The sequence below is a fragment of the Rudanella lutea DSM 19387 genome (assembly GCF_000383955.1).
Lineage (GTDB): Bacteria > Bacteroidota > Bacteroidia > Cytophagales > Spirosomataceae > Rudanella > Rudanella lutea.
Genome location: NZ_KB913013.1, coordinates 2,969,860 through 3,027,530, shown reverse-complemented (window position 1 = coordinate 3,027,530; position 57,671 = coordinate 2,969,860). Strand labels below are relative to the sequence as shown.

General features: G+C 54.1%; 41 protein-coding genes (1 of these 41 running past the window's edge). 13 read left to right on the top strand and 28 right to left on the bottom strand.

Going from position 1 to position 57,671, the window contains the following annotated elements:
* Positions 1-52: 52 nt before the first annotated feature.
* Complete coding sequence (locus tag RUDLU_RS0112475; RefSeq protein WP_019988727.1) at positions 53-1,399, bottom strand: UDP-N-acetylmuramate--L-alanine ligase; 1,347 nt, start codon at positions 1,397-1,399, stop codon at positions 53-55.
* 424 nt (positions 1,400-1,823) lie between these two features.
* Here RUDLU_RS0112475 and RUDLU_RS0112465 point away from each other — a divergent pair, with 424 nt between their 5' ends.
* Together RUDLU_RS0112465 and RUDLU_RS30420 are read left to right on the top strand one after the other, a co-directional pair.
* Positions 1,824-3,305 (top strand): type III PLP-dependent enzyme domain-containing protein, encoded by a 1,482-nt coding sequence (locus RUDLU_RS0112465; protein ID WP_019988725.1) that lies wholly within the window; start codon positions 1,824-1,826, stop codon positions 3,303-3,305.
* A gap of 10 nt (positions 3,306-3,315) precedes the next feature.
* Positions 3,316-3,444, top strand: a complete 129-nt coding sequence (locus tag RUDLU_RS30420) for a hypothetical protein (protein ID WP_019988724.1) — start codon at positions 3,316-3,318, stop codon at positions 3,442-3,444.
* Between the two features lie 67 nt (positions 3,445-3,511).
* Here the strand turns inward: RUDLU_RS30420 and RUDLU_RS0112455 are convergent, their stop codons facing one another.
* The 3 genes from RUDLU_RS0112455 to RUDLU_RS0112445 form a co-directional block, all read right to left on the bottom strand.
* Positions 3,512-4,030: a D-glycero-alpha-D-manno-heptose-1,7-bisphosphate 7-phosphatase gene (locus RUDLU_RS0112455; RefSeq protein WP_027303000.1), complete on the bottom strand. Its 519-nt coding sequence runs from the start codon at positions 4,028-4,030 to the stop codon at positions 3,512-3,514.
* Between the two features lie 196 nt (positions 4,031-4,226).
* Positions 4,227-6,320, bottom strand: coding sequence for a S46 family peptidase (locus RUDLU_RS0112450; RefSeq protein WP_027302999.1), 2,094 nt, complete (start codon positions 6,318-6,320; stop codon positions 4,227-4,229).
* A gap of 178 nt (positions 6,321-6,498) precedes the next feature.
* On the bottom strand, positions 6,499-7,845 hold the full coding sequence (locus RUDLU_RS0112445) for an NAD(P)/FAD-dependent oxidoreductase (protein WP_019988721.1): 1,347 nt from the start codon (positions 7,843-7,845) through the stop codon (positions 6,499-6,501).
* Between the two features lie 223 nt (positions 7,846-8,068).
* Here RUDLU_RS0112445 and RUDLU_RS0112440 point away from each other — a divergent pair, with 223 nt between their 5' ends.
* Positions 8,069-10,522 (top strand): TonB-dependent receptor, encoded by a 2,454-nt coding sequence (locus RUDLU_RS0112440; RefSeq protein WP_019988720.1) that lies wholly within the window; start codon positions 8,069-8,071, stop codon positions 10,520-10,522.
* A gap of 53 nt (positions 10,523-10,575) precedes the next feature.
* A complete protein-coding gene (locus RUDLU_RS0112435; protein ID WP_019988719.1) occupies positions 10,576-11,652 on the top strand; it encodes a DUF4249 domain-containing protein in 1,077 nt (358 codons plus the stop codon).
* 73 nt (positions 11,653-11,725) lie between these two features.
* Here the strand turns inward: RUDLU_RS0112435 and RUDLU_RS0112430 are convergent, their stop codons facing one another.
* On the bottom strand, positions 11,726-12,823 hold the full coding sequence (locus RUDLU_RS0112430) for a chorismate mutase (RefSeq protein WP_019988718.1): 1,098 nt from the start codon (positions 12,821-12,823) through the stop codon (positions 11,726-11,728).
* Between the two features lie 290 nt (positions 12,824-13,113).
* Here RUDLU_RS0112430 and RUDLU_RS0112425 point away from each other — a divergent pair, with 290 nt between their 5' ends.
* The 6 genes from RUDLU_RS0112425 (at position 13,114) to RUDLU_RS0112395 (ending at position 18,994) form a co-directional block, all read left to right on the top strand.
* Positions 13,114-14,337: a proline dehydrogenase family protein gene (locus tag RUDLU_RS0112425; protein WP_027302998.1), complete on the top strand. Its 1,224-nt coding sequence runs from the start codon at positions 13,114-13,116 to the stop codon at positions 14,335-14,337.
* 100 nt (positions 14,338-14,437) lie between these two features.
* Positions 14,438-15,340 (top strand): lipoprotein signal peptidase, encoded by a 903-nt coding sequence (locus RUDLU_RS27405; protein WP_019988716.1) that lies wholly within the window; start codon positions 14,438-14,440, stop codon positions 15,338-15,340.
* A gap of 302 nt (positions 15,341-15,642) precedes the next feature.
* A complete protein-coding gene (locus tag RUDLU_RS0112410) occupies positions 15,643-16,074 on the top strand; it encodes a phage holin family protein (protein ID WP_019988714.1) in 432 nt (143 codons plus the stop codon).
* Positions 16,075-16,170: 96 nt separating this feature from the next.
* Complete coding sequence (locus RUDLU_RS0112405) at positions 16,171-16,722, top strand: hypothetical protein (RefSeq protein ID WP_019988713.1); 552 nt, start codon at positions 16,171-16,173, stop codon at positions 16,720-16,722.
* The gene (locus RUDLU_RS0112400; RefSeq protein ID WP_083940572.1) at positions 16,631-17,431 is read left to right on the top strand and encodes a phosphoglycerol geranylgeranyltransferase; all 801 of its coding nucleotides are present in this window, start codon (positions 16,631-16,633) and stop codon (positions 17,429-17,431) included. The genes RUDLU_RS0112405 and RUDLU_RS0112400 overlap by 92 nt, the downstream gene beginning before the upstream one ends.
* Positions 17,432-17,473: 42 nt before the next feature.
* A complete protein-coding gene (locus RUDLU_RS0112395) occupies positions 17,474-18,994 on the top strand; it encodes a M20/M25/M40 family metallo-hydrolase (RefSeq protein WP_027302997.1) in 1,521 nt (506 codons plus the stop codon).
* Positions 18,995-19,079: 85 nt separating this feature from the next.
* Here the strand turns inward: RUDLU_RS0112395 and RUDLU_RS0112390 are convergent, their stop codons facing one another.
* Positions 19,080-22,874 carry a ThuA domain-containing protein gene (locus RUDLU_RS0112390; protein ID WP_019988710.1) on the bottom strand — a complete coding sequence of 1,265 codons (3,795 nt, stop codon included), beginning with the start codon at positions 22,872-22,874 and terminating at the stop codon, positions 19,080-19,082.
* An 11-nt stretch (positions 22,875-22,885) separates the two neighbouring features.
* Complete coding sequence (locus RUDLU_RS0112385; RefSeq protein WP_019988709.1) at positions 22,886-23,743, bottom strand: ThuA domain-containing protein; 858 nt, start codon at positions 23,741-23,743, stop codon at positions 22,886-22,888.
* Positions 23,744-23,938: 195 nt separating this feature from the next.
* Between RUDLU_RS0112385 and RUDLU_RS0112380 the strand changes: the two genes are divergently transcribed.
* Positions 23,939-24,667 carry an NUDIX hydrolase gene (locus RUDLU_RS0112380; RefSeq protein ID WP_019988708.1) on the top strand — a complete coding sequence of 243 codons (729 nt, stop codon included), beginning with the start codon at positions 23,939-23,941 and terminating at the stop codon, positions 24,665-24,667.
* Positions 24,668-24,715: 48 nt separating this feature from the next.
* Here RUDLU_RS0112380 and RUDLU_RS27400 read toward each other — a convergent pair whose 3' ends face one another.
* The 13 genes from RUDLU_RS27400 to RUDLU_RS0112315 form a co-directional block, all read right to left on the bottom strand.
* Positions 24,716-25,282, bottom strand: a complete 567-nt coding sequence (locus RUDLU_RS27400) for a GrpB family protein (RefSeq protein WP_019988707.1) — start codon at positions 25,280-25,282, stop codon at positions 24,716-24,718.
* An 8-nt stretch (positions 25,283-25,290) separates the two neighbouring features.
* The gene (locus tag RUDLU_RS0112370; protein ID WP_019988706.1) at positions 25,291-25,746 is read right to left on the bottom strand and encodes a hypothetical protein; all 456 of its coding nucleotides are present in this window, start codon (positions 25,744-25,746) and stop codon (positions 25,291-25,293) included.
* A gap of 106 nt (positions 25,747-25,852) precedes the next feature.
* On the bottom strand, positions 25,853-27,079 hold the full coding sequence (locus RUDLU_RS0112365) for a cytochrome-c peroxidase (RefSeq protein WP_211220207.1): 1,227 nt from the start codon (positions 27,077-27,079) through the stop codon (positions 25,853-25,855).
* 352 nt (positions 27,080-27,431) lie between these two features.
* Entirely contained in the window at positions 27,432-28,799 is a 1,368-nt protein-coding gene (locus RUDLU_RS27395) for a DUF4932 domain-containing protein (RefSeq protein ID WP_019988704.1), read from the bottom strand.
* Positions 28,800-28,953: 154 nt separating this feature from the next.
* Complete coding sequence (locus RUDLU_RS0112355; protein ID WP_019988703.1) at positions 28,954-30,015, bottom strand: phosphotransferase family protein; 1,062 nt, start codon at positions 30,013-30,015, stop codon at positions 28,954-28,956.
* A gap of 140 nt (positions 30,016-30,155) precedes the next feature.
* On the bottom strand, positions 30,156-31,385 hold the full coding sequence (locus RUDLU_RS0112350) for an acyl-CoA dehydrogenase family protein (RefSeq protein WP_019988702.1): 1,230 nt from the start codon (positions 31,383-31,385) through the stop codon (positions 30,156-30,158).
* Positions 31,386-31,477: 92 nt separating this feature from the next.
* Entirely contained in the window at positions 31,478-32,998 is a 1,521-nt protein-coding gene (locus RUDLU_RS0112345; protein WP_019988701.1) for an MptA/MptB family glycosyltransferase, read from the bottom strand.
* A gap of 49 nt (positions 32,999-33,047) precedes the next feature.
* The gene (locus tag RUDLU_RS0112340; RefSeq protein ID WP_019988700.1) at positions 33,048-34,583 is read right to left on the bottom strand and encodes a cellulose synthase family protein; all 1,536 of its coding nucleotides are present in this window, start codon (positions 34,581-34,583) and stop codon (positions 33,048-33,050) included.
* Positions 34,584-34,641: 58 nt separating this feature from the next.
* Positions 34,642-35,334, bottom strand: a complete 693-nt coding sequence (locus RUDLU_RS0112335; RefSeq protein WP_019988699.1) for a glycosyltransferase family 2 protein — start codon at positions 35,332-35,334, stop codon at positions 34,642-34,644.
* 96 nt (positions 35,335-35,430) lie between these two features.
* Complete coding sequence (locus RUDLU_RS0112330) at positions 35,431-36,033, bottom strand: carbonic anhydrase (protein ID WP_019988698.1); 603 nt, start codon at positions 36,031-36,033, stop codon at positions 35,431-35,433.
* On the bottom strand, positions 36,020-37,597 hold the full coding sequence (locus tag RUDLU_RS0112325) for a SulP family inorganic anion transporter (RefSeq protein WP_019988697.1): 1,578 nt from the start codon (positions 37,595-37,597) through the stop codon (positions 36,020-36,022). Before RUDLU_RS0112325 ends, RUDLU_RS0112330 begins: the two co-directional genes overlap by 14 nt.
* Before the next feature lie 386 nt (positions 37,598-37,983).
* Positions 37,984-39,852: a proton-conducting transporter transmembrane domain-containing protein gene (locus RUDLU_RS0112320; RefSeq protein ID WP_019988696.1), complete on the bottom strand. Its 1,869-nt coding sequence runs from the start codon at positions 39,850-39,852 to the stop codon at positions 37,984-37,986.
* 9 nt (positions 39,853-39,861) lie between these two features.
* Complete coding sequence (locus tag RUDLU_RS0112315) at positions 39,862-42,357, bottom strand: YbcC family protein (protein WP_019988695.1); 2,496 nt, start codon at positions 42,355-42,357, stop codon at positions 39,862-39,864.
* Positions 42,358-42,598: 241 nt separating this feature from the next.
* On the opposite strand from RUDLU_RS0112315, the gene RUDLU_RS0112310 reads away from it, so the two are divergent.
* Entirely contained in the window at positions 42,599-44,227 is a 1,629-nt protein-coding gene (locus RUDLU_RS0112310) for a SulP family inorganic anion transporter (protein ID WP_019988694.1), read from the top strand.
* A gap of 382 nt (positions 44,228-44,609) precedes the next feature.
* Here the strand turns inward: RUDLU_RS0112310 and RUDLU_RS0112305 are convergent, their stop codons facing one another.
* Both RUDLU_RS0112305 and RUDLU_RS0112300 read right to left on the bottom strand, forming a co-directional pair.
* Positions 44,610-46,043 carry a hypothetical protein gene (locus RUDLU_RS0112305; protein WP_019988693.1) on the bottom strand — a complete coding sequence of 478 codons (1,434 nt, stop codon included), beginning with the start codon at positions 46,041-46,043 and terminating at the stop codon, positions 44,610-44,612.
* Positions 46,044-46,214: 171 nt separating this feature from the next.
* The gene (locus RUDLU_RS0112300) at positions 46,215-47,198 is read right to left on the bottom strand and encodes a phytanoyl-CoA dioxygenase family protein (protein WP_027302996.1); all 984 of its coding nucleotides are present in this window, start codon (positions 47,196-47,198) and stop codon (positions 46,215-46,217) included.
* 76 nt (positions 47,199-47,274) lie between these two features.
* Here RUDLU_RS0112300 and RUDLU_RS29285 point away from each other — a divergent pair, with 76 nt between their 5' ends.
* On the top strand, positions 47,275-47,364 hold the full coding sequence (locus tag RUDLU_RS29285; RefSeq protein WP_342663139.1) for a hypothetical protein: 90 nt from the start codon (positions 47,275-47,277) through the stop codon (positions 47,362-47,364).
* On the opposite strand, the gene RUDLU_RS0112295 is transcribed toward RUDLU_RS29285, so the two are convergent.
* The 6 genes from RUDLU_RS0112295 to RUDLU_RS0112270 all read right to left on the bottom strand — a co-directional run.
* Positions 47,330-48,586, bottom strand: a complete 1,257-nt coding sequence (locus RUDLU_RS0112295; RefSeq protein ID WP_019988691.1) for a sterol desaturase family protein — start codon at positions 48,584-48,586, stop codon at positions 47,330-47,332. The genes RUDLU_RS29285 and RUDLU_RS0112295 overlap by 35 nt on opposite strands.
* A gap of 264 nt (positions 48,587-48,850) precedes the next feature.
* Positions 48,851-49,390, bottom strand: a complete 540-nt coding sequence (locus tag RUDLU_RS0112290) for a YceI family protein (protein ID WP_019988690.1) — start codon at positions 49,388-49,390, stop codon at positions 48,851-48,853.
* Between the two features lie 361 nt (positions 49,391-49,751).
* Positions 49,752-52,265 (bottom strand): zinc-dependent metalloprotease, encoded by a 2,514-nt coding sequence (locus RUDLU_RS0112285; protein ID WP_083940569.1) that lies wholly within the window; start codon positions 52,263-52,265, stop codon positions 49,752-49,754.
* Positions 52,266-52,379: 114 nt separating this feature from the next.
* Entirely contained in the window at positions 52,380-53,267 is an 888-nt protein-coding gene (locus RUDLU_RS0112280) for an OmpA family protein (protein WP_027302995.1), read from the bottom strand.
* 107 nt (positions 53,268-53,374) lie between these two features.
* Positions 53,375-54,868: a DUF1501 domain-containing protein gene (locus tag RUDLU_RS0112275; protein ID WP_019988687.1), complete on the bottom strand. Its 1,494-nt coding sequence runs from the start codon at positions 54,866-54,868 to the stop codon at positions 53,375-53,377.
* A 335-nt stretch (positions 54,869-55,203) separates the two neighbouring features.
* On the bottom strand, positions 55,204-57,671 hold the 3' portion of the coding sequence (locus tag RUDLU_RS0112270; protein WP_019988686.1) for a DUF1553 domain-containing protein. The gene runs 346 nt beyond the window's last position; 2,468 of the gene's 2,814 nt are visible here — the last part of the coding sequence; its start codon lies beyond the right edge, outside the window; its stop codon occupies positions 55,204-55,206.

Here is a 57,671-nt window from a genome sequence, read left to right as displayed (position 1 = left end):
TGCGTAATTAGGCGTGCCAGCCTACCCGGTCTACTCCATTAATCATTACGCATTATACATTAGTTATTCCGCCAAACGTGCCCGAACTCATCAGGAGCATCACACCGACCTGCGCGCGCTGACTGTCGAGAAAAGCCTGCAACTCGGCGGTGTCGGTAAACACGTGTAGGTTGGGCTGATCGAAAGCGGTTTTAACGTCGTCGGGTGTAATCGGTTCGAGCCGTTTCATGGCCAGTGTATGAGTGTTGAAATACACGATGGGCACGTCGGCCGCGGCCAGTTTGTGCCGGTACTGACCCAGAAAGTTTTTGTTCAGGCTACTGTACGTGTGCAACTCCACAGCGGCTAGTAGCTTACGGTCGGGGTACTGTGCTTTTACGGCCTCGGTGGTAGCTTCTACTTTAGAGGGGGCGTGGGCAAAGTCGCGGAATACGACTAACTCGGGGGTTTCGGAGCGTTTTTCGAGCCGCTTGGCCGCACCTTTGAACGAGCTGATGGCTTCGTAAAACTGCGCATCGGTAATGCCAATTCGGTCGCAAACGACCATAGCCCCGGCCATATTCTTCATGTTATGCTCCCCAAACACCAGCACCGGAACTTCGGTACCGTCTTTGGTGATGAGCACCGTTTGCCCGTTCCGAATCTGGTGCGGATGCGCCGTATAGGGCAGTTTCGCCACATCGTCGCGGTCTTTTTGGCCTACCACATCGAGCATATCGTCGGTTTCATCAAACACAAGAATGCCGCCCTTAGGCATGGCGTCGGCCAGTAATTCAAACTGATCGACGTAGACCTCCCAGGTCGGGTAAATATTGACATGATCCCAGGCTATGCCGCTGATGAGGGCAATGTGGGGTTGGTAATGCATGAACTTCGGTTGTGGGTCGATAGGCGAGGAGCCGTACTCATCGCCCTCAATCACGATCAGCGGTGCGTTGGGTGTCAGCTTCACCATTGTTTCGAAACCCTCCACCTGCGCGCCCACCAGATAGTCGAACACCCGGTTGTGGTAGTTCAGCACGTGCATAATCATGGAGGTGATAGTTGTTTTGCCGTGACTACCGGCAATCACCACCCGCTGCTTGTGCTGGCTTTGGCGGTAAATGTATTCGGGGTAGGAGTACACCGGAATACCGAGTTCCTGAGCGCGGGCCAGCTCGGGGTTGTCGGCGCGGGCATGCATCCCCAGAATGACGCAGCTCAGCTCGGGGTGAATACGCTCCGGAAACCAGCCCATTTCGGCGGGCAGGAGCCCGCGCTCATCCAGACGGGTGCGCGAAGGTTCGTAAATTTCATCGTCGGAGCCGGTAATGGTGTGGCCTTGCTGCTGGAGGGCGATGGCCAGATTGTGCATGGCACTGCCACCAATCGAAATGAAGTGAATAGCCTGGGGCGTCATTCGCTGAGGGTTACGTACTAATAAAGTAAGGCCTAATAAAGTAAGGCAAAATTAGGGGATGTTTTCTGTTTGTTGATAAACCGGAAGCTGCCCAACGGGGCCACCGGCTCGGTTCGTGGCTGGTGGTTTGGACGAAAGTAGGCCATGAGCGCGTTATACCGGTGGTTCGATCGGAAAAGACCGGTGCCCGGAGTCGCATAAAATTTCGGTTAAGACCGAATCAAACCCCCCGCTATTTCGTTCTCTACATTGCGAATGGGTTATACTTGCAAAGCCGTAAAATTTACCCCATTTTCGCGACCCTTAAAATGGTTTGTTTATGCGAGTATTTACCCGGTTGGTGGTCCCCGACGGGTGACAACAGGCTCACAGACAAACAGACAAACTATTAAACAAACAATCTTTTTATGCGCCGAACGAAGGGATGAAGACCTACTATGACCTAATCGACCAGACGTTTGAATTTCCTACGCTGGAGTTCAAAACGGAGAATGACAATTTGTTATTCAACAATGTTCCCCTGATGGACATTGTGAAGCAGTACGGAACCCCCCTGAAGCTGACGTATTTGCCCAAAATCACCGAGCATATTGACCAGGCTAAGTCGCTGTTCAAGAATGCCATGAAGCGGTACAATTACAAAGGAAACTACACGTATTGCTACTGTACGAAGTCATCCCACTTTCGGTTTGTGCTCGAAGAGGCTCTCAAAAATGGTGTCCATCTCGAATCCTCATCGGCCTACGATATTCCTATCATTCGGGAACTGTACCGGCTCGACAAGATCAACAAGAGCACGTACATCATTGCCAATGGCTACAAACGGCCCCTGTACACGCAGTACCTGAGCGAGATGATCAACGACGGCTTCAACGTGATTCCGGTGCTCGATAACCTGAAAGAGATCGAGGCCTACGAAGACAACATCACGGCCGAAACCGTTAACCTTGGCATCCGAATTGCTACGGATGAAGAACCGAACTTTGCGTTCTATACTTCGCGGCTCGGTATTCGCTACAGCGACATTAATGAACTTTACCGGAGCAAAATTCAGCACAGCAATAAGTTTAAGCTGAAGATGCTGCACTTCTTTATCAATACGGGCATCAAAGACAGCGCGTATTACTGGAGTGAGCTGAGCCGGTTTATGTACAAATACTGCGAGTTGCGCAAGGTTTGCCCGGATCTCGACTCGATTGATATTGGTGGTGGTCTGCCTATTCAGACCTCGTTTCAGTTTACCTACGATTACCAGGCCATGATTGACCAGATCGTGGAGAGTATTCAGTGGATCTGCAACAAAAACAACGTGCCTGTACCGCATATCTTTACCGAGTTTGGTAGTTATACGGTAGGAGAGAGCGGAGCCGTTATTTATGAGGTAATTGACCAGAAGCTCCAGAACGATAAGGAGTTGTGGTACATGATCGATGGGTCGTTTATCACGCAGCTACCCGATTCGTGGGGCCTCGGTCAGAAGTATATCATGCTGGCCATCAATAACTGGGACAATCCGTACCAGAAAGTAAACCTCGGTGGGCTCACCTGCGACTCACACGATTTTTACAATACTGAGGCCCACAGTGCCGATTTGTACCTGCCTATTTTCGAGCAGGAGTCGGAGCGGCAGTACGTCGGGTTTTTCCATACGGGCGCGTACCAGGAGTCGTTGGGTGGATATGGTGGTATTCAGCACTGCCTCATTCCGGCCCCGCAACACGTGATTGTCGACAAAGACGAGGACGGCAACCTGCGTACCCGGTTGTTTGCCCCCGAGCAGAATAGTGAAGTAATGCTTAAGATTTTGGGCTATACCTCTGCCGAAGCCGGCCCCACCGAACTGGAAGCCGCCGAAGAAGCCGAGCAGCACGAAGAACAGGAAGCCGAGTTAGTTGAAAAAGAATAAGCGAAATACCATGAAAAAAGTATTCACTATTGCCGGTCTGCTGGCCGTTCTGACGATGAGTTCGTGTGCGCGAAAGGGAGCCTGCCCTGCCTACGGGAGTGTGATCAAGCACACGCCGGCCACCCAGGCCAAAGCGTAACAAAAAATCCCCGGTAGCCATACCGGGGACTTTTTGTTTATAAACCGTTAGCCGTCTGTAAAGATTCTCAGGCCTGATTGAGCACCAGCCGACTTGCCCCGAGCAGGTCGGTAGCGTGGCCATCGGCTTCGTGGGGGCCACTCACGTGCGGGGTAATCCGGACGGTACGAACCCCAACGCGCCGACCGGCCTGCATATCGCGGAGGGCATCGCCAAACATCCACGAATGCTCTGGGTCAATGTTGTATTTGGCAATAGCCTTTTCCAGCATGAGCGAATCGGGCTTCCGCAGAAGCGAGCGGGTTGTATAGTCCGGGTGATGCGGACAATAGTAAATATCGTCGATTACGTTGCCGCACTGCTGTTGCAGATGGTTGTGGCAGCGCATCACGTCTTCGCGGGTGTAAAGCCCTTTGGCAATACCCGCCTGGTTGGTAATCACAATCAGCATATAGCCGGCTTGCTTGAGCATCTGTAGGCCTTCGGCAACGCCGTCTGGAATAATCATATCCTCTACGCGGTACACGTAATCGGTACGATCTTCATTCAAAACACCATCACGATCAAGAAAAACACACTTATTCATACGCAGCGGACAGCAGGTGAGATACAACAAAGGAAGCAATTTTAAGACCAATTGTTGTTGTTATAATACAAAATTTTATTTAAAAACAACTAAAAGTCCTGTTTTGAACTTCGGCTTTGCCTGGTTAGCCTGCTCGAAATAAGAAATCAAAATGGGTAATTGACGTAAAACACACATGCCTTAGCCGGGTGGGTACTTATCGGCCAGCCGTTAGCTCGTTGACCAGTCGGTCGGCTTTGTAGATGTAGCGCATGGCGGCCACCATACCCCCCGCGTGCACCGAAACACTCCGGTTGGCATCGGGCACGAAAATAAACGAACCGGGCAGGCTTTCCATATTGCCATCAAATACCAGACCCACGGCTTCCCGGTTTTTGTTAATCATGGGGCTTCCCGAATTGCCACCGATAATGTCGTTGGTAGTGATAAAATTCATAGGCTGCCGAAGCAGGGCGGCCGGTGGGTTTTTCCAGCGGGCGGGCAGTTGCCACGGACCTTTGTCGCCAAATGAATAGTTGCGGTCGTAAAGCCCTGCAAAGGTTGTGATGATGGGGGCCTGCGTGCCATTGTACGCGTAACCTTTCACCACGCCATCATTGATCCGGAGCGAAAACGTAGCATCGGGCGGAACGGCCGTACCGTACACATCATACAGATAACGGCCCAACTGCGCCCGCAGTACGGTTTGCCGCTGTTGAAGGGGGCGCACCTGCCGATTGGCGGCTACAAACCGGCCCGTGGAAATTTTGGCCAGCGCCAGCAACGGATCGGTACTGGACGAGATGCCGCCCGCCCGGTCGACCAGCTCGTTGACAAACTGCGGGCTGGTAAGCTTAGTGTTTGCAATCAGGTAAGCCGCAGCTTCTTTGGGCGAGCGCCCGTTTAGGGCCGCCTGAACGTAAGGGTCACCCGCGCCCAAAACGGTTTGGGCTTCGGCCAGGTGCGCGGCCAGAAAAGCCTCTTCCAGCTGCCGACTTTTGAGCGTGGGGGGAACCATCAGCGAGCGAGCCTGTTGGGCGGCCTGCGGTTGCGACTGGGCCAGTTCGCCGTATTGAATAAGGTTTTGGGCAAAGGCCAGCAACTCGCCCTGCACAAGCGGGTTGGGGGCCAGGTAGGTGTTGTCGTTAAACAAGGCGCGCAACTCGGCCGTAGTCGATGCCAGCTCGTCCCAGGTTTGGGTCGGAATGTTCTTCTTCTGGGCTTCGGCCTTAAACTGCTTCTCGAAAGCGGCTTTGCGGGCCATCAGGTACGGGTCACGAAGGCCCGCCAATTGGCCACCAATGGCTTTGAGACTGTTTTCGAAGCTGAATATCTCGTTCAGAATGCTGTCGTTTTTGGCCGTCACGTTGTACGCCTGTAGGGCTTTTGAGCGATTCTGAAGCAGCGTAGTGATATAAGGCAGTCGGTGATCCCGGTCAAACTGGAGTTCGGCCACGGTTTTGAGCCGCTCGGTGCTGCCGGGGTTGCCGACCACAAAGATGGGCTCTCCGTCGCGCACGCCGTTGAGGTTAAACTTAAAGAAATGCGTAGTGCGTAAGGGTTTGCCCTGATCGTAAACCCGGAAAAACGAGCAGTCGAGGGCGTAACGCGGATAGGTAAAGTTGTCGGGGTCGCCACCAAAAAAGCCCAGTTGCAGCTCGGGCATAAACACCAGCCGCACGTCGTCGTACCGTTTGAAGCCATACAATGCGTACCGACCACCGTTGTAGAACGTGATGACCTGCAACTCCAGCCCTTTAAAGCCGGGCTTGTTGGCGTATTCGGTTTTGATCGCTTCAAATTCGCGCTCGCGGGCCTGCAACTGAGCGGTTTCGGCGCCCGCCCCCGCCCGGTCGATGGCCTCCTGTACCCGCCCGGTCACGTCGACAATCTGCACCAGCTGATCGACAAACAGCCCCGGTACTTTCCGTTCTTCGGCGAGGGTTTTGGCAAAAAAGCCATTGGCGTTGAAATCTTCCCCTTTCCGAACTACCCCCGTTCCTGACTCACGGGCACAGTGGTGATTGGTCATCACGAGCCCGTTAGCCGACACAAACGACGCCGAACAGTAGTCGGCAAACCGGAGGGCTGCCAGCCGGGTTTCATCAAACCATTTATCATCGGGGGTGAAATTATACGTTTGCCGGAAATACTCTTTGGGTGGCGTATCGAACGTCCACATCTTACCCATGTCAAATGGGCCGGCTTTTACGGTATCGAGTGAGTTGGGCGCCGTGGTTGGTTGCGCCAGAGCAGACCTAAACAAGCCAGTGAGTACTACACTGGCGATCCAAACGGAAGGGTTTCTCATGAGATGCGTTCCAGAAAATAATAAAACGCAACGGCTTGCGGATTGTTACCGCAAGCCGAACAATAGAGCAGTACCCCGTTAGTCGATTGAGTGATTAGATTATTTTTGGTTCAACCCTATTCATATGCATCCCTGCCAGGGTCTTCGACTACTGGCAGGGTTACAACACTTCAGCAACTTACACCATTTCGTTTTTCACCAGAAATTCCTGTGCCCGCACGTCTTCCTTTCGCACAAACGGCCGGATAATAAGCCGGGTGCCGCGCTGGTAGGTAAAGAATCGGTAGATCCAGTTGCTAAGTACAACCAGCTTGTTGCGGAACCCAATCAGGTAGAAAATGTGCACAAAAAGCCACGTAGCCCAGGCCAGAAACCCTTTAAGGTGAAGGTTGCGGGGCAAATCGGCTACGGCCCGGTTGCGGCCCACAATGGCCAGGTTGCCTTTGTTGAAATACCGGAACGGCTCCATTTCGCGGTTGCGGACCAATTGGCCAAGATTCTTGGCTAGCCGCTCACCCTGCTGAATGGCGGGTTGGGCCACGCCAGGGTGCCCGTTCGGAAAGTCGGGGTCGCCCCCTTTCATGTAGGCGAGGTCGCCAATGGCAAACACATTGGTCAGGCCCTGAATCTGATTGAACTGATCGACCAGTACCCGGCCGCGCTCAACACTTTCGGCCGGAATTCCGTCGATCAGGGCGCCCGTAACCCCGGCAGCCCAGATTAGGGTCTGGCTGCGGATCTGCTCGCCCGATTTCAGAATGACCGTTTGGCCGTCGTACGTATCTACCAGGGTTTTGAGCTTAACCTCCACGCCCAGCTCATCCAGATACGCGTGGGCGGCCTTGCTCGATTCGGGGTCCATAGGCGGTAACACCCGGTCGAGGCCCTCTACGAGGTAAATGTTCATCTTGGAGAAGTCGAGCCCCGGATAGTCGTTGGGCAGGACGTGCTTCCGCATCTCCGCGATTGAACCGGCCATTTCGACACCCGTGGGACCACCACCCACAATCACGAAGTTGAGCAGCGACTGCCGGATTTCGGGATCTTTGGTAATGCTGGCCTGCTCAAAACATTGCAGTAACTGACTCCTGAGGTTGAGGGCGTCGGTCATCTGCTTGAGCGGAAAGGCGTACTTTTGTACCTGCGCGTTGCCAAAAAAGTTGCTTTTGGAGCCCGTGGCCACCACCAAATAGTCGTACGACAGGTCGCCGATAAGGGTTTTGACGGTTTTGGCCGTCGGGTCGACACCCGTAACCCGCACCAGCCGAAAGTGAAAATCATCCTGATCGGTAAATACCTTGCGCAGGGGCTCGGCAATGGAGTCGGGTTCGAGCCCGGCTGTTGCTACCTGGTACAACAAAGGCCAGAACGCGTGGTAGTTCTGTTTATCAAACATGACAACCTGAAAATCGCGGCTGTCAAGATTTAAAGCGACATTGAGCCCCCCGAACCCACCTCCGATAATCACCACCCGTTTTTTGGTGGTGGCCGGAATATTCAGAGAAAGCTGATCAAATTCTAACATGGTCGTGTGCTGTTTTTCAATCGGTTGAGCCTCACTTATTCTTTACCACAATCCCGGAGGATTGTTTACTGGAATAACAAATATTTAGGCCGAAGTGTGCGATGACCGTTCATCCGGTTAGGAAAAGGTTGTCTGTTAAAGCATGTTAAATTGCCGGGTAGTTTGGACTGACGTTCCAACCAAATCACCACGTTTGTACTCCCCGTTACAAATTCACGTTTGTATGACGTTTCGTTACCTGTTTCTCTGGGCGTTGCTGTTGCCCGTTTCTGCCGCTTTTGCCCAGTCGGTTCGGCCCCGGGCCAGCGCGCCCGTAGCCACGGTAAGCGGGTATGTACGCGAGGCTGGCAGTCAGGAGGCCCTGATTGGGGTCAATGTGTACCTGCCGGGAACCTCAACCGGCACCACCACCAACACCTATGGCTTTTACTCGCTCACGCTGCCCGTGCAGGACAGCGTGCGGCTGGCGTACTCATTTGTGGGGTACGAAGCGGTTGAATACACGGTTTCGTTACGGCGCGACACCCAGCGTAATGTGACCCTCGATCCCGGCAAAACCTTGTCGGAGGTAACGGTGACCTCCAGCCGGACGCAGGAAAAAGTAAGCGATACCCCCCAGATGAGTCAGATCGATATACCGGTGCAGCAGATTAAGAAAATACCGGCGTTTCTGGGCGAAAAAGATGTGTTGAAGGTACTCCAGCTGATGCCGGGTGTGCAGAAAGGATCGGAGGGGAGCACGGGTATTTACGTGCGCGGGGGCGGCCCCGACCAGAACCTCATTATTCTGGACGATGCCGTGGTGTACAACGCCAACCACCTGTTCGGGTTTTTCTCGGTTTTCAACGGCGACGCTCTCAAAAGTGTCGAGCTGACCAAGGGCGGCTTTCCGGCCCGGTTTGGTGGGCGGCTGTCGTCGGTTATCGACCTGAACATGAAAGACGGTAACCGCGAGAAACTGCACGGTGAGGGCGGTATTGGGCTTATTTCGTCGAGGCTTACGCTGGAAGGCCCCCTGGCCAAAAACAAAAAACCGGGCGAGCGGTCGGGGTCGTTTCTGGTGTCGGGCCGCCGAACGTACCTTGACGTAGTGGCTGCTCCGCTTATTCGGGCACAAACCGACGGGCAAACCCAGGCTGGTTATTATTTCTACGACCTCAACGCCAAGGTTAATTACGACCTGACGGATAAAGACAAAGTGTACCTGAGTGGCTACTTTGGCCGCGACCGGTTCTATGCGAAAGAAGATGATTCGGGCACGGATGTGGGTCTGGGCTGGGGTAATGCCACCGGTACCCTCCGCTGGAATCACCTGTTTTCGCAACGCCTGTTTTCGAACCTTTCGCTTATTTACAGCGACTATAAATTTCAAATAGCCTCCGACGAGCGTGGCCGGAACAACAATGCCACCGACCTGTTTTCGCTTCGGTATAACTCCGGTATCCGCGATTTCTCGCTCAAGTACGACCTTGATTTTTACCCTAACCCCCAACACTCGCTGCGGTTTGGGGTGCAAACCATTCAGCACCGGTTTACGCCCAGCGCAATTGTGCTTAAAAATGCAGGCTCGGTGGGTTTCGATCGGCGGATCAACAATATCGACGTGCTGGAGTCGGGCATCTATGCCGAAGATACCTGGCGTCCCAACGAGCGCTGGCGCCTGAATGGTGGCCTTCGCCTGAGTCATTTTGTCCAGAAAGAGGTAAACTACATCCGGCCGGAGCCCCGGCTGTCGGCTGCGTACATGCTCAAGCCCGATTTGTCGCTCAAAGGGTCGTACGCGCTCATGAACCAGTACATTCACCTGCTTTCCAACACGGGTATCGGCCTGCCTACCGACCTCTGGGTGCCCACAACCGACCGCGTGGCTCCGCAACAGTCAGAGCAGGTAGCCGCCGGGTTGGCAAAGGACTTCAACAAGTCGGGCCTGTCGCTCACGGTCGAGGGGTATTACAAGACGATGAACAATATCATCAACTACCGAGAGGGGGCCAGTTTTCTCTTACTTGGCGATCCTACTTCGGCCCAGCAGGTGCGTTGGGAAGACAACGTGACCTCCGGGCGGGGCTGGTCGTACGGGGCGGAGGTGCTGCTTCAGAAAAAAACAGGCCGTTTTTCGGGCTGGGCGGGCTACACGCTCTCTTGGACACAGTGGCAGTTTCCGTTGCTCAACGGCGGGAAGAAGTTTTACCCGCGCTACGATCGTCGGCACGATATTTCGCTCGTCGGGATTTACGAGTTAAGCAAGCGTATCACCCTCTCGGCGGCCTGGGTGTACGGCACGGGCAACGCCCTCACGGTACCGCAGGCCGAGTACCGGGCCTACCGGCACGAGCCGGGCATCCGGGGCAGTAGCACAACCGGCGCTGCAGCCATTGTGTCGGGCCTGTTCGATTATGGAGCCCGCGTGAGCGACTACGGAACCCAGAAAAATACCTTCCGGGCCGAGGCTTACCACCGCATGGATTTCGGTATTCAGTTTCACAAGAAAAAGCGGCACCATGAGCGCACCTGGGAGTTCAGTTTCTACAACCTATATAACCGGCGCAATCCCTTCTTTTACCAGATTGAGTCGGTGACCGAGGGGCAGGTCCCCAACCAGACTACCCGAACGGGGCTGTTCCGGTATTCGGTATTCCCGATTGTGCCAGCGTTTAGCTACAATTTCAAGTTTTAGAGAGGGCCACTGCCGTAGCTATATCGCAAATAACCTTTTCAATCCGACCACGTATGTATCGTCTTATTCTATGCCTTGGCCTCATTCCGCTTTTTTTCTCCTGTGATAGCCTTCGCAACGAGGTCGACCCTGACCGCATCAATCGCGAAGCGGGTAAACTGGTAATTGCCAGTTTTATCTCCCCGCAGGATAGTGTTCTGACGGTGCAGGTGAACCGCTCAGTGCCGGTGTTGGGGCAGTCCAACACAATTCTGGATGTTACCAACGCCAGCGTAACCATAAGTGATGGCGCCCGCGTGGTGGCTCTGCAATATGCGGCTAATTACCGGCGGCAGGCCATCAACCTGTACTGGACCAACGCCCGTAACCTGCCCATTTTGCCCGGTAAAACGTACACACTATCGGTGAGTACGCCCCAGGGTGAGAAGGCCACTGCGCAGTGTACCATACCTGTGGGAGCGCCGGTGTTTGTGGTGGAGCGCGACTCGGCCCGCGTCGAAAGTGGCTACAGTTTCAGTAATGGTGTCCGGACACCCATATATGCAAAGGAATACAGCCTGCGGGTAAACTGGGCTGATTTGACAGGTGGCCGAAACTACTACCGGGTAGCGGCCATGTTGAGCACGCTGCAAACCGCACCGTCAAGTTCATCATTGGTACAGGTAACCGTGCAGAATACGTTTTTTAATAATTCGGACGTCGTGGCCGATTCGCCCGGCGACGATGGCGGGCAGCTCAGGTCGCGCAAGGGTGTGTATTACCGGTACTCAAGCGGAACTCCCACCATCGTAACAGGTCCCGGCGGCACTACCCTAATAACCTGTCCCACCTGTGCTACCACAATAACCAACCCTACCGGAACCACCGTCATTAACCCACCTACCGGCACATCGGCCAATAATGCCGTTGATACCTACCGTTTTGGCGACAATTTCCGGTCGGCTGAGCTGACGGTATCGCTGTTGCACACCGACGAGACGTACTACCGGTATCACGAAGCTATTCCGCGTCAGCAGGAGTCAGACGGCAACCCCTTTGCCGAGCCGGTGCAGATTCCGTCGAACATAAACGGGGGGCTTGGGTGTTTTGCCGGGTTTAACCGAAGGTCGGTGGTGTTGAAGTTGAAGTAAAAAGGAGCGAGGAGGTAGGAGTGAGAAGCTACTAAAACTTCTCACTCCTACCTCCTCGCTCCTATCTCCTGAATTAAGCCGTTTGGCTATTCATGATTTCGGTTTGCTTCCGAATCGACTCCATGTGGATAATCTTGTAGATTTCTTCCACCAGTTCGGGGTAGAGGTTCAGTTTCTTACCCAGTTCGGTACGCGTTTTCAGGATCTCTTTCCACCGCTCAGGCTGGAACAAGGTCACGTTGTTGTCGCGCTTGTACTCGGCCAGCCGCTCCACGAGGGCCATCCGGGCAGCCAGCATTTCAACAATCTGCCGGTCGACATTGTCGATGCTCCGGCGCGACTGCTCCACGAAGCTCTGGAACTCGATGTTCGACGATTCAACCTGACGAATTTGCAGGTGATCGAGCATCTCGCCAAATGCGGCTGGGGTAAGCTGCTGAGCGGCATCACTCCAGGCATTGTCGGGGTCGATGTGTGACTCAACAATCAGACCGTCGTAGTTGAGGTCCATGGCCATTTGGGCCAGCTCGTTGAGGTACGCCCGCTTACCAGCCATGTGGCTTGGGTCGCCAATGATGGGCAATTCGGGGAAGATCGACTTCAGTTCGATGGCCATCTGCCACATCGGTACGTTGCGGTACTTGCTGGCCTCACCCGTGGCAAACCCCCGGTGAATAGCGCCCAGCTTTTTCACACCCGCTCCGGCGATACGCTCGAACGCACCAATCCACAGGGCAAGATCAGGGTTTACCGGGTTTTTAACCAATACCGGTACATCCACACCGCGGAGGGCGTCGGCAATTTCCTGAACGTTGAATGGGTTTACCGTAGTCCGGGCGCCTACCCACAGAATATCAACGCCATACTTGAGGGCGAGTTCGATATGCTCGGGCGTGGCTACCTCTACGGCAAAGGGCAGGCCGGTTTCGGCTTTGGCGCGCTGAAGCCAGGGCAAAGCTTTCTCGCCCATGCCTTCAAAGCTGCCAGGCCGCGTACGGGGCTTCCATACGCCGGCACGAATGACGTGGACTGCATTCAGTTCTTTCAGCTGACGGGCAGTCTCTACAAGTTGTTCTTCGGTCTCAGCACTGCACGGACCGGCAATGATCAACGGCTTTCCATTGGTTTCTACCCACGATGAGAGGGGCTCAACCACTAATTCAGGCTTCATATGTACTCGGTATTCAACTGGTTTCTACAACTACTCTATCTGGAACTTTTGATTTAAAAATGTGGTATATTTGCAGTCGAATCTCTCCCAAAAAGAGTAGACAAATAGACCTTCGTCAAAAGCTGATTTTTAGTTTGTTGAAGCAGATTTTGGCGCAATTCCTAACCAACCAGAGTTGAGTTTGTTGTTTTTTACGTAACACACTGTTCCGGCTTGGTACTGGGGCGAAACACTAACACATTCGTACCCAGCTGATAGGGACTTACACTATGTCGAATAGAAGTAATCTTATGCCGACGACTGTCCAACGGATCCCGGAAGTTAAGCAAAATGCGGCTCCGGCCGTTTCGTTTGAGGACACTTCGATTGCCTTCTCTTGTCAGTCCGATTTCAAACTACGAAAAACGTACTGGCTTTTTGCGTTGATGAATAAGGGATGGCTGGTAAATTTAGGGACTTTTTTCATAAAAATTGCCCTTAAACTTCAGCTTCCAGTTAAAAACCTCATAAAAAGCACCATTTTTGAGCAATTCTGTGGGGGAGAAAGCATCCGCGATTGTGAGAAGACAATCAGCAAATTGCACGATGGCCACATCGGAACGATACTCGACTACTCGGTAGAAGGGGAAGAAAATGAAAAAAGCTTTGAGGAGACAACCCTCGAAGTGCTGCGCACCATCGAACGCGCCAGCGAATCCGCTGATATTCCGTTCTCTGTATTCAAAGTGACCGGTATTGCCAGCACCGACTTGCTGGAGGCTGTGCAAAAAGGCGACGTGCTGTCGAACGAGGACAAAGCCGCTTTTGAGCGCGTGCGTGAGCGGGTCGATCGGCTGTGTGCCAAGGCGTATGAGCGCAAGGTGAAAATCTTTGTCGATGCTGAGGAGAGCTGGATTCAGGGTACTATCGACGCGCTGGCGTATGAAATGATGGAACGCTACAACCGCGAGCGGCCGGTGGTGTTCAACACGTACCAGTTGTATCGGTGGGAAACCTACAACAACTTTGTGAAGGCTACCGAGACCGCCCGCGAACGGGGCTATCTGCTGGGCGCCAAACTGGTGCGGGGGGCGTATCTGGAAAAAGAACGCATCCGGTCGCACGAGGAGGAGTATCAGGACCCGATTCAGGCAACGAAAGAAGACACCGACCGGGATTTTAACAAGGCTATCGACTTCTCGCTCAATAACCGCGACGTGGTTTCGATTTGCCTTGGTACCCATAATGAATACAGCTGCCAGTACTGTTTCCAGCGAATGAAACAGCTGGGTATTGCCCCTAACGATGAGCATATCTGGTTTGCCCAGCTGCTCGGTATGAGCGACAATATCTCGTACAATCTGGCCAATGCAGGCTACAACGTAGCGAAGTACGTGCCGTATGGCCCGGTTGAGGCCGTAATGCCTTACCTATTCCGGCGGGCCGAAGAAAACAAATCGATTGCCGGCCAAAGCAGCCGGGAGTTTAAGCTGATCGAGAAAGAGATCGATCGGCGCCGGGCTGCTAAGTGTTAAGTGATCAGTAAGCAGTGGCAGTAGGCAGTGGCTTACGCGAAAGCAATAATCTTGCGTAAGCCACTGCCTACTGCCACTGCTTACTGCCTACTCCAAGATTATGATCCAGAAAAACCCGCTCAAATATTTCCTTTTCGCTTTTCTGCTAATTGGTATTGATCAGGCCTCCAAAATGGCCGTTCACCATTTTATGCAGCCGGGGTTTGCCGGTCAGATCAGCCTAATTGGCGACTGGTTGAAGCTACACTATGTACTCAACCCCGGTATGGCGTTTGGGATGCAGTTGAGCCACGACTACGGGAAACTGATTCTGAGTCTGTTTCGGCTCGTGGCTATGGTGGGTATTGGCTGGTATCTGGTACACCTGGCCCGACAGGGCGCGCCCGATGGCCTGCTCTGGGCGATGGCGATGATCATGGCCGGGGCTGTGGGTAACGTAATTGACTCCACGTTTTACGGGGTCTTGCTGGGCAATGCACCCTACGGGTCTATCACCCCCTGGTTTCACGGGCAGGTAATCGATATGGTTTTTGTGGATATCTGGGAGGGGTTCATTCCTGACTGGGTACCGCTTTGGGGCGGTCAGTATTACTCGACACCCATTTTCAACATTGCTGATGCCTGCATTTTTGTTGGTGTCTGTATCATCTTGTTTTTCCAGCGTCGGTTTTTCCGGGATTACCCTGATGTGTCGGACAACGATGCGTCACGGTCCGACGGATCGGAACATGGGCTATCAGATCGCTTTGATACCGATGGCCAATTGCCCGACGATGCGCCCCTGACAGGGAGTGCCGAGGTGCTGCCGGCTGTTGACGCGGCCGAAGAAATTGAGAAGGATCACGATCAAACCGAAACAGTTCCGGTGGCGGCCATTGAAGGTCAGCCTGCTCCAGAACTTGACAATGACCTGGGTAAAGCCCCGGTTTCGGAGGGCACGAATTCGGTAATGACCGAAGTCCCCGAAGAAACTATGGACCGCAATAAACAACGCGAATTGTAAGCGCGGCAGAGCTAATCGCATCGTCGGGCGGCTGTGAAGATCGAACAGGTCTTTGCTGCCGCCCGATTTTGTTGTAGGGTTTGAGGGTACAAGCTCACAAAAGGCTGGTATGTTTTTCTACAATCTTGCCCCATCTGTTCAACGCCTTAAAAGGCGCTATGATCGGGATTGCTGGCTTCTTTTTGTCTAATTACCCCCATTCTCCGAAGCCTTCAGGCTATTTTTCCGAAAAATCAATTCTTTAAACAGAATGGTAATTTTTTTGTAGATAGTGCAGTGATGATGCTTAATCATTTACAATCATGTTAGAGAAATTAGACGAGGTTCGGGAGAATATATTTCGGTATCTGGAAGCCAGAATCGAACTCTTTACCTTAGAAACACGCGGGAAGGTAGAAGAAGGAGTTATCCGGGCTATTCACGGAGTTATTCTGGGGTTTCTGGCTACCATAACACTCATTTTCGTGCTTAGCCTGCTCGCGGCTTTCCTTAATGAGGTGTTCGAAAGCCGCTACATGGGCTTCCTGATTGTGGCCGCTTTTTTTCTGTTGTTAACCATTATCTGGGTGGTAGCCAAAGATTCGTTCCTGAATATGATTCGCAAGATGGCTTACAACAGCCTTAAGGCCTCGAAAGAGAAAAAGGCCGAAGAGAAGTCGGAAGCGGTACAGGAGCTGATGAATCAGACCCGCGACTCCATGACTGGGTCGGGTCCATATCTGGCCCGCGAGTAAGCTACAAGCCTAAACCGTGCTGCCCCGCAGGTGCCACCTAAGCGGTTTATCCCTGCTCCAAACTATTTTTTTACTAATTTAGACCTGACAAACTCAATGGAAGATCCCAAAGTACTGTTTGCTGACACCACCGCCCGCCGGGCCGAACTGATGAAAGCAACGGAACGATTCAAGACCTCGATCCAGGATTCGGTTGACTCGATCAAAGGCGATGCCGCCGAGACGGGCAAAACCGTTGCTTTAGTAGCTGGTGTAGCTTTAGGCGTGTTTTTGATCGCCAACGCTATTTTGCCGAAATCAGCCGAGTATCGCTATGCAGAAAAGTATGGTGAGCGCGATGATGACGACGACGAGGAAGAGTACGATAACCAATACAACTTTGTGAGCGAAGACGCCGATCCGCGCTATAAGTCAAAGCATCAATTGGTTCAGGAAAAAGAAAGGACAGCTAAGAAGTCAGCAATTGGCGGTTTGATCGGTGGTTTGCTTACGTCGGTACTAACCAGCATAGCCCGCGAACAACTGTCGAACGCGCTAACACGCTTTCGGAGCAACAATGCAATTAATTCAGGAGCAAACACATACCCCACGGAGTCCTATCGCCCGCACGTCCCCACACAACCTGCTGGCTACCCTTCGCAAGTATAAACAGACTGGCCGCAAAGGCATCGCCGTCTTGCTCGACCCTGATAAGGTTGAGCAAGACGCGTTTTCGGCCCTACTGGATTTGACCCATCAACACCCGGTTGATTTTTTCTTCGTGGGAGGGAGCCTGGTTACCGAATATACCCACCGCGAACTGATTGCCGCCATCCGGGCGCGCACCGATGTACCCGTGATTTTGTTTCCCGGCAACAGTCTCCACATTGAACCCACGGCCGACGGGGTGCTGCTGCTCTCGCTTATCTCGGGCCGGAATCCCGAATTTCTGATTGGGCAACACGTGATTGCGGCCCCACTCCTTAAAAAAAGCGGTCTCGAAATTCTGCCAACCGGCTACATGGTAGTTGATAGCGGTGCTCCTACTACGGTTTCGTACATCAGTGGCACTATGCCGTTGCCGCACGACAAACCGAGTGTAGCGGCCTGTACGGCTATGGCGGGTGAAATGCTCGGCCTGCAACTCATGTACATGGATGCGGGTAGCGGGGCTCGCAGGCCCGTATCGGCCGAGATGATTGAAGCCGTGCGGCAAGCCGTCGACCTGCCCATTGTGGTCGGTGGGGGAATCAACACGCCCGACCGGGCCACTGCCGCCCTCGAAGCGGGTGCCGACCTGATTGTGGTAGGGAATAGCTTAGAGAAAAACCCCGGTTTGCTGCCCCAATTGGTGGCGGTTGTGGACGGGTATCGGTGATTCTGACTACTTTCGTGGTATAGACATCACCCAACTAACCTCATGCGGACAAACTCGCTGTTATGTATGTTGCTGGGGGGCGCTATGGCAACTGGTATAGCCGTGGCCCAACCCCAAAAAAGTAAGGCTAAAACAGCCGTAACCACCTTCCCCGAACAACGTATTCCGCAGGCCGAATCGGAAACGCATATGCGGTTTCTGGCTGCCGACGAGCTGCTGGGTCGCCGGACCGGCGATGCCGGCAACCGGATTGCGGCCCGCTACATAGCCGAACAGTTTCGGCTGCTGGGCCTCAAGCCCGCACCCGGTCAGGCCGATTATTTTCAGCGTATCCCATTTGAGCGGGTTTCGATGGCCAGCTCAGGCCAGCTTGTGGCCGGTAAAGATTCGCTGCGGTTGGGTAAAGACCTGGTGATTCTAGCGGGTAGTGCCTTCGGTCAAACGGCCGAGGTGGTGTACGCGGGTTACGGCCTGACCGATGGTGACGATGGCTACAAGGGCCGCGACGTAAAGGGCCGGATTGTGGTAGTACAGGGTGGATCGCCGGAGGCCAAGGGTGCCCGTGAGATTTTCCGGGCGTCGAATCAGAAGCGTAAACTGGCTGCCGATAAAGGGGCTGCTGCGCTCATCGAGCTTTATAGCGAGTCCATCCCGTGGGGTATGGCGAGTCAATATTTTAACCGCGAGCAGATTTCACTACCGGCAACGGCCGACGACAGTAAGCTGGTTCATGCCTGGGTCAACAACACCAACAACCGGCTGGGCCGTTTGAAAGAAGCTGGTCAAACGGTGTCGTTGCAAACGTCGGGCCGGGCCAATATGGCCGCGCCTTCGATGAATGTGGCCGGGGTGATTGAAGGTACCGATCCGAAACTCAAAAACGAGTACGTCATTTTGTCGGCGCACTTCGACCATGTCGGGGTCGGGCGTCAGGGGGGTAATGCCTATGCGCCAACCGATAGTATTTTCAATGGTGCGCGCGACAATGCCTTCGGGACGGTGGCCCTACTGACGGCGGCCAAAGCCCTGTCGGAGCAGCGGCCCAAGCGGTCGGTGCTGGTTCTGGCCCTGACGGGCGAAGAAGTCGGGCTGCTTGGTAGCCGGTACTATGCCGAAAACCCACTCGTACCGCTGAACCAAACTGTGTTTGACCTCAATAGCGACGGGGCAGGCTACAACGACACCTCTATTGTGTCGGTGATTGGCCTGGAACGCACGGGGGCCAAAGCGGAAATTGAAGCCGGTGCCAAAGCGTTTGGGCTGGGTGTATTTGCCGAGCCTGCTCCTGAGCAAGGCCTGTTCGACCGGTCTGATAACGTAAACTTTGCCGCTAAGGGCGTGCCCGCTCCCACGTTTTCGCCCGGTTTCAAGTCATTCGACGAAGCTATTGCCAAATATTACCATCAGGCTGTCGACAATCCTGAAAGCCTGGACTTTGCGTATCTGCACAAGTTTTGCCAGGCCTTTACACATGCCGGCCGCCTGATTGCTGATCGCCCAACGCGCCCTATGTGGATCGCGGGCGACAAGTACGAGGCCGCAGGCAAGGCGTTGTATAAATAGACGTTAGACGAGAAGACGTTAGACATTAGACTTTGCTGTGCAATATCTAACGTCTAACGTCCTTTTTGTCTAACGTCTATTTCGTTTACTTCACCCTGGAGGCTTTCACATCGAACATATTCATCAGCTTGCCTTTCAGGTTGTCGGCGTCTTCTTTTTCCAGCTCCATATTGATGCTCATGCCGTTGGCCTGGAAGTAGACCTTGATTTTTTCGCCGTCGGTTTCCTCTACCTTATCGAGAGCCTGGTCGCCCATTTTCTCCGACGCCATTTTTCCGGTCAGCTTTCCGTCTTTCCGTTCCAGGATCATCTTCACCTGAACGTCTCCGCCCGGCGTTCCTGCCACCGTTGTGTTCCAGGTACCGGTGAAGAAATCGGCCGATGCCGTTGCCTCTGCCGGGGCGGCTGGCGCCGGGGCATCACTGCCTGCCAGTTTGAACTCCGTGCCCATCACTACCATGAGTGAGCCCTCGGCTTTGGGGTTCAGGAAAACGACGTACACATCGTGTAGTTTGCCATCTGATACGACCCCTGTGACCGGTACCGACAGCATTTTGGGTGTAAAGTCCATTTTATCGGACGGCTCCAGGAACTCCGACTTACCAATTACCTTGCCGGTGGGGCTGTCCAGCCGCAACTCTACAAGACCTCCGGCCGCATTGACCTGTGGTTTAGGGGCCGTGGCTGCCAGCGTCAGCTCCGTGATTCCGTTCAGGTCAACGTCTTTCAAGCCAATGTAAGCCCCTGATTTGGCAGGAATGGCGAGGTTATTGCCGCCAAAGGCCATCTTGTTTACGTCGTTATACACGTCGAAACCGTGCACATCCACTTTGGCATTGCGAAGCGTAAACGTCTGTTCCGACCGAAGCGCTGGTAGTCCGTTGGCTCCCTGATCTTCGTAAGCCGCCCGCACAATGTACACGCCCTTGCCTTTGTCCGAGGCCGGTGCTTTAGTCACATACGAGCCGCTAACGGGCAACGATTTGGCTTTCGGCTTTTCGTTGGCAATGTTCAAAATGTATTTCACCATTTCCGACGCATCAGCCGTTGCCAGTTGCGGGTGGCCCGCCATGGCCGTTTCGCCCCAAACACCGCTACCACCCGAAATGACCTTTTTGGTCAGCCGTTCCAGCGCCGAATTGTCGCCTTTGTACTTCATTGCTACGTCGCGGTACGAGGGACCAATCGACTTTTTATCCACACTGTGGCAGGCCATACAGTCGCTGCCCTGAATAAGTTTTTTGCCGGTCGCAAAGGCCGCACTGGCATCAGCCGAGCGGTGGCCCATAGCGATCATGTTTTTGTCAAACCCCTCGGCCAGGTAATCAATGCTGACCGATACGTTTTCGGGTTCGATGCCCTTGCCCAGCGTGCCATCTTCCTTGTCCGAGACCTTGATTTCGTAATTGAACGGTCTGTTGGCTACGTAGAACGACTTGTTGCTTTTTGGCATCTCGAGGCTCAAGACTGGTGGTTCATTCCCCGCCGTAACCTCCATCGACTGCGTGTTTACGCCCCCTTTGCCGTCGTCAACCGTCAGTATGGCTTTGTACGCCCCCGCTTTGGTTAGGGTCAGGTTGGCATCGGGCGTTGTGAAGACTTTAGAAAAACCGTCTTTCGACGTGATTTTCCAGGTGTACTTCAGCGCATCGCCGTCGGCATCGGTCGTGCCTTTGGCGCTGAGCTTCAGGTTGAACGGCACGGCCCCGCCCATTTGGTTGGCGGCCATCTGAATCTGCGGCTTGCGGTTGCCGCCGTTGTACTCAATCCGAATCAGGCGGGCGTCGTCGTTGGCCGTAAACCAGCCTGAACCGTATTCGAGCATGTAGAGGTCACCGTTTTCGGAAAACTCCATGTCCATTGGGTTGCTGAACTTGTAGCTCGGCATAAACCGCTCCATGGAGGCATAGTTGCCGTTTTTGTCGAAGCTGACGGCCATCACCCAACCCCGCATCCACTCGTAGGCAAAGAACTTACCATCGTAGTACTTGGGGAATGCCCGTGGAGCAGCCGCGAACTGATCTTTATTGTACACAGGCCCGGCCATCGGGTTGCAACCCCCGCTACCCAGTAAGGGGAACTCCTCGCTTTTGCCGTATGTGTACCAAATCATAGCGCCTTTTGCCGGTGGCAGCTCGATCAGACCCGTGTTGTTGGGCGAGTTGTTGAGTGGCTTCAGAGCATCCCATTTTGGCCCCGACTGGTTGGTGGCGAAATTGTAGATGTTGTACGCCTTGTTGTCGCCCACAAAGTGCGGCCAACCGTAGTTTCCGGCGGCCGATGCCTGCCCAAACTCACACGTACCCGCCGGGCCACGGTTTGCGTCGGGCTTCGACGCGTCGGGGCCAACATCACCCCAGTAGAGCTTACCGGTTTTCTGGTCAACGGCAATGCGGTAGGGGTTCCGGTGGCCCATCGTGTAGATTTCCGGGCGGGTTTTGGCACGGATCGACGGGTCGGAGTTTTTGGCGAACAGGTTGCCGTCGGGAATGGTATATGTTCCGTCGGGTTGCGGCTTGATGCGCAGAATTTTACCCCGCAAATCGTTGGTATTGGCGCTCGACTTCTGGGCATCCCACGGGCTGCGGCCGGGCCGCTCGTCGCTGGGGCTGTAGCCATTCGAGGCATGGGGGTTGGTGTTATCGCCCGTGCTCAGGTACAGGTTGCCTTCCCGGTCCCAGTCGATAGAGCCACCGGTATGGCAACATTCTTCGCGCTGGGTATCCACTTTCAGCATTTCCTTTTCCGAAGCCAAAACGAGTTCGTCGCCCTTCATCGTGAACCGGGACAGCACGTTGTACGAGCCTTTGGTGGATGAATAAAACAGGTACACCCAGCCGTTCTGCGCGAATTTTGGGTCTTTGTTCAGGCCCAGTAGCCCATCTTCCGCTACCGACTCTTTGCCTTCTCTGTTGACATACTTCAGGCTAACGGGCAACTTGGCGATGGTTTTGAGTTGCTTCGTTTTGTTATTGTAAAGCCGCACCTCGCCTTTGCGCTGGATAAAAAGCACCCGGTCCTTATCCAGCAAGGTCAGTTCCACGGGTTCATCCAGTTTTTCTTCCAGCACCACTTTGGTAAAGCGGTTTTCTTCGGGCCGCGCCTTGCTGTAGTCGAGCGGCTTGGGCGCATCGCCACCGGCCGCGTACTGAATACCCGCCCACAGGTGATTCAGGAAAAGCGGTTCCGAAAACGACTCATCGGTATGGCCCATGGCCGTATAAAACGACCGGCCTCCGTCGTACTCCTGATACCAGCTCATGGGGTGGAAGTCAGGGTTTTTCCCACCGACGTAACTTTTCTCGTCGATGGTCAGGACGACGTTGATTTTGGGCGAAATGTCTTTGAAACTGTAAAATTCATCGGTGCGCTCAAACTCGTCGGGCATGCCTTTGGTGGCCCAGTGGTTTTTCAGCTTAACGATGTACTTGCCTTTCTGCACATTGCTGGGCGTCATGGGATGGTCCAGAAAATAGGCCCCCGCCAGCTTGCCATACCAGGGCCAGTCGTACTCGGTATCGGTAGCCGCATGGATGCCCACGTAGCCGCCCCCCGCCTGAATGTAGCGCTCAAACACAGCCTGTTGCTCATCGTTGAGGATGTCGCCGGTGGTGTTCAGAAAAACAACCGCGTTGTATTTCTTCAGATTCTGTTCGTTGAATAGGGCCGCGTCTTCGGTGAAGCTCACGCCGAACCCTTTTTCCTTTGCCATTTTGGCCAAGGCAGGTTTCCCAGCCTCGATAGACTGATGCCGAAAGGCGGCTGTTTTACTGAAAACCAGCACATTAACTTTGGGAGCCTGCGCCCACGCATAGCTTGCGCACAGCAGCAGAAGCGCCTGTACAAACGCCCACCTGCTCAGGCTGAATAGCTGTTTCATAGGAATTGGAATTATTGATTACTGGTTGTCCATTGCAAAGCCGTTTCGAGCAGCTTCACGAAGTTTTGGTTTTGCCAGGCGGTTTCGCTGTGGCCCATAGAGGTGTAGAAGGTCTTGCCTTTGCCCGTTTGCTTGTACCAGGCCACCGGGTGGTCTTTACCCATGCCGAAGTTTTTGGAGCTTACAAACAGCATATTGCCGCTTGGATTGATGGTCTCGCCGTTGATGGTGTAAATGATGTTGAAGCCTTTCTGACGCGGGTTTTCAAAAAATACGTACCACTCGTCGGAGTGCGACCATCGGGGCGGCAACTTGCTGAACAGGCTGTCGCGCTGTGGGTCGAGCAGCACATCGGCCAACTGAAACTGCGGGTCGATGGGGTGGTGCGAGAACTTGGCTCCCAGCAGGTTCTGCTCGTACCAGTCCCAGTGGTGGGAGTCGTCGCCGGCACCGTGAATACCCAGCAGGCTACCGCCGTTTTCGACGTATTGCTCCAGGGCTCGCTTTTGTTCGTCGTTGATGACCTCGCCGGTTGAGTTGTTGAAAATAACCGTGCTGAACTTAGCCAGTTGGGCCGGGTTAAACGCGCCCCCCTCTTCGGTTTCGTAAACGAACCAGCCGTTTTTCTCAGCAAGTGCCTTGATAACGGGCTTGGATGCGTCGATGGACGCGCCGTGCCGGAAGCCCGTCGTTTTGGAAAACAGCAGGATAGCCCGCTTATCGGCCGGGAAGTCGATTTGGGGTGCCTCGGTCTCGTACGATACCGGGAAACCGTTTTTGACTTTGTAGATGAACAGGCTCGCGGCAATGCCTAATAGCACCACAAGGCCAAGTACCGAGCACAGAACAATTTTGATAACTCGCTTCATAAGCAGAGACGGGTTAAGTGAGTGACGGCCTGCTCTTTGCAGGCTAAGGGTATGGCAAAGGTAGAGGGTATTTTTTATTGTCTATTTATCAGACAATAAAATTTATCGATATTTTGTCTTTGAAGAATACTATTTCGATACGCGGCTGATGTCGGATAGAACCGATAATTTTGCCAGCAGACCAGACATCCTCCCATGAAACTATTCGACGAACAGGCCTTTATCCATCAGCTATCCATCGACTGCGTCATTTTTGGCTACAAAGATTTAGAATTGAAGGTGCTGGCTTCCCGAATCAATATGAGCCGCTCGTTCTGGACGTTGCCGGGTGGGTTTATCAAACACGAAGAGGGGATTGATGGGGCAGCCAAACGGATTCTGGAAGAACGCACCGGCCTGAAAGATATTTATCTGGAGCAGTACCGCGTGTTTGGGGAGCCCGACCGCGTTAACCGCGATGTGTTTGGGGAACTGGAGGGTCTGCGCAACGAGTGGGTGGCCAAAGGGCTGCTGGACGATGCCAATATTGGGTGGCTCGGCAAGCGCTTTATTTCGATTGGCTACTATGCGCTGGTCGATATAAACAAGGTATCGCCCCGAAAAACGGAGTTAGACGACTCAGTAGACTGGTACAACGTGAAGCAGTTACCCACGCTCATTATGGACCATAACGAGATGGTGGGTCACGCCCTCGACGCCCTCCGCCAAAACCTCGATCAGAAGCTGATTGGGTTTAACCTGCTTCCCGAAACCTTCACGATGCGTGAGGTGCAGGAACTGTACGAAGCCGTGTACGACCGGCCCTTCGCCCGCAATAATTTTCAGAAAAAGATACTCGACCTGAACGTATTGGAACGGCTGGAAAAGAAGTTTACCGGCGCTCAGAACAAGGCTCCGTATTTGTACCGGTTTCGTCGGGAGTAAAGGGTGGAAATCATTCGTTTACTTTTACTGTACCTCTTTTTTCCTGCCCTACCGGTTAGCCTCCTCTATATCCGATAATTCAGTATGAGCCAGGCCAGCACCACTCAGAACCGAGAGAATAAACTCGGTTTTTAGGGTCGTGTACCGTTCGCGGGTCATGCCGGGTTGGCTTACTAAGTGCAGCTTCAACTGAGCGTAAGCCTCGGTTAGTTTAGGGTCTTGAAGAAGAGCGTCGCGAAAACGGATATGGTTTTTCAGGGCCAGGCTGTCGGCAAAGCAGACATACAGGTGGTGCTCCATCCAGGCCCGGCCGTCGGCCGTGCGTGGGGTAGTTACCCGGCTCTGCCGAAACGCAAACCGGCCCGGAATACCCTGTTCGCCCCGGCTGTGGTAGCCAAGCTGTTGGAGAATCCGGTCGATGGGCTTCAGCAACGATTTGTCGTGAATGATAATGTCGATGTCGAGGATGGGCTTAGCCACGAGACCGGGGATGGCCGTGCTTCCGACATGCTGAACAGTAACAGCCAACCCCTGAAGCGCGTGCTCCAGCGCGGTTTTAAGGCTGTCGAATTCCCTTTTCCACTCCGGCCGATACGATTGAATGAGTGCCTGCATGGCGTCTTCTAGTGTTTTACTTCAAAATCCAGCTGACGGCCTTCCACGGCCGCTTTTTTGTCCATCGATGAACCTACCAGTAGGCCAATAATCATCCCGAAGGGTAGCCCCACCCCCAATAGGCCTATGTTTTTGAGTAACAAGCCAATGGTAACGCCTATAGGCAACCCAAAGGCGGTAAATCCGAAGATCGCCCAGAGTTTTCTGTAGTGGTTTCGGGGCACAACCTTAAGCTCCTTTTCGACGGCCTTTATGATTTTACTCTCCGCTGCCTTCACCGTTTTCCCCAGCTTTTTGCCGGTGTCGTTTGCGTAATTGATGTGGTCAATTTCGTGATCAATCAACGCAACAATTTCGGGCGTCAACGCCCTTTGGGAAAGAGCGTTCAGCAGGTCGCTCAGTTGCTTGTACAGTGCGGCTGTTTTGGGGTGGGTTATGTCTGGTCTTTGGGTGAGGGTTTTCATGGGGAAGGTGTAACGGAAAAACGGTTGATTAACAGAAAGTGGATGAGGGCATGCGTCGTCAAGTTCGAAGTTTATGGGTAGGCCACTTCGCTTAATTGAATCATCGTCAAAATGGATTAGACCATCTCTCGTCTGTGTAAACATTTCTTCCTGAGAGTGTTCGAAGAAACGCTACAAGGGCGCTCTGTTCGGCTGGTGTCATGTTCAGGCGTTGCCCATTGCCTCCGGGCCGCAGTCGAGGGTCTAAGTTGTTGTTGCCAGCTACTGCGTTAACAATGTTGTAATGACCAATAGCAATCGGCAACGTTGCGAAGACCCCTGAATGCATAAATGGCCCATTGGAGCCTCCTGTTGCATTGACGACATCGCGTAATGTTGGCGATCGGGTAATGAAAAAGTCCGGACCGGCGACATTGTTCAGTGCCCGGGTTACTCCATTGTTTCGGCTGTTCGGGTCAATATCGAACTCGGGCGCCCGATGACACCCCTGACAACCAAATCCGCCCCCGATCCGGCTACCGGTAGCGTCGAACTGAGGAGCTTGCAAAAACAGCTGTTTACCTGAATTTTCCTGCGTGGTGAAATTCTGGAAGGGGGCACCATCGTTAGGAGCGGTAGCCCGCCCGATGTCGTACTTACTATCAAATGATTGAATGCTTCGAATAAAACTCGACAGGCTTTCCTGCAATCGTTGTTCGGTTATGGTTGGGCTTCCGTAGGCAAACTGAAACAACTCTTTGTAATAATCTATACCGTTTAGCTTGTTGATCAGGCTGTTAAGGTCAGGACGGCCGTTTTGTCCACTGAATCCCATTTCAGCATGATCCTGAATAGGTTTGGTAGTTTGGGCTTCCAGTGTTGCGGCTCGTTCGTCCCAGAAAAATTTGACCTCATCTGCAAAGCGGGTGTTAATTAGCCGCATAGAGTGCCGGCTTGTGAGGCCACCCTGTACACCGCTGCTTGCCAAAGCGGTATCACTGAACGCAAATTGTTGCTTGTGGCAACTACCACAGGCAATGGTGTTATCGATGCTCAAACTTTTATCGTAAAACAGCACTCTCCCCAAGGTTGCCTTCGCGTTGGTTATGGGGTTGGCCCGGCCGTTATCTTTAGTGATGTATGAGGGAACCGACTGATTGGCGTAATTGAGTAAGTTGGTAGGGTCTATTCGGGTACCGAACCTGGCTTTTATGGCAGCATACGGATCGACATCAACAGATGCACTTTGCTCGGTACAAGCGTAGCTGACAATAAGCAAGCCCACAATAGAGGCAAGAACAAGAGCACTTTTCATGATTGTGTACGGTGGTGTTACTGGGTATAAAAATTGCATAAGCCTACTTAGCTTATGCTCAGTCATTTGGTATTCTGAACGCGTTACCGTTGAAGATATTACACCAAGATGAATCGCTACTGTTTGTGTGGATGCCGTCCCCTCCATCTCCCTCCATGTGCACATACGGTACGAGGGATGCCTACTGTTGCATTTTGGGCATAAATAATTGGTTATGTGCTCGTAAACATTGATTGCGAGGCAAACCAATCGCATCCAATATACATAAGTATCACGGTTGTTGTATACAGATAGACTACAAAAGTCCCCGCTCTAAAGCTTTTGTACTATAGTGTAAGCAGAGTGGTCAGTAAGCCCTGCATCTGGAAATACCTTGTTACGTACAGTGCGTTTAGTTATTGTTTTTCTCAAACCAGTTAATGATTTGTGGATATAAGTCCGCAACGGTCGTTTTACTTTTTTTGCTCTTGTACAAGCTCAATAGGTATTCATTGAAGGCAGTAAACTTTGTAAAGCCTCTATAATTTGTCATGTAACTATTCAGGTTTTCAATAATTACAGGGAGGTCTTTGGGGTCTGAATAGTCACTCAAATACAGCGAAACCAGGCCCCAGTTCATGTATTCGTCAAAACATGCCATCGGAGATGGGTACCCTAGTTGCGCTGCTTTACCGGTTTCTTCCCATTTTGATAAGTCTGTCAATATCGATTTGATTTTAGTGGCATATTTTTCGGCTTCCGGGTTGATGAAGTTATGATTTAACTCCGTAAATAAAATATTTCCACGAAACAGTTTATACGATTTTCTCATTGTTTTTGCCTGTTCCTGGTTATAGTAAGGAAAGTTTACGTGTAGTTGAGCCTCTTTAAATCCATTATCCTCAAAATGTTGTGTGGATTGATTCCCATATACCAGTGGTGAAAACAGCACATTGTAGTAGTTGTATTTTGTGGTTGGGAAGTTCAACGATAACCAGGAAACCATCCGGCCAAAGTCTACATCCTTTTTGTAGAATCTTATTTGCTCTTTATAAACCTCTCTATTGTTGGTATAAAACGTTCTAAAATTAGATTTTCTAGCAAATTCATTCATTTCTTTCAATAAGGTTGGACTTATAGAATTGATATTGCTCCAATTAATAACATGGTAGTTAGGGTGTGGTACGATTTCATCATTGTCATTGAACAGGAAAGAGTAGCTGTCCATCTTTAAATTATAGTAATTGTCATTTTTCAACAAAGTATCTATAACTAATACAGCTTTTTCTGTTTTGTAGCTTGTGAAATAGGACAACACGCTTTTATAGTAGTCCGAAGAAGTATAAATCAAATTTTTATCAGCTATTCCTGTAGGGGTAATAGCTATTAGGACATTCATCAATTCATATACCTCGGGAATGTCGATGTTTACCTTTCCATCGTGCTTGTTCTTGAAGGCAGGGTCAAAGGTTACGATGTCAACTGGATTAAAATGTAATTTGATAGTATCTCTTTTTTCTTGCCTGTAAATACTGATCGTAATTTTTTCTTTTAAAACTACTTGTAGAGAATCATTGGGTAATACAAAATCTAGTTTTGAATTTTTGGGTAACCCAATTTCAAATGGATTAGGAATTTCATCAAAAGGAAATACACCTGGGTCATTGTTTAGCTTAACTACAATAGATTTCTCATTGAGGGTTTTGAAGTAGATTGTCTTTTGGGCGTATAGCTGAGTTACTCCCAGGAAAAGGATTAGAGAGACTATATTTTTGAGCATCTTCCTGTAGGTTATTGTATCGCGCATAACTCGTGAACAGACGAATTTTCAGAGCATCTAAGCTAAAGGTAAAAATTGGCCTGTTAGTTTGAAACCCTACAATTTTACGAACACTTTTGGCTATCCTTCTTCGGGGCCGGAAAGCCCCGGTCACTCACAACCTCCCTCTCTCCACAGCCTCAACGCCATGCCGCGAGAGAGCCTGTACCCCCGCGAGCAGGCCCGCAAAGCGTTCGTCGGAGGTGAGGCCCTTTTTGTAACGGGCGTAAATCTGCTGGATCACCACCGCGTTTTTGAACAGGCCAAACACGTAGTAGTACAGGATATTCGAGAGGTCGCGGCCGGAGCGGTCGGCGTAGCGATCGGCAAATTCCTGCCGGGTGAGGTTGCCGGGGAGCCACGTCAGGTTAAACGATTTTCGGAAGGGGTCATCGTCGGCTTCGGCCCAGTACGAGAGTGAGGTACCCACATCCATGAGCGGGTCGCCCACGGTACACATCTCCCAGTCCAGCACCACCCGAATGTCCTGCAAATCGGGGGACAGCACCACGTTGTCGTATTTGAAATCGTTGTGCAGCAGGGTCGGTGGGTTCTCGGTGGGCATGGTCTGATCGAGCCAGCGGGCCAGCTCGGTCATAGCGGGCAGATCGTCGGTTTGGGAAGCCAGATAGCGTTTGTGCCAGCCCTCTACCTGCCGACGGATATAGCCCTCGGGCTTGCCCAGTTGTGACAGATTGGTTTGCCCAATATCCAGCGCGTGCAGGGCCGCCAGTTCGTCTACCAGCCGTTCAGACAGGTGGCGCATGGTGTCGGGTGAGAGGTTCATGTTGGGGGCTGTCTGCGCCCGCAGAATCACGCCCGGTACCCGCTCCATCACGTAAAAGGGACAACCCATCACGGCCTCGTCTTCGCAAAAAACGACCGGCTTGGGCGCCCGCCCGTACCCCGCCGACTGCAACAGCGACAATACCCGAAACTCCCGGCCCATATCGTGCCCGCCCTTTATGTCTTTAGCCCCAAATGGCGGCCGACGCAACACGTACTCGCCCGTTTGGGTGCGAATCAGGTAGGTCAGGTTAGAGTACCCACCCGGAAACTGAGTGATTTCAGCAATCGGACCAATGCCGGTTTGCCTGTCGTCGAAATAGGTTTGCAGGGCAGCCTGATCGAGTTCTTCACCCGGCCGAATCGGTTTGGCGGTGTCTTGAGGAGTCATAAGGGGGTGTATTTCAAAATTGTGTAGCGGTAGGAGTGTACAACGGGTTGGTAACCCGTTGGGCTGTTAAGCCTAAAATTCTGGCCTGTCGGCCCAACGGGTTACCAACCCGTTGTACACCTCACTCGATCACAGTTCTTCTAAACCCGTTCGGCAACTTTCTTGCGCGTATCCAGGCCGTAATTCTTTAAAATACTCCGGGCGAGGGCGGTTTTGTGGACTTCGTCGGCACCGTCGTAAATACGGGCCCCGCGCTCGTGCCGGTAGTACCAGCCCAGCAGTACATCGTCGGTCACGCCCAGGGCGCCATGCACCTGAATGGCCCGGTCGACTACCCGAAGCATCATGTTGGCCACAAAAAATTTGATGGTCGAAATCTCGTTGCGAACGGCTGCGGCTCCCTGCTCGTCGATGTTGCGGGCGGTACGGAGCACCATCAGTCGGGAAGCGTCAATTTCGGCCCGGCTTTCGGCAATGAATCCCTGAATAAACTGCTTCTCGCCCAGCATCACGCCCGGCTCTATTTCGCGGGTGGCCGCCCGGCGGCACATCAGGTCGAAGCAGCGTTCGGCAATGCCAATCCAGCGCATACAATGGTGAATCCGGCCCGGTCCCAGCCGTTCCTGCGCTAGCAGGAAGCCCATGCCCTCACCCCCAATCAGGTTGTCGGCGGGTACGCGTGCGTCCGTGTAGCGCACCTCGGCGTGGCTGCCCCAGTGGTCGGAAGGGTCGCCCATGATCGAGATGTTGCGCACCAGTTCAAACCCCGGCGTATCGGTAGGCACCACAATCATGCTGGCGCGTTTGTGCGGGGCGGCATCGGGGTTGGTCACGGCCATCACCACGGCAAACGCGGCCCCATCGGCTGAGGAGGTAAACCATTTATGGCCGTTGATGATGTACTCATTCCCATCCCGAACGGCCGTTGTGCCCAGTTGGGTGGGGTTTGAGCCGGCAAACTCGGGCTCGGTCATTGAAAAGCACGACCGGATGTGGCCTTCTTTCAGCGGCTCCAGAAACCGGTTTTTGATGTCTTCGGAGGCATACTTGTGCATCAGTTCCATATTGCCAATGTCGGGGGCCTGACAATTGAAGGTGTAATGGCCAAAGGGCGTCCAGGCCAGCACCTCGCTCACCTGCCCAAACTCGCAGAGCGACAGTCCCAGGCCGCCTTCGGCCTCGCTATGTTGCAGGCCCCAAAGCCCGGCTTTGCGCACCAGCTCGCGTTTTTGATCGAGAATCTGGGCGACTTTGGAAAAATTACCCGTGAGGTGATCGGTGGTTTCGAGCGGGACGAGTTCGTTGAGCACAAACTCCCGGATGCGCGGGATAAGGGTACGGGTGCGCTCGGTGGCAAAGATTGGTTCCATGTTGTTTGATGATTGTAGATAGAGGCACGGGTTAAATGCACCCAGGCATCTATCAATAAGCCAAAAATAGTATTAAGCCAATACAATCTTGCCTATTGCCTCGGTTCGACGTCTAGTTTCCGCGTGTATTGCCACCACTCCGCTAGCCCGACGGCCAGCACGGTTACGTACTCGGCGGCTGTCAGCCAGAGGTTTTCACGGTAGGCTTCGGTTTGGTAGGTAGCATACGATACCCAAATCAAGGCCGACCATACGAGTGGGTACCGGAAGGGCGTAAACGGCGCAACGGCCACCAGCAGGGTACAGTACCAAGGGTGAACGGTGGTAGCCAGGGCGAAATACAACGTGAGCGAAAGCAACAGCCGAATCCCAAACGTGAGGTTCCGGGCCCCAAACGCAAGCCAGCCAATACCCCCAAGTGTAACCAGAGGTAGCCAATGCCCGACTTTCTGGATCACGTTGTAGCCCATCAGCCAGTACCCAACCTCCCGAATCAGATAATACACACTGGCGTTGAACTCGAATTTCTGAAAATACAGGTTGATGCTTGCCCCGACATTCTGCACCAGTTCCACGCTGGCAAATGGCAGGAAAAGTAGCCCGGTAATCAGCCCGACAAAGGTGCTGTAGAGGAGCCCACGCTTCCAGCCGAGATACCGAATCAGCAAGGGCAACCCCAGCAAAGGCAGCAGTTTAGTCGAAACAGCCAGAGCGAGCAGGAGAGCCGAACGCCAGAGCGATCGGGGCTGCCCGGTGAGCGTCTCCGGGTGCTGATTAGCCGGGGTTGTATTGAGAGATGACATCTCTGGGAATCGAGCCCCGGTGCCAGAGTTTGTTTGAAGAGATGTCATCTCTGGGGCTTGAGCTTCCAAATTAGAGTCTACATCGAGAGATGACATCTCTGTGGCTTCATTAACTGAATTGGACCCAATCTCTTTGAGCGCCCAAACTGCCCCGATACAAAAGAAAATCACTACTCCCTCAAAGTGAATATTTCCCGTCAGTTCCAGAATCACCAGCGGGTTGAGGGTATACAAACAGGCCAGATTGGGGTTTTGGCCCAGTCGCTGTAACAGTTTGGGCAGGAGGAAAATAGTACCCAGTTCGGCCAGTAGGATAGGCACCCGTAGCCAGATAACCGAAGCCGACAGATTATCGCCCCCAAGCCAGGCCGCCAACCCAAAAAACGCCTGGTTGAGCGGAGGGTACACCGTAAAATAATCGGGTGAGTTGAGCCGGGCGAACAGGTCGGGCGTAAGGTTGGCCGCTTCCGCTATGTTGGAGCCGACCAGCGACCGGGGCAAGTACAGGTACGGGTTGAAACCATGAACAAGCAACCTACCATCCCAGATAAACCGGGCGTAATCGTCGGAGAGGTTGGGCGGGGCCAACAACAGGATCACCCGAAACAGCACGGCCGCAAGAAGCAGAAACCGGTCGGGGTGTGAGCCCGTAGCCGGTAGCGATTTGATCCGTAGGGAGTACCCCCAAACGGCCAGAAAATACAGCCCGAGCAGGCCCGCAAACTGGGTTCGCTGAAGGGTGTAGGCTATTAAAACAAACAGGGCCGACGACAGAATAAGCCAGCCCACGCGGATCGGGGTTACGGTCATGGTAAAACGTGCCGCTTCGGATGGCGGAGCGGCCGGGCACAGCAACCGCTCAGATCGGTACCGACTGGGTCGGCTGGGGCATGGGGCTGGTCGAAGGTCTGATGGCCGTTCGGCGCACTGTAAACGAATGGTTCAGTGAGTAATAACAAACCATGGCAAACCCGACCATCAGCATGATGTGCAGAAAAAACATTCGGAAATCCTGCACGTAAAAGGCCAGTACCAGCCCGCCCACAAAGTAAAGCGCCAGCAAGCCCTCGGCTACGGTGAGCCACGTAATTTGTCGGCCAATGTACTTGTTGGTTTGCCATAAATCGCCGGTTTTGTTGGCGTTGAACTTTGGCGTCCGCACAAACGGTGTTTTCTTGCCCAGGTACCCCTCCAGCACCGCAATGGTGTTGTGCAACGACAGACCCATCATGAGCGACGAGTACATCGGGAAGTAAAACGCGACCATCGCCTTTCGTTTCTGGGAGTACAAAACGTACGGAATTCCATAAAACGAGATGAGGATAAACAGGTTGAGCTGGAAGAAATTGATGATGTAAAAAACCACTTCCCACTCAGGGTGCCGCGCCCGGATGTAAAGCAGCGGCACACTCAGCACCCCCAGCACCAGCACCAGAATAAATGTGGCACTGCTGAACAGGTGCATACCGGCATGGAGCTTGGTTTTGAGCGGAATTCCCGGCGTGCGCAACACGGTGCCGTACATTTTGCGGGCCACCTCGGCGGCTCCTTTCATCCAGCGGTACTGCTGCGATTTAAGGGCGTCCATAGCCACGGGCAACTCAGCGGGTGAGGTCACGTCTTCGCGGTAGCTGAATTTCCAGCCCCGCAACTGCGCCCGGTAGCTCAGGTCGAGGTCTTCGGTGAGGGTATCGGCGTGCCAGCCGCCCGCATCGTCGATGGCCGCCCGACGCCATACCCCCCCCGTACCGTTGAAATTGGCAAACAGATTGGCCGCGTACCGCCCGCTTTGCTCAATGGTAAAATGAGCGTTGAGCCCAAATGCCTGCAACTGCGTGATGAGCGAAAAGTCTTCGTTGAGGTGTTCCCAGCGGGTTTGTACGATGCCCACTTTAGGGTCGGCGAAGTTGGGCAGGGTTTTGAGCAGAAAATCGGGGTCAGGAACAAAGTCGGCGTCGAAAATAGCCACAAACGGCGCGTCGGTGAGGGTGAGGCCGTAGGCGAGTGCGCCAGCCTTGAAGCCCTTGCGCTCGGGCCGACGAATGTGCCGGATCGGAATACCCTGTTCCCGATACAGGGCCACCCGCCGGGCAATGATCTCGACGGTTTCGTCGGTCGAGTCGTCGAGTACCTGAATATCGAGTTTGTCGGCCGGGTACCGGAGCTTCACCATCGAGTCGATGAGCCGTTCGGCTACGTACAACTCGTTGTACACCGGCAGCTGCACCGTCACGGGCGGCAGCTGATCCCACGGAATGGCGTTGGCCGGGCGGATATTGTCCTGCCGTTTTTGTTTTGTACGGAGGTACGTCAGAATCAGGCTCAACTGCCCCAGGTTGTAGAGAAACAACAGCAGCAGCGCCAGACCGTACAAAATCAAAACAAGTACTTCCATAGGTTGTCAATGCGTGTTCAGTGGTAGAATCGATGCCAACAGCATAACTACAAACCGGCTACAGATACCGGAAAATGGTCGTCAGAATTTTATAGCCAGCCAGTACCGTTCCCTTTACGGTTCCCGAAATCTTCGAAAACCCGATTCGTTTGCGATAATTCACCGGAACTTCCGTGACCCGCATTTTTTGTTTGGCGGCCTTCAACTGCATCTCAACCGTCCATCCGTAGGTTTGGTCGCGCATGTCGAGGGCCAGCAGCCGGTCCATCCGAATGGCCCGAAACGGCCCCAGATCCGTGTACCGAACGTTGTACAGCCACCGGAGCAGGGTGGTTGCCAGCCAGTTGCCAAACACCTGTTGGGGAGTCATCGAACCCCGTTGCCGGTTGCCCAGGGCCCGCGAGCCAATCACCATGTCGAAGCCCTCCGTCAGAATGGGAGCCACCACCTGCGGCAGTTCAGCGGGATAATCGGAATAGTCGGCATCCAGAAAAACGACCACGTCGGGTTTTGGTTCTAAATTCTGAGCATAAACAATGCCCGTCAGGCAGGCCCGGCCGTAGCCCTGCACAGGCTCGTCGAGCACGGTAGCTCCGGCCCGGCGGGCCTCTACGGCGGTTTGGTCGTTGGAGTTGTTATTGACCACGATCACCTCCTGCACGTAATCGGCCGGGATTTCACGGATCACATTGCCCACGGAGTTCTCTTCGTTGAAGGCCGGGATGATGACGACTATACGGGGTAAATTCAATTGTCTGGATGTAAAAATGCCCGCCAAAAATACACATTCTGACGGGCAACTACTGATTAGGCAACGGCCACCGGGGTGGTTGGGGCACCGGTCGGGTTACACACCCGGCGGTGACAGGTTAATTACATCTTTGATCAGCCCTGTGCGGAGGTTGAACACCCAGCCGTGCAGGTTTGGAATCTGGTGGCTCGCCCACATTTTCCTGACGCTATCGGTAGCGGCCAGGTTTCGCACCTGTTCCTGCGTGTTTAGCTCCACCAGTCGGTCAAACCGTTCGTGGTCATCGGCAATCTGGTCGAGTTCGGCCTGATACATGGTTTTTACCCGGGCGATGTTATCCAGCCACCCGTCGATCAGGCCCAGTTTGGTGCCTGCCATGGCTGTTTTCACGCCCCCGCACTCGTAATGGCCGCACACAATCACATCGGTCACTTGCAGTACCTCCACGGCGTACTGCACCACGCTCAGGGTGTTCAGGTCGCCGGGTACCACCAGGTTGGCAATGTTGCGGTGCACAAACATTTCGCCGGGGTCGGCACCGGTAATTTGCTCGGCCGTTACGCGACTATCGGAGCAGCCAATCCACAGAAAATCGGGTTTCTGTCCCGACGAAAGGGTATCGAAATAGCCGTCGTTGAGTTCAAGGCGATCCTGAACCCAGGCTTTATTCATGAGCAATAAGCGATCAAATGGGCGCATACGTGGGTTCGTTTCGTTTCCGTTGGGTTACCTGCCGCATTTCATACTTGATTCCCTGATTTTTGGCCGTCTCGGCAAAATCAACCAGCAGGGTGTACACATCACTATCCACAAACGTAGCGTACCGCCCGTCGATGAGCACCGAATCGCCGGGACGCAGCGCTTGCAGGGCTTCTTTCAGTTGCGGCTTGCTCAGGAAGTACATATCGCGCTGAAACTTGATGAGCACGTTGTTGCCTTCCCGAATCACCCGGAACGAAGCCTGCGAGTTTGTGTACAGTACAAACAGCAAACCAACCACCGCGCCCATGGCAATACCGATGAGAAGGTCGGTGAAAATGATGCCCACCACCGTCACCAGAAACGGAATAAACTGGCTCATACCTTCGCCGTAAATGGCTGCCAACACCCGGGGTTTAATCAGGTTAACACCCACCACAATGAGCAGGGCCGCCAAACACGCGAGCGGAATGTGGTTCAGGATAGAACCGGCAAAAAATAGCGATAAGAGCAACAGGCCCCCATTCACCAGTGTCGAGAGCCGGGTTTGGGCTCCGCTCACGATGTTGGTTGTGGTCCGAACGACCACCGATGTTACCGGTAGGCCACCGACCAGGCCCGACGTGATGTTGCCGATACCCTGTGCCACCAGTTCGCGGCTCGACGAGGGTACCCGCCGGAGGGGGTCAAGGCGCTCCGACGCTTCGAGGTTGAGCAGGGCCTCCAGGCTGGCTACCAGTGCTAACGTAAGGGCAACTACGTACACGCGTCCGCTGCCGAGGGCACTCAGGTTGGGGAAGTTCATCAGGGACGATAAACTCGCGCCCGACAGGTCGGGAATCCGAACCATGTGGCCACTCGAATCGCCCAGATACCACTCAGGCATCGACACCCGGAAGAGCTGATTCAAGCCCACACCTGCTACCACAACTACCAGCGCGGCCGGTAGCCAGTCGAAAAAGCGGTTGCCCCGGTTGGTCATAGCGCTCCAGCCAAGCAAAATGGCGAGTGAAACCACGCTGATGATGACCGCGCCCGGAGCCGGGTCGGCAAAGGCCCGCACCAGTTCGGTGAGGGTGTTTTCGCGGTCGGCCAGTTGCTGAAACTCAAAATCACCTTCGAAATCGGTGTCGCGGCCCAGCGCGTGCGGAATCTGCTTCAACACAATCACAATGCCAATACCCACCAGCATCCCCCGAACTACCGAGTTAGGAAAGAAGCTGCTGAGCCGCCCGGCTTTCAGAAAACCGAGCAGTAACTGAAGAATACCGGCCAGGACCAGCGCGACCAGAAAACTTTCGTACGAGCCGAGCGACCGGATGGCATCGGCTACGATAACGGCCAAACCGGCTGCGGGGCCACTTACGCTCACTTCGGAGTCGGAAAGGGCGCCAACTACTAAGCCGCCGATGATGCCCGCAATGAGGCCAGAGAGTGAGGGACCGCCCGAAGCCAGCGCAATACCCAGACAAAGAGGGAGCGAGGCCAGAAAGAGCGAGACCGAGGCCGTCAGATCCTTACGGATATGGTCGGTCGGGTGACGAACAGGAAGATCAGGAGCCATACAAGGGGAATAAGGTTACTGGGTCATTAACTAATCTACAGTTTTGCGTGTACCAAACGGGTTGCGTGTACGACAAATCGGTCGGGAATGCTCCCGCCCATTGCCGTCCGAAATCAGCCTTTTGTACCTATCAAACTGATTCAATCCGACTACTTACTACTATTGAACGAATTAATTGAGGCAACTAAAAAAGAAGTAGTGAAGGTAATTCGCCTTAAATATAGATTAAAACCGGTGTTTTGTTTTTAGGAGGAAGAGGGCTGACGCTTTCTTTTTTGTGGGTGAAAAGCAAAAAAGCCAGCCTACCTCAAGGGCAGGCTGGCTGGCAAATTGGTTAAAATGAGGAAAGTAGCCGGTACCCGGTAAGGCGAGTAGGCCGGATGTTTTTACGACGATCGGTAGGCCATATCAAATACCGACCGTACGTGTGGGCCCAGAAAAACGCGGGCGTAAATGCGAATTAGCGCCAGACCATCAACAATGAAACTGAGCGCGGTAAAGAAGGCCAGCGCCAGCTGATTTTCGTGGATGTGGGTGAAAATGAGGTCTTCCCCCACAAACGTCGGGGTGATCGGAAAACCCGAAACCCCCAGACAGCACAGCAAAAACAGGAACGCCAGCAGCCGGTGCTTGTAGGCATGGCCATGAAAACGACCCAGATCAATACTGGTTTCGAGCGTTTTCAGGCGGGTAAGTACAATGAACCCAAGTACGCCAGCTACCACAATCCCGCTCAGGTACAGCAGGGTCTGCTCGAACCGGAAATGCTCGTTGAACGAGATGGCCAATGCCACAAAAAAGTGATTCATCAGAATCAGAACCCAGCTCATGCGGGCTTTTTTACGCTCGGTGAAGGCTTTCAGGACCATCAACAGGCCAAGGAGCGAAAAGACCATAGGCAGGGTGTGCTCAAAATCGGGTGAGAGGGCATCTTCGTTGACCAACAGGAGCAATCCGAGCCCGTAGATCGGTACAAAGAAGAACAGCACCCGGTTGAGCGTCAGAAAATCGAGCCGACGGCCAATAGCTTTGAGCGGGTTCCACAGAAACCGGTACATGAGCGAGTCGAGGTTCCATTCTTTGAGGCAAAGCATGTAGAACGTGTAGGCGATTTTTTTCGGGTAAAACCGCTCAATCGACTGCGGATGCGGTGAAAAATGATAAAACTGCTCCCGAATCTGATAGCTCACCACCGAAGGTGACACCAGCAACTGGTACGTCCGCAAAAACGCGTTGCCCGCAAAGTGAAACAACGCCAGATGCCCCCAACCGGCCGCAATCTCGATAAACATAAGCCCAATCTGTGCAATGGATGCGTAGGCGATCTGACTCTTTACCGACGATTGCACCCGCGCAATACCCGTAGCCACGAGAGCCGAACATAAGCCCACGGCCCCGATGAGCACTCGTACCGACACTTGCTGCTCCCAGAACGGATAGGTGCGCAACAACAGAAAAACACCGAGGTGTACCGACAGCGATCCGTAGAAAATAGCGCTCGATGGGGTGGGGCCTTCCATAGCTCGGGGTAACCACGACGAAAACGGAAGCTGCGCTGATTTGACAGCCGCCGACAGCAGAATCATGACCGAGATAAACACCCCGATCAGGGTGTGGCTTTGCAGATGCTCATGCACCAGCTCGTAGTTGCGCAGTTGCAAAAACGTGGTGTTCTGATGCCAGAGGTGGTGACTCATCCACATGGCCAGAATCAGACCTACGTCGCCAATACGGTACAGCGAAAACACTTTTACGGCGTTCTTGACCGGCAGATACCGGTCCCGGTAAAAGGCAATCAGCAAAAACGACGAGATGCCCAGAATTTCCCAGCCGATAAACAGGGTTTCGAGGTTGCCCGACAAAATGGTGAGCGTGTACCCGACATAGAAGAACAGAATCGTATTGAAAAACCGCTTGTAACCTGCTTCGCGGTGCATGTACGCCCGGCTGTAGCGCGTGATCAGAAACGTCAGAAACGCGCCCACAAATAGGTACACAGCCGTGACCACGTCAAAGTCGAAGTCGACAAAAAACTCGTAGCTGCTCGTTCGGAGCAACACAATCTCTTTCACGTCGAGCGTGGGGTGGCCCGCCAGCAGCCAGACACCCAGAAATAGAACGGTCCCCAGCAGATGCAGGCCAACGGTGAATACGGCAATCTGCGAGATAAGTGTTTCGCGCCGGGCCGGAACCAGCAGGCTGACCAGGTAGCCTACCAGGGGCAAGAAAACAAAAAAGGGAAGTAACGAAGCCATTCCGGAAGGTTATGAGAGGATAAAGACCGGGAAATTTTCCCCATTCGATTCAACCAATGGCTCCACATCGGCAACGGCGTCGAGGTGGTCGGTAAGGGGATGGTAATCGACAAAATCGCCTGCTTTGAACACGTACAGGGCGCGGGTTTCGGGGTGTACCGCCACCAGGTTGATCCAGTTGTTGCTGTACCACTCGTACACCGCCGGAATTTTCTGGATGGTAGCGAGTACTACATCCGGGTAATGCTCCACAATCATGAGCAGCCGCAGCGGGTCGTGGACCTCAATCATCTGGCTGGGTAATCCCGGCCGTAGATCGCCGTCGATACCGTTGGCCACTCCAATCAGGCCCATCACGTTATGCGGCAGCTTGGTACCCGCCCCCAGTTTCTGGTTGTCCATCCGGGAGAAAAAGTACTCCAGATTGATGCCTCCGCAAACGGGCGTGGCTGCTTTCAGAATATTGAGCAGGTAATGGCCGTCGGGGTCAATGGCGTAATTGTACGAGTTCATGAGCGCCCGCCGGTCCAGAAAAAGGCCCTTGGTCATGGCCCTCCGACCCACAATGCATAGGGCGTTGGTAGCGTGGTTGAGCTCAGGGCGCGGTTCAAACAACGACACCGACCGGATTTTTACCTTGTCGTGAATTTGCTCGGGGGTAAGGCTCGAATCAATCGACTCAAACCGGCGCGACCGTTCCTTGGCGTTCAGGTCGAGGGCTTCGGCAAACGTTTGCCGGTTGAGCTGATGGAACTCCCGATTGCCAACCTGCAGCGCCTGATCGTCGAAAAACGCAATTTCGTCGCGGGTGGTATCGTGCAGAGCACCTACAAACTGCGTATCGTCCGGAATATCAATGCCGCGTTCGTGGAGTAACACCCGTACCTGCGGGTGGTTGGCCATGTAGCACAGCACCCGCGCATTGGCCGAGCCCGACCGCCCTGAGCAGGCACCACAGTCGTAGGCCGCGTAGTGGGGGTTGTTGATGGTACTGGAACCATGCCCAACGACGTACACGAGCGAGGCAAAATTTTTGACCAGCCCGATGCTTTTGAGGACTCCCTCGACCCGGTCGGCCATTTCGGGGACGGTAAACCCTACCTGCAGGTCGTTTTCGGGGGCGTGCTGATGGGTATGTTCAATTGTCAGCCGGGCGGCTCCGTCCATATGCCGAAACGACGACGCCATCGATGGGCTCATGGTAGGTCGGAAAATATTCAGGAAGAGCCGCAGCGCCGACCAGAAACCGAGGGTTTGCGAGATAAGCCAGCCGCTGTAAAACGAGTGTGCGTGCTTGTTGAAATGCACGTCTTTTTGCTTCTTCGTCGTGCGCCCCTGCTCTTTGACAAGGTACTTGGGCGTGACCGGAGCCGGGCAAACTTTCTCGTAGAATTTGCCGGTTTCGGGCTGGAAGAAAAACTCAACCCCGAAGAAACCGGGTGTTCCGAAGGTTTCGCAGCGGGGGTCGAGCTGCTCCAGATACCGGCGCATCGACTCTTCGCGGTCGTCGATGCAAAACAGGGCCTGAAAACTTTTGCCTATCGTTTGTTTGCGGGTGAGTTTGTTCTGCTGAATCCCGGCCAGTACCTGATCGTAATAGCTCCATTCAAACGCTTCCTGCCACATCATCAGCACCTCGTCGCGCTCGGTAACGGGGGTGTTGGCAAAGAGGTCGGTGGGTTTGTGAGACAACGTCTGGCTCAGAGGCTGCCATTGGGTACCGAAATGGGCGTCAAGTGCGTCGATTTCGAGTAGCAGTTCAAACGTGATCAGGTCATGCAGGGAGAGCTGCCGGCGGTCGAGTAGCGTTTGGGGGCCATCCTCAATGGCCGATACCATGCCCGACCAGCCCTGATGCGCAAATTGCCCGTCGAAGAGGTAGGTCTCGTACAGGGTTTCGTCGCCCACGAGCAGATCGAGCAACTCGCTTATGGAAGGCGTGCCGTTGAGCAGGAGGTTACGGGCTCGGCGCGTCCGGAAAAAACTGGTCAAGCTATGGCGCTCCATCTCGCGCAGGGCGTCCAGAAACGTCGTGTTGGTGACCGGAAACCCCCAGATCGCAATGCCCTGATCGAGGTACGAGCACAAAATCCGAAACAGAAGCGGATGTACCAGCGAATCGAGGTCAATGTGGTACTGCTTTTTCCAGGTGCTGCGTAGGGTGCCTATGCGTGGGGTACCGGTGGTGGGGTAGGGTTTCTGGAGCAGCTTTTCGAGCCAGTTTTCGAGCCGGGCTTCGCCTTTGTGTCCGAAGATTACTTTTTTTAGAACAACGGGACTGATCTGCCCACTGCTGTACATCGCCCGGTACTCATTGAGGGCCAGTGATACCTTGTAACCGAACACCTGAGATGCCGACCGGATGGCGTCGAAAAACGGCCGATCCTGAAACGAGTGCAGTGTATTGTGGTGAACAAAGTCTTTCAGCGGGGCTTGGGCGGGTAGGTAGTGCTTGAGGCTGTGAATGACCCGGTGTTCGTCGAACCCAGAGTGGTTTGTTTCCATAAACGGTTGTATGGCGTTAGCACTTCCTGATACCAGGAACGGGAGCAAAGGTGACCGGCACCAGTTAAAAAGTACTTAAGGTGAGTTTAAGAAGTGATTAAAGACCGAGCCGGGAAGCCGTTCAGAAAGCAGGGAGCGCCTTTTTCATTAATCTCCTTTTAATATGGGCTTAAGGGTGGCTTAACTCGCCCGGCCGAACCTTGCAGGGCATTTACGAACGGAATACATCTAAATTGACGTAATGGAGACCACTTCCAAAGCCCCTACACATTATGTGCCTGCTAAAGGATTTGCCGGTTTAACGCAAAACTGGCAGTCGGACCTACTGTCTGGTTTTCTCGTTTCACTCATTGCGCTGCCCCTTAGTCTGGGCATTGCGTCGGCCAGTAACTTCCCGCCAATTATGGGCGTGCTGACGGCAATCGTGGGCGGTATGGTCGTGGCTTTCTTTGCCGGTTCCGAGCCGACTATCAAAGGCCCGGCGGCTGGTTTAATTGTGATTGTAGCTGGGGCGGTCGAAGAGCTCGGTCGGGGAAATGTAGAGATTGGCTGGAAGCTGGCGCTGGGGGTTATTCTGGTGGCGGGTGTTGTGCAGGTGCTGTTTGGGGTGCTGAAAGTGGCTAAACTGGCCGACTTTTTCCCGCTCTCGGCGGTGCATGGTATGCTGGCTGCCATCGGCATCATCATCATGTCGAAGCAGATTCACCTGGCTGTAGGGGCGCACCCGGCCGATCTGAAAGGCAAGGAACCCCTCGAACTGATTGCCATGGTGCCCCATAGCATTGCCACAATGGAGTGGCATGTGGCCGTTATTGGGTTTGTGAGTCTGCTGATTATGTTTGGCTGGCCTATGCTCAAAAGCGCGGCTATCAAGCGCATTCCGCCCGCACTGGTTGTATTGGTCGTGGCCATTGCACTGGGTCTTTACTTCCATCTCTCCGATACCCGGCAGTATGGTGATATTAAACCGCTGGTAAACCCCGGTGAGTTTAAACTGGCGCTCAACGTCGATTTTGGGGCCTGGACCGGCGACCTGTTGCCCATTGCCCTGAAATATTTGGCCATGTTTGCCCTCATTGGCTCGCTCGAATCCCTGCTGACGGGCAAGGCCATCGACCTGCTCGATCCGTACAAGCGCAAATCGAACCTGAGTGCTGACCTAACCGCCGTTGGTATTGGCAATATGGTATCGGCTTTGCTGGGCGGCCTGCCCATGATTTCCGAAGTAGCCCGCTCGTCGGCCAACCTCAACAACGGCGGTAAAACCCGCTGGGCCAACTTCTTCCACGGCCTTTTTTTGCTGGTGTTTGTGGTGGCACTGGTACCGTTGATCAAACTGGTTCCGGTAGCAGCTTTGGCGGCTATTCTGATCTCGGTCGGGTTCCGGCTCGCCAACCCGAAAGAGTTTCGGCACATGTACGAAATCGGACCGGAGCAGCTTATCGTTTTCGTGGTTACCATTATTGCAACCCTTGCTACTGATTTGCTCATTGGTATTGCCGTCGGGATTGTGGCCGAGTTTATTATTCAGGTTGTGCTGGGGTTACCGCTCAAGTACCTCTTTAATCCCGACCAATACATGAAGTCGAACGGTAACCAACATACGCTGGTGATCAACGGGGCCGCGGTCTTCACCAACTACCTAAGCATCAAAAAGCAGTTGGACACCATTCCGCAACAGGAAGGGCAGTGCGTCACCGTCGATTTGCACCATGCCCGGTACGTAGACCATACCGTTATGGAGAACCTGCATAATTACGAGCGCGATTTCCAGCTGGCTGGCGGTCAATTTAACGTCATCAATCTGGATGAGCACAAACCCTTATCGACGCATCCGCTGGCGGCCCGTCGGAAGCAACCTGCCTTGTAAAGGGTGATTTGGCCTGGTGGTAGTCTATCGTTCTGTAGCAAGTTAAATGCCCTAAATTCTCTCAGAAGTTTGTTTGTATTTGGGAAACAGCATCCGCGTTACGGATGCTGTTTTTTTGTTTGATGGTGAACGGTAGAACCGCTGTACAATCCAATATGGAGGAATTGGCCCGCGGATACCAGCGATTAAGCTCATTTTCGCGGATTGATACAGGTAATCGGCGTACATCTGCCCAATCCGTGTCATCCGCATGCTATTGGTATCGATTGGCTAATTCCGACAACTTCTAAAAACGGTTAAAGCCGTAAGGGATGGTCTGGCATCGACTCCCTTGCGGCTTTGTGTCTCTGTAAAGACGCCTGATACCGCCTAAAAAAGCAGCTCAGATAAACACCTGGTATTGCAACGTCAGCTGGCCACGTCGACCGGCCGGGGCGAGTTGGGTGCCCGAAGCACCATAGTAAGGCCGATTCTGATAGTCGAGGGTCATTTTTGAGTTGTGCCCCCGAATGAGCCAGTTCAGGCCGATGTTGTACACGCCCAGAGGTTGGGTCAGGCGGGTGTAACGGGCAATCTGCGCCTGTGCGTAGGGCATGAGGGCGCCGTTGCCCCGGCCCAGCAGATCCTGAGGCAGCAGATACCCGACCTGGCTGTACACCACGTTGCCCGTTCCGAACATCGGAAAGGCATTACCCTGAATACCTGATGCGCCCGGCAGCGTTATGGTGGAGCCGCTGGCGGGGTTCATAATGCCGTTGAAACGCAGGTAGTCTTTGCCGTAGTCGGTATGGAAGTAGCCCAGATAGGCGTTGATGGCGCTACCGTTTGCCGGGCTGACCGGCATGTCCAGAAAAGCGGCTAACGACCACAAATTCAGGTTTTGGTACACGGTATCCGCTACGTTTTCGCGGTGCCAAACGGCGTTTTTCTGGTAGACGAACCCGCCCTCCAGGTTGAGCATTCGTTTTTTGCCCAGATACGTACCCGTCATGTAGCCGGGCGTCTGATTGGTCTCTTTGTCCAGAAACTGATACGCCACAAAGCCCTGAACCTGTTTGTGATGTCCCTTCAAGGCAAACGTTGCGTTCGACGACAGGGCCGGGGGCGTTGCTCCGGTGGTTTGAATCGGAAACGGATCGCTCAGGGCAAATCGGTAGTCGATTTTGCCTACCTGCCCGCGGGCATACACGGTTAGTTTGCGCGAAAATTCGTCGGTTTGGTCGACGGTGGCCTGGGCAAATACCGGCACATCCATCGTCATGATGGAGCTGACGCTCGGCTGGCTAAACCGCGAGAGGCCGTTCACAATGGTGAGCCCACCGCCTATTTTCAGGTAATCCTTATCACGGAAAACCAGGTACTCGCCCACGGCATCGTGGAAGAAAGCCGCAATTTTCCGGTTGCTGGGCGTACCGGCCGTGTTGAAACCGGGAAATCCGTTCAGGTAATTGAAGTTGTTCATCCCGAACTGGAGGTAAATGAGCGCGCGGTCGTTGAGTTGCCCGAACATCTGCATCCGGGTTCGGCGAAGTCCAATATCGAGGGTTTGGGGCTTAGCCTCCTGAATAACGGTTGTGCCGGGGTTACTCTGATTGAGCCGAAGCCAGGTCTGATTCAGAAACGTGACCTTAAAAAAATGGGTACCCGATGCGTTGAGGTTGTACTTAAGCTCGTTTTTGTCGGCTGCGGGCGTCGGGGCCTGTTTGGCGACCCGGACAATGGTATCGTTGGCAGGCGGGGCGGGCGTAGGCGAAACGGACTGGCCGAGCACGGCCCCGGAAGCCAGCAGAGCCCCGGCAAAAAGCAGTTTTTTCATAACTGATGATACGTGGCTTCCGGGCATTCGGAAACCGATAAACGGATTGGTATAAACGACAATTGGGCCGAAGGCAGGGGGCTCATTTCTGAACCCCCTGCCTTCGGCCCAAACTACCGGCCTGCCCGTTAAAAGAATCTGACGATATTGTTAAAATGGCATTAAAGCAAATCAATGCCAGCTATCCAGTCCGAGTAGTTTTTTGCCCAGTGGGGATAGGGGAGCGGTCTGGTAACGGGTTTTCTCCCAGCCGCGCGGGTCGCCCGGAAAGGCGTACCCTTCGGGGGCCACGCGGTCGCGCCACGAGGTAATGCGCCACTGCCGCAGGGCTTCGTTATCTTCCTGAGCGGGCATCATCGAGATATACTGCGCTATGCGCACCTTATCGGTGGTGAGGTTGGGCCGAATCCCGTGCGGAAGGGTGCTGTTAAAAATCAGCAGGTCGCCCGCTTCCATCTTCACTTTCACGAAGTCGAAGCCGGTGGTGTCGGGTTTGAACCGGTCGCGGTCGGCGGGTTGGGTTAGTTTCCAGGTATCGTATGTCCGGTACAGCTCAGGTATGCATTGAAAACCGCCCATGTTCTCGTCGGTTTGGTCGGCGAGGGCCAGTACGCCCTGCACGTTTTGGGGCCGGGTTTCGGGGTCATAATCCCAGTGGATAAACCCTTTGAACTCATGCCCCGGCCGAACCGGAAAATTCAGGTTGGCCCGGTCGATGGTGACCCAAAGTTCTTCGACGCCCCAGATGTCGACAAAGGCGTCGTAAACGCGCTGCGTCTGCCGGTTATCCCACTGGTACGGGTGGTTGTAGAGTTCAACCATGCCGCTATTGGTTAGCTCCTTCATTTTCATTTCGGCGCGGGGTGGAGCGTACCAGGTGGCCGGGTCATTTGGGTCTTTTTCTTCAAACTCCCAAAGCAGGTTGGCCAGTCGCTCGGCCTGCTCTCTGGGTACAGCCTGTTTGATAACAATGTAGCCGTTTTCCTGCCAAAACTGCCAGTCGGCTTCGGAGAGAACCCGCAAGGGTTTTCCGTTGCTGCGGTCGTTGAGGGCAATGGCGCTGCTGGTTGCGGTCGAGGGGTTGCCCGGAATATCCGTATGGGCGTTGTTGGGAACGGTAGCCGCAGGGGCCATCGTCGGCTGCATGGTTTCCATCTGAATAGAATCTTTACGTGGTTTTATATCGCGGCACAACGTTACCAAGGCTTGTTTTGCCACCGGGTTTGAGGGGTTGTCGTACTTCAATCGGGTATTTCGGCGGGCTACCGGGCAGAATCCGCTCCAGTTCAGGAAACAGTATCGGTATGGCTTACCGGCTTAAGCGCGGTCGTGTTCACTTCGGTACGGGCCAGCCACCACAGCCAGACCAGCGAAACAATGCCCAGACCACCCACGGCACCCGCTACCCAAAGCCCCGCCGGTATGGGCAAAAGCAGCCAGATACTCAGCCCGGTGCAGGCCAGCAGCCGGAAGGCTTCAAAGCGGTACGCCCACGGACGTCCTTCAAAAAAGAAACCGAAGTTGATCACTGTGATGCCAATCAACAGAGCAATGGCCCCCTTCTCGCCCCAGCCCAACTGGGCCTGAAATTGCAGAAACGGGAAGGTTGCCAGCACCAGCAGCGTGTACTGAAACAGAACGTAATAGTTGACACCCTGCGCTACCTCGGTGTCGAATTTCTGGTACGACTCCCGGCTGACTTCGGGAATGGGTTGGTAAACCGCCATCTTGGCATCCCAGCCGGGTTTGTAAAACAAGACTTTCAGCTTGTCGGTCAGGGTAGGGGCATTCCGTAACTGATGCCCGATGTGTTCGTAGTGCGAGAAGTTAGCCCAAACTGGATTCCAGCTGTTGATGGGCGTGGTGATTCCGTACACGGGTCGTTCTTCCTCAACCTGAAACGTACCAAACAGCCGATCCCAGATAATAAACGTGCCCCCGTGATTTTTATCAATGTATTTGGGGTTGCGCCCGTGGTGTACGCGGTGGTGCGAGGGGGTGTTCATAACCCACTCCAGCACGCCCATGCGGTCAATCATTTCGGTATGAATCCAGAACTGGTAGATCAGGTTGATACCGCCCACTACCAGCAGTTGCGTGGTGTCGAAACCCAGCAAGGCCATGGGCAGGTAAACCGGCGCCGTCCAGACACCCTGAAACCAGCTTTGGCGTAGCGCCACCGAGAGATTGTACTCTTCGCTTTGGTGGTGTACCACATGCCCGCTCCAGAACAGGTTGATCTCGTGACTCAGCCGGTGCGCCCAGTAATAGCACAGGTCGTAAAGCACAAACGCCAGAATCCAACTCCACCAGGTATGCGGCACCTGAAACAGGGCAAAATTGGCGTGTACCGCTTCGTAAAGCCCCAACGTAATCACTTTCAGAAAAATGCCGACCACCTGTTGCGAGGTACCCGCGCTTAGATTGGTGATACTATCGTTGAGCCGGTACAGCTTGGTTTGCCGGTAGCGGTCGAGCCAGATCTCGATACCCATTGCCAGAAAGAAGAACGGGATCGCCAGCATGATGGGGTTGAAGTTCATACGTATGAAGTGCTAAAGTCGGAGAGAATGCCGCAATGGGGTTTTGTCCAAAATAGAAACAAATTTAGAAAATACCAGACAAAATAGATACTTCTGGCCGGGGTATTGCATGGGCTGGTGCGCCAATAAAAATCCCTACAGAGACTCTTGATAAGCCATCTGTAGGGATCGTATTTATTCTTCAGGTATCAGTTGGGTAGTTTCCCCAACAAGCCGGGTGCGTAGCTTAACAACAAACGCTAAACCAGAAACAATAAACAAAGCTTATGCCTGCTTGGTCACCTGAATGTTCAGCACCAGCCGAACGTCGTCGCTGACAACTACCCCACCGGCTTCGGTGACGGCATCCCAGCTCAGGCCAAATTCTTTACGCTTTACTACGCCAGCCAGTTCGAAGCCAGCCTTGGTCTGACCGTAGAAGTCAACCATTTGGCCGCCGTACTCGGCTTTCAGCGTTACGGGTTTCGTTACACCGCGCATGGTCAGATCACCGTGCAGCTCGTACGTGTCGTCGCCGGTTTTCTTCATGCTTGTCGATACAAACGTGAGCTGAGGGAAACCCGCTGCGTCGAAGAAATCAGCTGACTTCAGGTGACCGTCGCGCTGTTCGTTGCCCGTGCTGATGCTATCAATTTCGGCTGAGAACGAAACGTTTGCGTTTTCGAAGTCGTCGCCGGTTGTTTCAATTTTACCGTCGTACTGCCCAAACGAGCCGGTCACGGTTGACACCATCAGGTGCTTTACTTTGAACTGTACTTCTGAGTGTGAAGGGTCGATGACCCAGGTGGTAGTTGCGGTTGCCATGAGATGTAAGAAGTTGTTCTGTGTAATTACATTTAATGTATATACATCTAAATGGAGTGAATTGTTCCAACCGATCAAAAATTTTCAGAATTAACGTGCGTGATGAGCTATCCTTCCATAAACATGCATCGCGGAGATGATTTCTTTTCGCTAGTTAATCTGCGACAATCTGCCTGATGCGTGTCATTCGTGTGCCAATTCGTTAGGCTTTGCATATTGATGTAAACAGAACGCGGATACACGCTGTACCGAAGCCGTAGATCCCGCTTTGGCAGAGCTGTAAACGCCCGCATCCCGAATAGCCCCAGTTATTGCGAGCTGTTCGGGATGCGAACGGCAAAACAAGCTACCGAAAACCGACTCAATGCCAGCTACAGCCATCGAGCCACTCCTGACCGGGATCGATGGGGGCTCCGTCGGGAGCAACGAGCGACGTAGTGGCCACCGGGGCCTGTTGCGGGTTTTGTTCGTATTGACGAATCATCCAGCGCAGGTAGCCGGGGTTTCGGTTCGACGTTCGGTATTGCAAATCGGTCTTGTGCTCTACCTCGGTTGAGCGGCCACGCAGGTAGTTTTTCTTGATGGTCATGAGCCTGTTGTGCGCTACCTCGCGCACCCGTGCGTCGCTGTCTTTGTTGGTAGCCAGCCCGATAAGACTCTCTACAAGCTTGTGTCGCAGTAGCAACTGAATCTGGTCGCTATGGTTGTACTGCCCTGTCAGGCGCATACCAAACGCCTGTCCCATCAGTGCGCTGACCAGTTCGCTCATGCCGGGTTGTTGCGGGTCCAGCGCCTGCTGATTGATGAGCCGGGCGCACCGCTCAGGATTGAGCAAAAGCCGGAGCGTCAGGTTAATCGCGGCTTCGGACGGGCCCAGCGGGTCGAACGTGATACCCGTTCGGCGTTTAAATACCTCGCGGGGATTGGCGTTGAACCCGTAAGCGCGGGGCGGAATAAGCTTCAGAATCGGTTCCGGAAGAGCCAGATTTGTCGGCATTAAGGTGTTTATGAGGCTGCTCAGGGCCTGCCGTTGCGTTTGGGCGGGTACCACCTGCGTAACGAGTTGGCCATCGCCCCGGGTCGCGTAGGTGTAATCGAGGCCACCCAGCACTTTCACGGCCGCTTCGACCTGATACCGATGAAACATATACAGCGGCACCAATACTTCCTCCAGGTTAGCCATGGGCGTGCCGACCGGGATTTTCTTCTCACTAAACTGATTCAGAGCGATCTGCCGGATTCTCATCACCCGGTTCAGTTCGGTTACTGCATCGGTGCCGTTGTCCCAGAGGTGCGTTTGGGGGTGAGCCCCGCCTTCGGGCCGCCCGTCCTGATCGCTCAGGTATTTGAGGCCGCGCCCGATATAATTGGTAATAATTTTGTCGAGTTCGGCCTTTTCGTTGGTTCCTTTCGGAAAATGCTGATACCCGTAGGCAATAGCTACTTTGTCCCACTCACCAATTTCGGTGGTATAGGCGTTGGCCAATGAGAGTTTAGGTTTGCCCGCGTTATCCACGATATCCACCTGTGGGTGTGGATAATCCATAACCGAGGCCCGGCTATTTACACTGGCGGCATAGTTGTGGGGCAGGCCGAGGGTGTGCCCAATTTCGTGGGCAGCCAGTTGCCGCAGCCGCGCCAGTGCCATTTGTACGGCTTCGGTGGTGTCGGCGCCGTTGGTATCGAAACTGCCCACCAGCCCTTGTGCAATGAGGTAATCCTGCCGAACCCGTAGCGAGCCGAGCGTTACTTTACCTTTCAGAATTTGGCCGGTGCGGGGATCGGTGATGCTGGCCCCGTACGACCACCCGCGCGTAGAGCGGTGTACCCACTGAACCAGATTATAGCGGACATCCATCGGGTCGGCATCGGGCGGGAGTAGTTTCACCTGAAACGCATTGCGATAACCGGCCGCTTCAAAAGCCTGATTCCACCACTTGGCACCATCCATCAGGGCCGATCGAATGGGTTCGGGGGCGCCGGGGTCCATGTAGTACACAATGGGTTCAACGGGGTCGCTGATGGGGGCCGAGGGGTCTTTCTTTTGTAATTTATGGCGGGCAATGTACCGTTTGCTGATGGGCTGGCTAAACGGCGAGGCATAATCAAAGAAATCGATACCGAAATAGCCCGAACGAGGGTCCATCACGCGGGGTTTGTACGCATCGGAGGCCGTGAGGTCGGGGAGTTGCACAAACGAGTGGTGCTGCCGCATGGTTACGATGGTTGGGGTAGGCACCACCTCGCGCAGGTACGGGCCGGGGGCGTCGCCGGTGAGGGTAATGGTGGCTTCAAATTCGGTGTTTTGCGGAAATGCCTTGCTGTGGGGCAGGTATAGCGCGCACCGGTTTGGGTCGATACGGAACGTACCCTGCCGGGTTTGGGCGATGGCTTGAATGGCTCCCACGGCATCCTGAAGCAGAAACGGGGTAAAGTCGACCAGCACGGCTCCGCTCTCTTCGGCCACAATCTCAAACCCCCCGTGCACCGACTGCGCAAACGATTCGGCTACGGCCCGGCGCTCCAGCGAGTCGGGGCTGAGGGCGCGGTAGCCGTAGTTGGTTTCGATAAGCAGCACACGATTGCCGCTCCGCTGAAACTGAACGACGTGTTCCTGCCCCAGCCGCCCCCGGTCGAGGCCAATGTCGTTGGAGCCGACGCCCTGTGCCAGCGTAGGGTAGTACAGCAGTTCCTGATTGAACCGGTTTATTTCGAGCCAGATTTTGCCTTTTTTCGCGTCCCAGTAAAATGTCAGAAAACCCGGTCGCTTCTCCATCCCGTTGGTAAACGAAGTAATGGTTTGGGCACGAAGAAGCAGGGGAGAAAGCAGTAAAAGTAGATGAAGTAGTAGGGTACGGGTAGCAGTCGCAAGCATAGCGTAAGAGTTTATCCGGGAAATTGCCACACAATCGCCAACGATGCAACTGGCGGAAACCAAAAAAGCGGCCCCGACTATGGCGGGGCCGCTTTTGTATTGGGAAGGATGGGCTTATTTGCCCTGACCAGCCGTAAGCAGGTTGAAGAACTGATCGAGTTTCGGCGTCAGGATGATCTCCGTCCGGCGGTTCGTTTTCCGACCCGTTGCGGTAGCGTTATCATCTTTAGGCTCGTACTCGCCCCGGCCACCGGCCGTCAGACGCTCAGGAGCTACGCTGAACTTGCTTTGCAGCAACCGAACAACCGATGTAGCGCGCATTACGCTCAGGTCCCAGTTGTCTTTCACAAACTCACCCGCGATGGGGACAACGTCTGTGTGGCCCTGTACCAGAACGTCCAGCTCTTTGTGGTCATTTACTACCGACGCTACTTTGCCCAGAACGGCCTCAGCCGCTTTGTTCACTTCGTACCGGCCCGATGCGAACAGCAGTTTGTCGGCAATCGAAACGTACACAACGCCTTTCTTAACCTCTACCTGAATGTCCTGATCGTTTACATCGGCGAGTGACCGCTTCAGGCTCATTACCAGGGCCAGGTTCAGTGAGTCTTTCCGCTGAATCGACTGGTTCAGGTTGTTTACCTGCTTGGTTTGCTCGTTCAGTACTTCAAGCGATTTCTTGATGCTCTCGGCACCTTGCTTGCTTACTACCGACAGATCGGCCATCCGGTCGATCAGGCTGTTATTGTTCTTGCGCAGGTCAGCCAGTTGGGATTCCAGTTCGGCGATCCGGGTTTTGTTGGTGGCCAGATCCGTGTCACGGGTACGCAGGTCCGACTGGAGGCCCGTCAACTTGCGGTCACAGTCGCTCAAATCAGCAACTGCCTTGTTACGGGCGTTCTCTAATTCATTGTAGCTTGACTGCAATTGAGTCAGTTTTTTCTTGCTAACGCAGGATGATAGCAGCGACATTGCTACCAACACATAGATGGCTTGTTTCATATGGTTTAAAACAAACAAAAACAGGAGGTTGAATTTGTTAAACGATAACAAAATTACGTTTGTTTCACTATTTACTTAGCATTCGGTCAAGAATTTGTACTTTTTCGCTAAGCAAGTATAGGTTTTACCACTTTCCCGGCGACATCGGTCAGGCGAAACGAGCGGCCCTGAAAAGGGTATGTAAGTTGTTCATGGTCAAAACCTAACAGGTGCAAAATAGTGGCGTGCAAATCGTGTACGTGTACCTTGTCTTTCACGCCATAGTACCCAATATCGTCGGTTTCGCCGTAGCTGAATCCTTTCCGAACTCCCCCGCCTGCCATCCAGACCGTAAACGCATCGAGGTGGTGATCCCGACCCATAAACGGTAGCGTTAGACCGTCGCGGTTTTCCTGCATGGGCGTGCGGCCAAACTCCCCGCCCCACACCACAAGCGTATCGTCGAGCAGGCCGCGCTGTTTGAGGTCCTTGAGCAAACCGGCCACCGCCTGATCCGACTCCCGGCATTTGTTTTTCAGGCCGATTTCGAGGGCCCCGTCGGCGCTCGTGCCGTGCGTATCCCAGCCCCAATCGAACAATTGCACAAACCGCACTCCGCGCTCAACCAGCCGCCGGGCCAACAGGCAGTTGCGGGCAAACGACCCAACATTGGGGTCGGCTCCGTACAGGTCCATGATGTACTGCGGCTCGCTTTTGATGTCCATGGCGTCGGGTACGGACATCTGCATCCGAAAAGCCAGCTCATACTGACTGATTCGGGTTAGAATCTCCGGGTCGTTGACCTCGTTGTAAGCCTGCTGGTTGATTTCGGTGATGGCGTCGATGGTTTGTTTCCGAATATCGCGGTTCATACCGGCCGGGTCCGACACATACAGCACGGGGTCGCCATCCGTACGGCACTGCACACCCTGGTACACCGTGGGCAGAAACCCGCTGCCCCATACCGACTTGCCAGCGTCGGGCTGTTTGCCGCCGGAGGCCAGCACCACAAAGCCGGGCAGGTCGTCGTTTTCGGAGCCCAGCCCGTAGGTAACCCACGAGCCAATACTGGGCCGACCCAATCGGGCGCTACCCGTGTGCATAAGCAACTGCGCGGGGGCGTGGTTGAACTGGTCGGTGTGCATGGCTTTGAGAAAACTGATTTCGTCGACAACGCCCTGCAAATGGGGCAGGTAATCGGAGAGCCACGCGCCCGACTGCCCGTACTGGGCAAACTTTCCCTGCGGCCCGAGCATTTTGGGTATCCCCCGGATAAACGCAAATTTTTTACCCTCGAGTAGCTCCTGCGGGCAGTCGCGGCCGTGGTATTTGACCAGTTCGGGTTTGTAATCAAACAGTTCGAGCTGACTCGGCGAGCCGGCCATGTGAATGTAAATCACCCGTTTGGCCTTCGGGCTGAACTGGGCCGGCCGGGGTGTCATGGGTTCGGTAGGCCCGGCCAACCCCGCTGCGGGTGCTGTTTGGCTACCTCCCCAGCCGCAACTACTCAAAAAGGAGCCAAGAGCCATAGCCCCCAGACCCGTGGAGCAGGTCTGGAAAAAATGACGCCGGGTTTCGCGCTGCAAAGCGGCCTGCTGAAGTTCTTTGAGAAGCTTTTCCATGTCTTACCCTACCCACAGCCGCCTGAAAACAGAGTACAGCGACCGATACGTACATTAGTGGTTAAAAACATTACACATTACACAGGGTTTAGGATAAGTTTTTTTGACAGGATTACAGGATGTACAGGATTTTCTTCCCTAAAAAGAATCGGTTCTTCCGATTTTATAGTGGAGTTGTATAGCTCTGGCCTGGCGGTCCGCCGGGTCGGCCGGAGGGCCGTCAGGCCAGAGCTACCAGTTTCGCCAAGCATCCACTACACATTCGGAAGAACCAAATAATCTTGTACATCCTGTAATCCTGTCAAAAAACTTGTCCTAAACCCCATTACACATCGTTATTCTTTGGTAATCACTTCGTCCAGATTCAATACCGTGTTGGTCGTCACCGTGAGGGCAGCCAGAGCCGGGCTTGCCCGCTCGAATCCCATCAGTTGCTGAGCCTCGTCGGGGTGTTGCCGGTAGTGTTGCTCCGTGTTGCGGTATAGCCGGAGGAGCACCGCGAGTTTGCGCGGCTCAATTTCACGCAGGGCCACCCGCCGAAACGCGGCTTTGATCTGTTCCTCGGGTGTGCGGGCCTGTTCACGAACGCAGTCGGCCAGGGTCTGGGCGGCTTCTACGTACACCGGGTCGTTGAGGGTTACCAGCGCCTGAAGGGGTGTGTTGGTACGAAGCCGCCGAACCTGACAAAACTCGCGGCTCGGGCTGTCAAACGTAATCATGGAGGGGTAGGGGGCCGTGCGTTTCCAGTAGGTGTACAGCGCCCGGCGGTTACGGTCGGTGGCATCGCTCAGTTTCCAGCTTTCGCCGTTATAAGGCGACTGCCAGATACCGTCGGGCTGCGGGGGCATCACGCTGGGGCCATACATTTTAGGGTTGAGCAAGCCACTCACAGCCAGAGCCTGATCGCGTACCTGCTCGGCCGCCAGCCGCACCCGTGGCCCCCGTGCGAGGTATTTGTTGGTGGGGTCGGCCGCAACCAGAGCCGCTGAGGCCGCCGATTGCTGCCGGTACGTAGCCGAAAGCACCATGCGCCGGAGCATTTTCTTTACCCGCCAGCCGTCGGTTTCCATAAACTCGGCGGCTAAGTAATCGAGCAAGGCGCGGTGTGTGGGCGTGCTGCCCTGTGTTCCGAGGTCTTCAACGGTTTCGACCAGGCCCGTACCGAACAACTGTTCCCAAAACCGATTGACGGCTACGCGGGCCGTGAGGGGGTGTTTTCGGTCGGTCATCCAGCGGGCAAGGCCTAGTCGGTTGCGGGGCAGGCCGGGCGCGAGGGGCAGAATAGATTTGGGTACGTCGGGCTGTACGCGTTTGGTTTTAACGAGCCAATTGCCCCGATCAAATACCTGCGTAGCCCGGGCGAGGTCGCCGGTGCCATCGAGCAGGATTGGCGTTGATTGGGGGCGTTTGTTAAGCAACAGCGCGTATTCCGTTTCAATAGCCCCCAGCCGGTCGGCGGGTTGGCCGGGCATGGCGCGCTGAAAGGCAATCCATTTGATGCTCACCCATTTGTTGCCGCCTTTAGGGTTATCGAGCCGAAAAAACAGGTTGTGCCGCCCGGCTACTTCGGGTATCGGAAAGATCTGAACGGTATCGCGGGCGGGTGCTGGTACGGGCAGGCTCACCAGCACGGGGCCGTTGAGGCTATCGCGCCGGATGGTGAGCGTAGCGCCGGGTGTTTCGTTCGACCAGGCCAGCAGGAGCCGGTTTTGCCCGGTCAGGGTCACGTTGGGTAATCGCCCGGAGCCCTCGTGCAAAATCCCGAAAAATTTAGCGTCGAGTAAGGAGGCTTTCTGGTACTGATCGAGCGCGTGCGAGTTGAATTTAGGCTCCAGTGTCCGCAAAAACTGGCGTTGTTGAGCCGTTTGGCCGGGCGGGGCCAGCCGACCCATCCAGCTGTAAAGTTCCTGCACCCGCACCGAGTCTTTGTCTTTGTAGAAACGAAGGGTTGGCGTATCGGTCGTGACGTCTTCGTCGCGGGTGTTGTTGAAAAACGCCATGTATTTGTAATACTCTTCGTGCGTGAAGGGGTCGTAAGGGTGGCTGTGGCACTGCACGCAGGCAAAGGTGGTACCTCCAAACACATCCCAGGTGGTGTTGACCCGGTCGATCACGGCGGCTACCCGAAACTCCTCGTCCTGGGTGCCCCCTTCATCGTTGTTCATGGTGTTGCGGTGAAACCCGGTCGCCACGAGCTGATCGTCGGGCGGAAGGCCCGTAACCGGGTCGCGGTTGGGCATCAGGTCGCCCGCGAGCTGCTCCGTCAGGAAGAGATTGTAGGGCTTATCGTCGTTAAAGGCTTTGATGAGCCAGTCGCGGTAGCGCCAGATTTGCCGGCCGGGGTCACGTTCGTAGCCTTTAGTGTCGGCATACCGGGCGAGGTCGAGCCACATACCGGCCCATTTTTCGCCGTAAGCCGAGGAAGCGAGCAGCCGGTCGACCTGTTTCTCGTAGGCATCGGGCGATGTATCACGGACAAACGCGCTCACCTGTTCGGGGGTTGGTGGCAGGCCCGTGAGGTCGAGCGAAACCCGACGGAGTAGAGTAGCACGGCTTGCCTCGGCCGACGGGCGCAGGGTTTTAGCCAGCTCGGCGTCGGTGGTGGTATCCCGAACGGTACGGAGGCCGTCGAGCACAAAATGATCGATTTCGTTTTTCGCCCAGGTTGTTTCGTCGCTCTCGGCCATGCCCGGAATAGAAATACCCAGGCGGTTCCAGAACGAGCCCAGTCGGGGGACTTCGGGTTTCTCGACGGGCGTATAGGCCCAATGGTCGCCCCATTCGGCACCCTGATCGACCCAAT

Bases quoted from the DNA above. Each gene is read 5' to 3' on its own strand.
- RUDLU_RS0112350 (WP_019988702.1), bottom strand. From the start codon at position 31,385: ATGGAACCAATCTTTGCCACCGAGCGCACCCGTACCCTTATCCCGCGC.
- RUDLU_RS0112390 (WP_019988710.1), bottom strand. From the start codon at position 22,874: ATGAAACAGCTATTCAGCCTGAGCAGGTGGGCGTTTGTACAGGCGCTT.
- RUDLU_RS0112330 (WP_019988698.1), bottom strand. From the start codon at position 36,033: ATGCGCCCATTTGATCGCTTATTGCTCATGAATAAAGCCTGGGTTCAG.
- RUDLU_RS0112445 (WP_019988721.1), bottom strand. From the start codon at position 7,845: ATGTTAGAATTTGATCAGCTTTCTCTGAATATTCCGGCCACCACCAAA.
- RUDLU_RS27405 (WP_019988716.1), top strand. From the start codon at position 14,438: ATGATCCAGAAAAACCCGCTCAAATATTTCCTTTTCGCTTTTCTGCTA.
- RUDLU_RS0112380 (WP_019988708.1), top strand. From the start codon at position 23,939: ATGAAACTATTCGACGAACAGGCCTTTATCCATCAGCTATCCATCGAC.
- RUDLU_RS0112345 (WP_019988701.1), bottom strand. From the start codon at position 32,998: ATGACCGTAACCCCGATCCGCGTGGGCTGGCTTATTCTGTCGTCGGCC.
- RUDLU_RS0112400 (WP_083940572.1), top strand. From the start codon at position 16,631: ATGCAATTAATTCAGGAGCAAACACATACCCCACGGAGTCCTATCGCC.
- RUDLU_RS27395 (WP_019988704.1), bottom strand. From the start codon at position 28,799: ATGCTCAAAAATATAGTCTCTCTAATCCTTTTCCTGGGAGTAACTCAG.
- RUDLU_RS0112295 (WP_019988691.1), bottom strand. From the start codon at position 48,586: ATGAACTTCAACCCCATCATGCTGGCGATCCCGTTCTTCTTTCTGGCA.
- RUDLU_RS30420 (WP_019988724.1), top strand. From the start codon at position 3,316: ATGAAAAAAGTATTCACTATTGCCGGTCTGCTGGCCGTTCTGACGATG.
- RUDLU_RS0112435 (WP_019988719.1), top strand. From the start codon at position 10,576: ATGTATCGTCTTATTCTATGCCTTGGCCTCATTCCGCTTTTTTTCTCC.
- RUDLU_RS0112450 (WP_027302999.1), bottom strand. From the start codon at position 6,320: ATGAGAAACCCTTCCGTTTGGATCGCCAGTGTAGTACTCACTGGCTTG.
- RUDLU_RS0112405 (WP_019988713.1), top strand. From the start codon at position 16,171: ATGGAAGATCCCAAAGTACTGTTTGCTGACACCACCGCCCGCCGGGCC.
- RUDLU_RS0112440 (WP_019988720.1), top strand. From the start codon at position 8,069: ATGACGTTTCGTTACCTGTTTCTCTGGGCGTTGCTGTTGCCCGTTTCT.
- RUDLU_RS0112300 (WP_027302996.1), bottom strand. From the start codon at position 47,198: ATGGAAACCATGCAGCCGACGATGGCCCCTGCGGCTACCGTTCCCAAC.
- RUDLU_RS0112465 (WP_019988725.1), top strand. From the start codon at position 1,824: ATGAAGACCTACTATGACCTAATCGACCAGACGTTTGAATTTCCTACG.
- RUDLU_RS0112310 (WP_019988694.1), top strand. From the start codon at position 42,599: ATGGAGACCACTTCCAAAGCCCCTACACATTATGTGCCTGCTAAAGGA.
- RUDLU_RS0112325 (WP_019988697.1), bottom strand. From the start codon at position 37,597: ATGGCTCCTGATCTTCCTGTTCGTCACCCGACCGACCATATCCGTAAG.
- RUDLU_RS0112365 (WP_211220207.1), bottom strand. From the start codon at position 27,079: ATGCAATTTTTATACCCAGTAACACCACCGTACACAATCATGAAAAGT.
- RUDLU_RS0112340 (WP_019988700.1), bottom strand. From the start codon at position 34,583: ATGGAAGTACTTGTTTTGATTTTGTACGGTCTGGCGCTGCTGCTGTTG.
- RUDLU_RS0112290 (WP_019988690.1), bottom strand. From the start codon at position 49,390: ATGGCAACCGCAACTACCACCTGGGTCATCGACCCTTCACACTCAGAA.
- RUDLU_RS0112285 (WP_083940569.1), bottom strand. From the start codon at position 52,265: ATGCTTGCGACTGCTACCCGTACCCTACTACTTCATCTACTTTTACTG.
- RUDLU_RS0112315 (WP_019988695.1), bottom strand. From the start codon at position 42,357: ATGGAAACAAACCACTCTGGGTTCGACGAACACCGGGTCATTCACAGC.
- RUDLU_RS0112320 (WP_019988696.1), bottom strand. From the start codon at position 39,852: ATGGCTTCGTTACTTCCCTTTTTTGTTTTCTTGCCCCTGGTAGGCTAC.
- RUDLU_RS27400 (WP_019988707.1), bottom strand. From the start codon at position 25,282: ATGCAGGCACTCATTCAATCGTATCGGCCGGAGTGGAAAAGGGAATTC.
- RUDLU_RS0112370 (WP_019988706.1), bottom strand. From the start codon at position 25,746: ATGAAAACCCTCACCCAAAGACCAGACATAACCCACCCCAAAACAGCC.
- RUDLU_RS0112455 (WP_027303000.1), bottom strand. From the start codon at position 4,030: ATGAATAAGTGTGTTTTTCTTGATCGTGATGGTGTTTTGAATGAAGAT.
- RUDLU_RS0112475 (WP_019988727.1), bottom strand. From the start codon at position 1,399: ATGACGCCCCAGGCTATTCACTTCATTTCGATTGGTGGCAGTGCCATG.
- RUDLU_RS0112425 (WP_027302998.1), top strand. From the start codon at position 13,114: ATGCCGACGACTGTCCAACGGATCCCGGAAGTTAAGCAAAATGCGGCT.
- RUDLU_RS0112385 (WP_019988709.1), bottom strand. From the start codon at position 23,743: ATGAAGCGAGTTATCAAAATTGTTCTGTGCTCGGTACTTGGCCTTGTG.
- RUDLU_RS0112275 (WP_019988687.1), bottom strand. From the start codon at position 54,868: ATGGAAAAGCTTCTCAAAGAACTTCAGCAGGCCGCTTTGCAGCGCGAA.
- RUDLU_RS0112305 (WP_019988693.1), bottom strand. From the start codon at position 46,043: ATGAAAAAACTGCTTTTTGCCGGGGCTCTGCTGGCTTCCGGGGCCGTG.
- RUDLU_RS0112355 (WP_019988703.1), bottom strand. From the start codon at position 30,015: ATGACTCCTCAAGACACCGCCAAACCGATTCGGCCGGGTGAAGAACTC.
- RUDLU_RS0112430 (WP_019988718.1), bottom strand. From the start codon at position 12,823: ATGAAGCCTGAATTAGTGGTTGAGCCCCTCTCATCGTGGGTAGAAACC.
- RUDLU_RS0112410 (WP_019988714.1), top strand. From the start codon at position 15,643: ATGTTAGAGAAATTAGACGAGGTTCGGGAGAATATATTTCGGTATCTG.
- RUDLU_RS0112280 (WP_027302995.1), bottom strand. From the start codon at position 53,267: ATGAAACAAGCCATCTATGTGTTGGTAGCAATGTCGCTGCTATCATCC.
- RUDLU_RS0112395 (WP_027302997.1), top strand. From the start codon at position 17,474: ATGCGGACAAACTCGCTGTTATGTATGTTGCTGGGGGGCGCTATGGCA.